This is a genomic window from Alkalimarinus alittae, assembly GCF_026016465.1.
In the GTDB taxonomy this organism is placed as follows: Bacteria; Pseudomonadota; Gammaproteobacteria; order Pseudomonadales; family Oleiphilaceae; genus Alkalimarinus; species Alkalimarinus alittae.
In genome coordinates this window covers 1,087,672-1,145,342 of sequence record NZ_CP100390.1, presented here as the reverse complement: position 1 = coordinate 1,145,342, position 57,671 = coordinate 1,087,672, and the positions used below count along the sequence as shown (strand labels likewise).

Sequence of the window (57,671 nt, the reverse complement as noted above, 5' to 3'; positions counted from 1 at the left end):
AAATGCCCGGCATGGATGGCATTGAAACAACCGAGAAAATAAGAGCTCATGAAAAAAGCGGTCAACGCATCCCCATAATCGCACTAACCGCTCACGCACTGGCTGAAGAAAAGAAAACCCTACTCAACAAAGGTTTTGATGACTACTTAACAAAACCCATTAGCGAGCAGCAATTGCAAAATGTTATTTATCACCGTACGGGGTTTCAATGCGCGAGCCCTGAACTGCTAGAGGCTGATAACCCTGCGCCCCAAACGATCAAACCATCAACTCGTGCACGCAAAGCGGCCTGTGTAGACATCGCCCTCTGTATAAAGTTGGCCGCAGGCAAAAACGACCTAGCAGAAGAACTGTTTAGCATGCTACTTGAGCACCTCGTCCCTGACTTAGAAGCCATACAAACATTCTTTGAAGACGGAGACCGTGAAGCATTGCTTGAACGAGTACACAAGCTTCACGGCGCGACTCGATACTGCGGCGTGCCCGAACTGCAAGAAACCGCTGAGAGAATGGAAGCAGCACTAAAACAAAAATCAGACAATCTAGAAGCTCACTATGAAGACCTCATAGAAGCCATTGAACAAGTCTTACGTTGGGCAGATTATAACAACTGGCAGAAAGCACTACGAAATTTCAATAAACATAAAGCCACCTAACAAACCAAAAGCTCTTGCAGCCTTGATGCAGCGAAGTGGAATCAGGAGATATCGTGCATAGTTTTGAGGTTACGTATCTTAAGATAATACGGCGAACGCCAATACGTATTCTTGTTCATCAGACAAACTCACACTCAGGCAAGTCGCCCCTAAAGACGCCATGACCGTCTGCGCCATACCATTTAACTCTGCATAAGGCTGACCGGCTTCGTTGTTTGTTATGTTGATATTTTGCCACCCTACTCCTTTCGCGACCCCCGTCCCTAACGCTTTAACAATTGCCTCTTTTAAGGCAAACCGCTTGGCTAAATAACGGACACTGCTTGGGGCAGCTTTAAACAAAAGAATTTCATCAGGTGTTAAAATACGCGAAGCAAAGCGATCTCCATGTTTTTCAAGTGCTTGTTCTATGCGCGCTATTTTTATGAGGTCGGTGCCTACGCCTTTAACCATTGTCATTCCAACAAACTAAAACATTGGATCCCCACATGCGCGAGGATGACGCACTATAAGAAACACATTAAAACCGTTATGCTTAGTGAGCGTTGTCATTCCCGCGAAGGGTGGGATCCATAAATCTACACAGTCATTAAGATTCAGCTAAATGCGCCCACATATCATGCTCATCCGCTTCTTCTATGATCACATCAAGCATGTCGCCTGGCGCTACATTAGTCACATTATCAATAAAAACTAAACCATCAACATCAGGCGCATCACCCTTAGTGCGGGCTACCGATCCCTCTTCGGTCACTTCATCAACAATCACCTGCATACGCTTGCCGACTTTCAACTGTAATCGATCTGCACTGATTTTAGCTTGTAGCTCCATAAACTGAGCCAAGCGCGCATCTTTAACATCTTCAGGCACCGCTTCTGCTAAATCGTTTGCAACGGCCCCTTCTACAGGCGAATACTTAAAGCAACCGACGCGATCAAGCTGTGCTTCTTTTATAAATTCTAACAATAACTGAAAGTCTTCTTCAGTCTCGCCGGGGAACCCGACAATAAACGTGCTTCGAATAGTTAAGTCAGGGCAAATCTCTCGCCATTTTTTAATCCGCGCCAACGTGTTATCGATCGATCCTGGGCGCTTCATCATCTTCAATATACGCGGGCTAGCATGCTGTAGCGGAATATCTAAATACGGCAGAATCTTACCTGCTGCCATCAACGGTATCGCATCATCAATATGTGGGTAAGGGTAAAGATAGTGCAAGCGAACCCAAGCCCCCATCTCGCCTAGTGACTCACATAAATCAAGAAAGCGCGTTTTAACCGGGCGCCCCTGCCAAAAGCCCATACGGTATTTAGTATCAACCCCGTAAGCACCCGTATCTTGCGAAACCACTAATAGCTCTTTTACGCCATTGCTAACAAGTCGTTGCGCTTCGTCTAACACCTCTCCAACAGGTCGGCTATCAAGACGTCCTCGCATTGATGGAATAATGCAAAACGTGCACTTCTGATTACAGCCTTCTGATATTTTTAAATACGCATAATGACGAGGTGTTAACTTAACACCCTGCGCAGGAATAAGATGCTCAAACGGGTTATGCTCAGGGCGCGGCACATGCTGATGAACCTGATCTAATACATTCTCGTAAGCATGAGGCCCTGTCACACCCAATACACCTGGGTGAACTTCAGTAATATCATCTTTCTTTGCGCCCAAACAACCCGTGACCAATACTTTTCCATTTTCGGCCAGCGCTTCACCAATCGCATCTAAAGATTCCTGAACCGCACTATCAATAAAACCACAGGTATTTACAATAACCATATCAGCATCATCATAGCTTGGGGTTACGTCATAACCCTCAATACGAAGCTGAGTCAAAATCCGTTCAGAGTCCACTAAATTTTTAGGGCACCCCAGGCTCACAAAACCAATGCGCGCACCACTTGAAGCGCCTTCTACAGATGCCATTTCGATCAACTCACTCTCTGCAATTGCTTGGTTTTCGGTAATAGTGTCGTTCTGCTGGCTAGGGTCAAAGCTCTTAACTGTCATAGGTCTCAATCATTTGTAGTGGTGCTATATAAAGAAGAGTTGTTCTGGACAACCATCATTCTGACTAAAAAGTTGGCGGATTATACCTGAAGATTCTTAACATTACAGGTTAAAAATTAATCAGATTCAAACAGAATAAAATTAAAATATGACACATTCTATTAGCCTGTTCTAAATATTGATGAGACATATCGCCCCCCTTAATATTATTAAAAATACCGTTCAACATTAAACACTAACGTTAGCTTTAAACTGCACTGACTTGAACTCTTTCATCTAAGGCAATATTATCGCCTCGTTCATAAAAATGAAGCCTAGAAAAGCTATTTCAGATTAATCACATTTGCTCTCAGCAAGGACGCTATATAAATGGATTCAACACCATCAAAAATGACCCCTAAAGATATTATTCAAGGGGTCATATATGTCTCTCTTTTAATCCTGTTTATTTATTTTCTAACGCAATCACCTAAAGACTCAGACTGGATTTATTATTCAGTTGACGGCGATGTTATTCGTGGCGAATCGTTTGAGCGATGCAGAAGAAAATTCACCAATGATTACGGTAAATGTCATTACTACGACATACTTTCTGGCGCTGATATAAGTTCAACAGTCGATGTGCCGGACCTTGGGCCTAACGTCGATGGAGTCTATGTCAGACAATATGCTAATGGGCTTTGTCAGGTGTTTGCATCAAGTGGAGATCAGTACTTACGTATCCTGATTGAATCCGGCCGTGATGCCATAGGGAGTTCGCGCTTGAGTACAGAAGAACGAAAAATGATCCCTCTAGTTTCATACACATTCAAGAAAAGTTTTTATATCAGTACGACCTTATCCTACCGAGAGCCTACTGATTTTGTAAGCTGGCAAACGGAAAACCTAGCGCGAGGAGTATCACAACCTTATGGTGGGCGTGGTTGGATATTTAGCAAAGGTGAAGACCAAATTGTAGGAGTAGGCCTTAATAAAGCGTTATACCCCGAAAGTACCGGTGTGATCAGCACATCTAGAGACGGGTTAGAAGACCGAAGCCTTGTTGAACCTCATGAGAAAGCGGTTATTGCCCTTGCCTTTTCTTGGCGTGATGAGCAAATAGATCGATTTAGCTCTCTTCTGAAAACTCAGATACCTTTAAATTGTGATGCATTGAAATGACCAAACTTCACGGCTACCCTTTGGGTTCAAAAAATAGACCTGTCATCTTTTTACGCTGTAAACGTATTAATTTTGGCTGTATGGGGTCAGCCACTAACCCAAAGCAAACTCAAATATATCTCGCCCGACTCCCTCTTTTTTCCTACGACTGGGTCACAGTGATACATTCTGTTTCAAACTGAAACGGGGATTTAATTGCTAACATGGGGATAACCGCTTAAAATTCATACAACTAGGTAACTATAAGCAGAAATTTGATTAATGTGCGGCAGTAACATGCTTTTGATCAATGATATCGGAGGTCACTCTGTTAAGTTCACCCTTTATAGAAAACGCATCAATATGTAACTGTGGCAGCAACGATTTATGGATACCGATAGCACCAAAAAAAACCTCCGGCACTACTCTCGCATCAAAGCTCAACTGCAAGCAAAGGTTTTAAAAGACACTGACGTATTAGTTAACGTCGATATCGCAAACCTGTCACGTGCAGGCATGATGCTGACATGCGATAACAGCACCCTTAATAAGCTACTCCCGAATACCACACCCATTGTGCCTAGTAAGCCCGTACAGGTCGCTATTGAATTTACCGTTCCGGTTGTGGCTACTCAAAGCGTTCTGGTTAAGACACGATGTAATATTGTCTACACACGCCGCCTATCCCGTGACTCTTTCCAAGTGGGGCTAGAATTCGATTCGGTTGAAAATAACGGCTATAGCTACATCAATCAGTATATTGATGCGCAGCAAAAGGCAGGCTAACTTATAACCTTTTGTTTAGTACCTTGAGGCTATATCCTTATTTCTTTTATATCTAGAAGATCAACTTCTTATAATCACCTATTATTTGGTATAATCTTTCCTTTCGAAATACTCACATGCCTATTGTGTTAGCTACATTTAATAAATAGCTAATTAAATCAATAGGTAATTGTGATATTGACAGATTTAAAATACGCGATATTTATCATTTCATATTTATCCGACGTCTATCTAAAGCAGGTTTTAAAACATGACCGATTACAATCTGACTCATCTGAAGCAGCTTGAAGCGGAGAGTATCCAAATTATCCGGGAAGTTGCGGCTGAATTTGATCGTCCCGTGATGCTTTACTCTATTGGTAAAGACTCTACCGTAATGCTTCATTTGGCAAGAAAAGCCTTTTTCCCAGGCAAGCCTCCATTCCCATTGCTTCATGTGGATACCACATGGAAATTTAAGGAAATGATCGAATTCAGAGATGAGCAGGCAAAAAAATACGGTCTTGATCTGCTAGTACATATTAACCAAGATGGCGTTGATCAAGGGATTGGCCCATTCACTCACGGTAGTGCAAAGCATACTGATGTAATGAAAACTGAAGGCTTAAAACAAGCCTTAAATAAATATCAGTTTGATGCTGCATTTGGTGGTGCTCGTCGTGATGAAGAGAAGTCTCGCGCTAAAGAGCGCGTGTATTCTTTCCGCGATAAAAACCACGGTTGGGATCCTAAAAACCAACGCCCTGAGCTTTGGAGCCTTTATAACGGCAAAAAAGACAAAGGTGAAAGTATTCGTGTATTCCCACTGTCTAACTGGACTGAGCTCGATATTTGGCAGTATATCCACCTTGAAAACATAGACATCGTACCGCTTTACTTGTCTAAAAAACGCCCTGTTGTAGAGCGTGACGGCATTACAATTATGGTCGATGATGAACGTCTGCCACTTGAGCCTGGTGAAACACCTGAAATGAAATCTGTGCGCTTTAGAACACTGGGTTGTTACCCGCTTACGGGTGCTGTCGAGTCAGAAGCCACAACGCTGCCTGAAATTATTCAAGAAATGCTCTTGGCAACGACGTCAGAAAGACAAGGCCGCTTGATTGATAGTGACCAAGCCGGATCAATGGAACAGAAAAAACGTGAAGGTTATTTCTAAACAAGCCCTACATTTGTTTCTGCAGTTGCTCAACGGCAATACGCACAAACAAGGCTTTTTTAAAAACAAACACTTTCAGAGATTGAGAATTAAAGAGATACAGACATGTCAAATCAGTCGGATCTAATTGCTCAGGATATTAACGAATATCTAAAGCAGCACGAACATAAAGAATTATTAAGACTACTCACTTGCGGCAGCGTAGATGACGGTAAAAGCACCTTAATTGGCCGTCTATTACATGACTCTAAAATGATCTATGAAGATCAATTAGAATCGATTAAAGCTGACAGCGTAAAATCGGGTACTACGGGCGAAGAAATCGATTTAGCCTTGCTAGTAGATGGCCTACAGGCAGAGCGTGAGCAGGGTATTACCATTGACGTAGCTTACCGTTTTTTCTCGACCACTAAGCGTAAGTTTATTATTGCGGATACCCCTGGGCATGAGCAATATACGCGAAATATGGCAACGGGTGCATCTACAGCAAACATGGCCATCATTTTGATCGATGCCCGTCACGGTGTATTGACTCAAACTCGTCGTCATTCTTTTATAGCGTCACTATTAGGTATTAAGCACATCGTCGTCGCGATCAATAAAATGGATATCGTCGACTTCAGTGAAGACCGCTACAACGAGATCAAAGCACAGTATCTTGAACTATCTTCACAACTGAATATCGACAATATCTACTTTGCACCGATTTCAGCCTTAAAGGGTGACAACGTTGTCGACCGAAGTGAAAACATGCCTTGGTTTGAAGGCCAAACGCTGATGGAACTGCTCGAAAGCGTTGAGATTTCAGCTGACCGTAACCTAGAAAACTTCCGTTTTCCTGTGCAATACGTTAACCGTCCTAACCTCGACTTTAGAGGGTTCTGCGGCACGGTTGCCTCTGGAAAGATTCACCCTGGCGACGAAATAATGGCCTTACCTTCTCGCCAGGTCAGTACGGTTAAAGACATCGTTACCTTTGATGGTAACTTAGATGAAGCCTTTGCTGATCAAGCCGTTACCTTAACGCTGAAAGATGAAATTGATATCAGCCGCGGCGACATGATTGTTAAAGCAGACGATATGCCTGAAGTCGGTGCTTCGTTTGATGCACACGTCGTATGGATGGCAGAAGACGCGCTAAAACCAGGTAAGCTATACGATATTAAGCTGGGAACCAGTGCTGTATCAGGCTCAGTACAAAAAATACATCATCTAATCAACGTTAACACGTTCGAAAAAGATCAAGGTGAGCAGCTCGACCTAAACAGCATTGCACTGTGTCGATTCCATTTGAATCAGCCTGTTGCATTTGACGCTTACAAAGCCAACCGTACAACCGGTGCATTCATCATTATTGATCGACTAACCAACGTTACCATTGGTGCTGGTATGATCGAAAATGCATGCGACGAAGGTGATCTGGACGAGTGGGCACCTGTAACAGCAGAAGAAAGAGCGATTCGCTTTAACCAGCAGCCGCTTCAAATCGCATGTACCGGTGCAGCAGCCGAGCAATTGGCACTAGACGTTGAACGCAAGCTGTTTGATATGGGTAAGTCAGCGGTCGTACTTTCTGAGGTTAACACCGCAGATGATCAAGAGCGCAATAAAGTAGCTCAAATTCTAGTTCAGTCAGGTTTAATTGCCGTTACTGTTTTGGAATCAGCTACCGAGCAAGCTGATATCGTGTTAACCGCTGAAAGTGATAGCGATTTAACAAAAGATATCAAATCATTGCTTAAGCAATTGAAATAAAAACAACAAGTAGCAAGGCGTCCTTTATTGGTATTGCCTTGCTACTTGTATCCGATTTAATCTCCCCAAAGCCTCCTTCTCTGAGTTACAATATCGCCCTTCTTCACTGTATTCGGGTATCTATATTATGGCCATTAAGTCTCTCGTTATTCATCGTGTTACCCGCTGGCAAGACGACCAGCCTGCGGAGTTAAAACTTCGTGACGAGCTACTCTCGGTCACAGCCGACTATGAGTCATTACTAACGCAAGAGAAAAAACTCTTTAACGGTAAACCAGGCAAAAAATATGGTCGATTTAGTGACGACGTCGGCGAGTCACCCTTCGCCAGCTGGTTAACCGAAACCCTCGACAGCAAAATGAGTTTTTTGAGTTTCTCTCAAAAAGTCACCGAGACTTTTAAGCAGCACCTTGATGAACAACCCATTACCCTAGATGGCTACCTGATGTTTGTCTTAGATAGTCGTGCTGATGGCGATGTTTTCTACCTGCTGTTTCTTGAAACTGCATCCGGTATGGAACTCAGTGGTTCACTCGAGCTGGAAACCGTTGATTATCTCAACACTTCAAAGCTCGACTTAGCTGCGCGCATTGAGCTATCTGACTGGCAAGGCGATACACCCACAGACGATTATTTCGTGTTAGCGATGAGCCGGAGCGCAGCAAAAGCTGGCGACGTATTTTCTAAAACACTTGGCTATCAAAACAGTATTGATACTGAAAAAGAAACCGAAACATTACTCGAGACCCTTGAGAAATATACCAGTAAAGTAGAAAGCAAAGATGCGACCCAATACCGTAAAAAAGCATACGATTATTGCGTAGAGCAACAACAGATCGGCGAGCCTGTACAGATTGAACAACTGTCAAACTACCTAGACGAAAACGAGCCACAGCGCTTTGCCAGCTTTGCTAGAGAAGAAAAAGCCCTTAACAGTGAAACAGAGTTTAGACCTGACAACCGTAAACTAAAACATCTAGTTCGGTTTACCGGCAAAGGCAACGGAATGAGCTTGTCATTTTCATCTGATTTAATTCAATCGTCTGTTCATTACAACCCGTCGAACGACACGCTCACCATTACAGAAATCCCCAAGAGCCTCAAAGCGCAATTAGCGAAGTTTATTGATAAAGGCGAAGAGTAAGCCCAGATACCGTATTCCCACGAACAAGGTGAATTGCGAAGCAAGAGCGCGCGCCCTGGGGTGACCGGGAATCCACCGCTTTAACAACAAATTTAGTGACAGACCTACGTGTCTGTCTTTGTTCTTTTAAGTCGAGGGCGAACACATAGGTTAACCTCTACAATCATGGATTAACCACAACTCAATCCCAAACCTTGTGTTATCAACCAGCCAATATATCCTGCGCTCCCAGCCAAAACAGCCCCCCCCAATAAAATAATCATCCACTTTTTAGCAGGAAAGTCTAACGACTTATTTGCAATATCCGCCCGTTCTTTTTTCTCTAACTCGCGGCCGACTTCCAACATCAATTTCACTTCAGGCGATGCCCTATCAATCAGAAAAGACGCGGCTTCAAACCACTGTTCGTCTTTTGTCCCCTTTCGCAATACACTAATTGCGTTACTTACAGTATGAAATTGCATTTTAATCCTACAGGCATTTACCAAGCTTATTTAACATTTATAAAGCGTAGACCATTCTTCACCCCTCATACTGATTGCTTAGCGAAACAATCGCAATGTGACCGCGCGCTAACAACATAAAATTTAACTTGCCAACAGTGGCGGCTTCACGGTTAAATTACATTTCCCAGTTTTAATAAAAATGTACCATTTTATGATTTCAATACTTTTTATCTCTGTCGTTATCATTCTCACTCTATTTCCATGCTATCTCTTGAGACAAGTGAGAATCAGTAAAGATACGCTTATTCAGTCTGAACAAGCACGAAGTCAGCTTGAACAACTATTAGCGCTCCCTAGTTCGGTGAGCGAGCCCTACACCCCAAGCATGAAATTAATAATCGAAATTGACGACCCTATTGGGCTAGCAAAACGAGAACAGCCTTTAACAAAATACCTCAGTCAGGTGGCGCCTGAACTCATTATTAAAAAAGTATATGAGCAAGTAGCGAGCGAAGTGGCAGCTGGCCTTGAAGAAAAAAACGTGGATGCATCCGTCACCGTTACGAAACACTAAGTGCTGTTCATGACCGTTATTTATGGAAGATAGATCGCAATGAACCTAGAAACGATTAATACATTACTCCCCTTCTTGTTGGTTATTCCATTAGCCATCAACGTATTGCTAATGGTTAAAGTAACGAATCTAAAAAAACAGATTAAGAGTAGTCACGCGAAAACCCTAGCGCTGCTCGAATTTTTACGTAAGCAACAATCACGCACTGCATCAATAAAGGCTAAACAAGCGTTAGTAGAGAAAACAGTTAATAGTAGTACGGTAGCAGTAGAAAGTATTCACCAGTCAATCTCTGATGCGGCATTTAATGTGATCAATAACCTATCATCAAAAGAAAAAACAAAAACTAGAAATCAAAAACTACGAGAACTTCACGACCAAACCAGCAGTGATGTCTACAAATCAGTAAAAGTCGTGAACAAGCAAGTTGGCGTGATAACCGAAGCATTTCTGTCGACGCGCAAATCAACTCGTGCAACGCCTTCAGATAAACAGCCAACGCCTGAACGCCAAGTCCACAAAAAAAGAAGTAAGCGCTTAGACCCAAATAGCTAAGACCTAGCTAATCCCCTCCCTTGTAACTAAACACTGTCCCTATAACTAAACACTTCGACCCCCCTATACGCGTAGTTTATCCCCCAATCATATTAGTCAACCAAACCGATTGATAAGGTGCCAATACCAAAGTGCCATGTAAGTCTTGATAACGCTCACCAGTGATGAGATCGACCCACTCATCAGTCCCTACAAGATTAACAGCCGTTAAAGGGATAACTTGGGGTTGGTCAGTAATGTTGTTAATCGAAAAAACACTCTGGTCCCGTCTCAAACTCTGACGCCAGAATGCAAACACTTCATCTCCTAAATGCAGCGTATATTGAATCGCATTTGGGTGAAAGGCAGGCTGCTTAACTCTAATATCGATCAACTTTTTTAGTCTATTAAAAACTAAATGATGTCGGGACTCGGGGCTGTTTAGGGCTCTTTCAAGCTCTGTATAGTCCCATTGATATCGGTTAATAGAGCGCTTGTGCCCGGTTCGTTTGACACCTTCATAGTCATTCCCAGTAGCCAAGAGGCTATGAATATAGATGGCTGGAATACCCTCCAGTGCCAACATCACCGCATGCGCGCACACAAATCGCTCAATCTGCCATTGATCCTTCCCATTGACAGTGCCTTTTAATGCATCAAACAGGCTGATATTGACTTCATAAGGCTTATTTTCTCCACTATCAAGAGCTCGCCAAGAGACTTCTCCACCATGGGTAATCATGGTATCCATTAACAATTTAATTTCCTCATCAGACAGCAACCCTTCTGCCGGTCGAAGCCCTATACCGTCATGTGAAGCTATAAAGTTAAAGTATGTAGTCCCCATTTGTGCAGGCGGCATACTCATTAACCAATTTTTCAAATAATGGGAACTGCCAGTCACCAAGGTATTAATCAGTAAAGGAGGCAATGAAAAGTTATAAACAACATGCGCCTCGTTAGCGTTGCCAAAATAAGATAAGTTTTCTCGATTAGGTATATTAGTTTCTGTAATAATCACCGCATCACTTTTTCGGGCTTCAATAAGCGTTCTTAATAAGCGCACAATTTCATGGGTTTCTGGTAAATTAAGACTCGTGCTACCCACCACTTTCCATATAAACGCGACGGCATCTAAACGAAAAACCGCTATACCGTTATCAAGATACCCTTTAATAATTTTAACGAACTCTAACAGCACCTTCGGATTAGCAAAATTTAAATCCACTTGATCGTGACTAAATGTGCACCAGATATGTTTTTCACCCTCTTTAGTAATCACCTTCTTTAATAGCGGTGATGTCCTTGGTCGAACGACGTGAGAAAGATCATCGGAGGGGGACGCTTCAACAAAATAACCTAGACCAGGCTCACGTCCTTTGAGATAGTTTTTAAACCAGCGACTTTCTGCAGAACAGTGATTAATCACCACGTCAGCCATGAGTTTAAAATCATTAGCAATTAAATTAATATCACGCCATTCCCCCAGTGCCTTATTAACCGCCATATAATCAATAACAGAAAAACCATCATCTGAGCTATAAGGGAAAAACGGCAGGATGTGAACACTATTGATCGTACCCATTAGGTGTTTAATCAAAAACTGATGCAGGCCGCTTAGTGGCTTCTGTCCTGGGGCCAGAAAGGTATCGCCATAGGTGATCACATACACATCATGTTGGTCCCAGTGATTTTCATACTGTGCTAGCGACGTAACCGTATCCTCGATACCCATTGCCTGAATAAGCGTATCGGCTAATATATTTCTCGTTTTCTCTGACTGCTCTGGATAAAGGACAGCGAGGTGAGAAATGACTCTAAACCTTAACTCTTCCATCATAACCGATACCTAGTTAGACTAAATTGCTACGGACTTAATCAATGCGGATTTAATCAATACAGTCCTACTGCACTCGTATGAACTATGACTGAGAGAACTCCTCGTGATCTAGCTCGACAGCCGTTTTTATTTGCTCAAAAATATCAGGTATTGCGCTCACTACCCTATTCCAACTGGGTATAAAGGGTTTTTCCATTGGGCGCTCCAAAAACTGATTACCTGCTTTAACAATGTTCTGAGTAAACAATTCAACTGCTTTTTCTTCAGAGTGAATATCGAAATTAAGCCCATTAATGATGGCATCGTTACGGTAGGTTTCGACAAAGTCCAACGCTATCCGGAAGTATGATGCTTTAATGGTTCTAAAGGTTTCTGCATTAAATACCACACCATTGGTCGCCAGCTTTCTAAATAGCGCTTTCGATATATCAATCGACATTTTTGACAAGCCGCCGCTATCATCCCCTTCCGATAGGTTTTGATGTTTATGATCATAAACGTCAGCGATATCGACTTGGCAAAGTCTGTTGGTGGCATAATTGCGCTTCACTTCTGACAACACACCTATTTCAAGCCCCCAGTCGCTCGGTATTCGAATATCATTCAATACATCTAACCTGAACGAAAATTCACCTGCAAGGGGGTACCGATAGCTATCTAGGTACTCTAAATAGTCCATAGAGCCAAATACTTTTTTCAACGCTCTAATTAACGGTGTCACTAACAACCTGCTTACCCTGCCGTTTATTTGGCCATTTGCAACTCTTGCATAGTACCCTTTACAAAATTCATAGTTGAAATTGGGGTTTGCAACGGGATAAATAAGACGAGCTAATAAACCTCGCTCATAGGTAACGATATCACAGTCATGTAACGCCACAGACTGAGCGCGGCCAGAGGCTAGCGTGTAGCCCATGCAATACCATACATTTCTCCCTTTCCCCAGCTCTAAGGGAGCAAGACCTTCTTTTTGCAATTTTTTATCAATGGCCTGAAGCCTTGGCCCTTCATTCCAGAGAACCCGATGATGCTGAGGAAGAGCAGAAAAAAACTTGAGTGCTTTTCGATACTCATCTTCAGACGCTCTATCAAGCCCAATGACGATTTCGTTTAGATAGGTTGCTCCGCGTAATTCGTTCACAATATTGGGCAACGCCTCACCCTGCAACTCAGAATATAGAGAAGGCAGTATAAGTGACATAGGGCGTGTTTTTGAAAAGCGATGTAGCTCTTCTTCTAATGCCTCTACGGGTCGTCTCGATAAATTATGAAGTGTCGTAATAATCCCATTCTGATAAAAATCGCCCATAACTCGTTACTCCATATTATTTTGACTTAATCTTTTGGCTTTACACTTAAGTTGTCGCGCTAACTAGCACGCTCAATAATTTTCAGTACCTCTTCATTCCACCCTTTAGGGCCTTCTTGAGTCGAATAAAGTACTTCACCCTTAGGCTGATTAACCTCTGGATACTCATGCACGGGTGATTTAACGACCACGGCAATATCAGCTAACGCCAACATGGCACTATCATTTTGACTATCGCCCAGTGCCACCAAGCGAGGCTCGGTATTTCGGCCACTCTTTTCGCTATATAAGTCCTTCAACCACGCGAGCGACTGACCTTTATCGCAACGCCCAAGCACATGAATAAATCGACCTCCACGCAACAGCATCAGACCATTTCGTTCCACCTCAGTGACAAAATCTAGATAACGTTCTTCGCTGTCATGCCAAAGAATAGGTTCGGAAAAGTGCCTGTTTAGCGCCTGAATAGCACATTCTTGTGAAAGTCCAGTTAGCATGGCTAACGCCTCAGGGGTAAAGTCAGAAAACCCTTCAAATAAGTAGTCATTCTGATGTTTTATACGCTGCAGTATGGTTAGTATTTTGGCTCTAGGCTCACCCAATATTTTGACGTATTGATCGCCTATCAATAATAGGTCGTCTGAGAGTTGCCCCCCTAGCGTTGGCCAAGTTGATTTTGGTAGATAGACCGCTGAGCCATTTTCTACAATACAAGGCGTTTCTACAGCCAATTCGGTCTTAATTCCCTCGACCTCTGTATACGTTTTACTGGTATTGATAATTAGCGGAATATCTCGCTGTTTAAGCGATGCAAGTGCAGGTAAAGCAGCAGAAAATGAGTAATCAAAATGATCCAACAAGGTGCCGTCTAAGTCAGAAACAACAATAAAAGAGTGGTTCTTTTTGGGCTCAACCATTTCATAAATGGTGTGATTCTTATCGAGCTTAAACAAGCAATCTGCAAGGGCTGGTAGCGTACTTAAGCAGTTTCGTGTAATACGCTCATAGTGCTGAATAAAGTGAGCGACTTGATCATCATCCATAACCCCACTGTGATGACCCGAAACACCATCGATTCTGGCCTTCAGTTTATGTTCTTGCAGTAGCCGCCATTCATAGATCACATCAAAGGAAGGGGCTTGAAGCACGATTAAATAATCCAGCTGATCAAACAGTGATGTGCAATCTGACTTTAAGTGCTCATTGACCCAGTTTCGCCATAAGCCCAACGCATCATGTTCCGTTTCAAATTTGTTAATGGGGTCTTCTAGCAACAAGTCATCTTCAGGGCGCGCAGCAACACACCAACCTTCAAACAAAATCACATCAACCTTACCGCTAATGCTTTCCCACTCTGATTCAGGCTTTCTATCATCCGACGCTTTATCGAAGCGAGGAACTAGAACATGTTCGCCATCTTTCAAAGCCTTTAATTTAGAAATGGTTTGTAATGCGAGTTCGATATCATGGGTGCCTGGCACACCCCGTGTTTTGAGTAGAGGATGAACATCACCGGCAAGCCGATCTCGCTCACGCTTGGTTAGATAAAAATCATCCAGCGAAAGACTAACCGTGTTTAGGTGATGACTATGTTGTAAAACGAGAGACGTAAATAAGGCAAGCGTTGACTTTCCGGTTCCTTGCCCCCCTTGCACCCCGACCAACAGCGCACCATTGTTATGCGCTGTTAATACCGCTATTTTTTCTGCCAGCGGTATTAAGTAACGCTCAACCGCGTTTATATAGCCCTTCGGTAGCTGCTGTTGATTGATTTCGCTAAGTATCTTCTCATGCACCATAATGGAACACGCTTACCCTCTATAAACACTAAAATTGAGTTATAGAGGGTACTATGCACAGAATTGGCCAGAATTGATAAAAGGAAAAAAGAACTACTTCAGCACGACATTAACTCAACACTAACGCCTGCCTCTTTTTTAAATTATTAAGATGATAAATAAAGAGTGCCACCAACATAATGGCCGTCACACCTAAACCGATACCAAGCCCTCCCCAAACACCTTGAACGCCCCAATAATCCATTAAGAAGTAAGCACTTGGAAAGCCTATCCCCCAATAACCTAAAATGGTAATAAGCGTAGGGGCTAATGCGAGCTTCATCCCTCTTAAGGACCCCATGGTAATGACCTGTACACCATCAACCAGTTGAAACAACGCGGCGACCCATAACAGTTGAATGCCTACCTGCTGAACACTGGCAATCTCTTGTGTATCTTTTGCTTGGGTAAACAGGTTTACGATCACTTCGGGGAAAAACCAAAACACAAAAGCCGCAATCGAGCTTCCGACGAATCCTACCAGTACCCCAGTAGCGGCATAACCACCAACATCATCTAGTTTATTAGCACCATAACTACGCCCGACCAATACGGAAACAGCCTGAGATAACCCGACCGGTATCATAAACGACAAGGTGATACATTGAAGGGCAATTTGATGCGCTGCTAACTCGATTTCACCTATAATCCCGACCAAAATGGCAGCAGCAGTAAACAAGCCAGCCTCCATCGCATAAGCAATAGCCATAGGAATACCTAAACGAAGCGTCGCCAGTACTGAGTGCAGTTTGAAAAGGCCCCAGCCCGACCAAAATGGATAGGGTTTTAAAGCAGGTAATCTATAAATATCCCACACAAACGCGAAGAACATTAAAAACGATACAATGACAGTTCCGTAACCGATCCCCCTTAACCCTAACTCAGGTAAGATCCAAAGCCCTTTCATCAGTGCGTAACTGATCGGAAAGTTGCATATGGCGGCGGCTAACGTGATTTTAAGAATTGACCCCGTTCGCCCCATCCCTAACGCAAAGTTTCTGAGCGCCATAAAGCCAAGCCCAGGTAACAGTGCCCAGACTACAGAGCGTAAATAAATCTCGGCATTTTCAATACTGCTTTCGCTTTGGCCAACATACCCCAACAGCCCTCCAACATGCCAAAGGCCAACACCACAAAGCACCGCCAACGCCACGGCAATAACCATTGATGATAGTAAGGCTTGATGTATCTCTCCGTGGTCATCCTTCCCTACGGCGTAAGCTATAATATTAGAAGAAGCGACTAACACGCCGGTACACACGATAAAGCAAAAACTAAATATTGCGGCCCCCAGACCACCACCCGCCAACATCTCGACACCGAGCATTCCCATAAGAATGGTATCAATAAAGCCCATAGATGCTTGTGCGAGCTGAGCCACAACGAGCGGCAATGCCAACAGAAGTATGTTTTTTATTTTGAGCATTGCGCTCTCCAAATATCAAATCTAACAAAACACTATAACGAGCTAATGAAAAAAAAATAATAAGGGAAACAACCTATAATATACCTCCTACTCACATGCCCTAAGTAAACGTCGTAATTTTTCTATTTTTTACCTTTTGTTTTAGCCGACTCTGGTATAATCATCGGCCACAGCCATACGCCAAAAAGAGACACTTGTGACAACACCTTTGAATACCCAAGATTTTTCAAGCCTTAATCTGCCTCAAGCCGCCATCGATAACTTAAATTCGCTTGGCTATACCGCCATGACGGCGATACAAGAGCAAAGCATTCCATTGGCATTCAAGGGTCATGATTTAATTGCTAAAGCCAAAACCGGCAGCGGCAAGACGGCGGCTTTTTCGTTACCTATTCTAAATAAGCTCAACATTCGATTTTTTGGTGTTCAGGCACTCATTCTTTGCCCTACTCGTGAGCTTAGTTCTCAGGTTGCTAAAGAAATTCGTCGTCTAGCGCGTTATCAGCAAAATATTAAAGTCGTCACTCTTTGTGGTGGACAACCTATTGGCCCTCAAATAGGGTCACTAGAGCATGGTGCACACATCGTTGTCGGTACACCGGGTCGAATTAAAGACCATCTACGAAAAGGGACTCTGGTATTAGATAGCGTACATACGGTTGTATTAGATGAAGCCGATAGAATGCTCGATATGGGCTTTTATGACGATATTGAAACCATTATTGAACAGACCCCTTCAGAACGACAAACCTTGCTTTTTTCAGCCACCTATCCTGAAAAAATCCAACAACTCAGCAGTGACTTTCAGAAAGATCCTGTCGAGATTACCGTTGAGTCAGTGCATAGCCATAGCCAGATCGAGCAAATTTTTTATCAGGTGTCTAGAAACCAGAAAAACGATGCCACTTACCAACTGTTATTAGCACACCAGCCAAACTCAGCGGTTATTTTTTGCAACACAAAACAAGCCTGCCAAGACCTCACCGACTACCTAATTGATAGCGGATTGAGCGCGCTATCGCTTCACGGCGATTTAGAACAGCGAGATCGTGACGAAGTATTGATTCGTTTTTCAAATCAAAGTGTTTCTATATTGGTGGCAACCGACGTGGCAGCACGAGGCCTTGATATCGATGACTTGCAAGCGGTCATTAACTACGATCTTTCAAGAGACAACGATATTTACACCCACCGTATCGGGCGAACTGGACGGGCGGGTAAAAAAGGTCTTGCTCTAAGCCTGTACTCAGACTCAGAAAAGTACAAGCTAGAAGCCATCGAGAATGGTCAGCAGCAGCCTATTAAATATGGCGAAATGAAAAAGTCAGATAACAGTGGCGACAACCTTTTACCTCCACCTCAAATGACGACGCTTTGTATCTTTGGCGGGCGTAAACAGAAAGTCAGACCAGGCGATATTCTTGGCGCACTCACAGGTGAAGCAGGTATTCCAGGAAAAAGTGTCGGAAAAATAGATGTGACCGATTTTTCAGCCTATGTAGCGATTGAAAGAGAGCAAGCAAAGAAATCGCTAGAGCGTATATTGAGCGGTAAAATCAAAGGCCGTAAATTTAAGGCAAGGCTTCTGTAATGCCGGTTGCATGCGCTAGACACATCTTGGTTAAAACGAAAGAAGATGCCGAGAGATTAAAGCAAAAAATTGCCAAAGGCGAAGACTTTGGCAAGCTTGCAAAAAAGCACTCTGAATGTAAATCGGGTAAACGAGGTGGCGACCTGGGTGAGTTTCGCCCAGGCCAAATGGTAAAGGCTTTTGATAATGTCGTATTTAAGAAAAAAATATTACAGGTTCATGGCCCGGTGAAAACACAGTTCGGTTTTCACCTGATTGAAACCATTTACCGACAGTAATCATTTAGCAGCTAAGATATAACTTTTGAGCTAAGATATAGCTTATGGGCTACCCCAAGCTCGCCGCTTTTTGATAGGCCGGTCGTTGCTGTATTTTAGCTAAATAAGCCCGCGTATTTTCTCTGCCCTCCAGTAAACCTCCATTGGCCGCGATTTCTAAAATAACGGTCATCATAATGTCGGCGGCCGTAAAATCATCCCCTGCGAAATACGCTCGTTGACTAAGTGTTGACTCTATATAAGAAAAGTCCACCGCAATTTCTTTTGCGATATAGCCATCCATAGGTTGCCGACCATCGCGCCCTTCCATGTTCATAAATAGCTTGGTGATAACAGGCAAGCCCAGAGAGCCTTCCGCAAAGTGCGACCACTCAAGATATTGGTAATACGCTGCACTCCCCTGAGCTGGTTTTAAGCGCTTGAGTTCATCCTGATCAATGATGTATTCCATCACCGCACTGGATTCACATAGGGTTATATCGCCATCAACCATGACCGGCGCTTTACCTAAGGGGTGAACCTTTTTTAAGCTTTCCGGGGCAAGATGTGTTTCAGCATCTCGCTGGTGGTCAATGCGGGTATAGGGCATATCGAGCTCTTCTAACAGCCATAATACCCGCTTTGAACGTGATTGATTTAAATGGTGTACCGTTAACATAGTCCGTCCCTCTGAGTTAAATAATAGCGAATGCTAACCTTCGTCAGAGCCGACTCTAACGACCAACTTACCGAAGTTTTTACCGTCTAATAAACCAATAAACGCATCGACCGCATTATCTAAACCGTCAACTAAATGCTCTCGGTAGCTAATCTTCCCAGCTTGTAACCACTGCATCATCTCTTGGCTAAATTCATTATAGCGATGGCCATAATCATCAAATACGATGAACCCTTGCATCTTAATACGCTTAACGAGCAAGGTCCCCATTAGCATGGACAACCGATCAGGGCCTTCAGGCAGATCAGTAGCATTGTATTGTGAAATCAAACCACAAAGCGGAACGCGGGCACATGAGTTTAATAACGGCAAAACCGCATCAAATACTTTGCCACCAACGTTTTCAAAATACACATCGATACCCGCATCACAGGCTTTGGCTAATTGTCCGGCTAAATCAGGGGCTTTATGGTCAACACACGCATCAAACCCTAACGCTTCTACCGCTGAGCGACATTTTTCTTCGCCACCCGCAATACCGACAACTTTACAGCCTTTTAATTTAGCAATTTGCCCAACCAAACTACCAACAGCGCCAGTGGCGGCGGCTACAACAACCGTTTCACCCGCTTTAGGTTGACCAATATCTAACAACCCCATGTACGCCGTTAAACCAGGCATACCCATCACACCTAAGGCATATGAAGGCTGCGAAGGATTTTTACCTAACTTTAATAAATCAACACCCTCAGACACGGAGTAATCCTGCCAGCCATTATAGGCAACAACCCACTCACCGACTTCAAAGTCTGGGTGATTAGATTCCTCCACACGACATACCGAACCACCCACCATCACCTCATCTATCGCGACAGGTTCTGCATATGATTTAGCATCATTCATACGCCCGCGCATATAAGGGTCAAGCGACAAATAAACAGTGCGGAGCAACACCTCACCCTGCTTTGGGCTAGGTTTCTCACTTTCTACAAAATTAAAATTGCTGAGCTTAGGCGCCCCTACTGGGCGCGAGGCTAATAGCCATTGGCGATTAACTTGATTATTTTGCTGACTAGAGATTGTCATGATAGTTATCCTGTTTTGATGCTAACTTTAAGAAGCAAGAGCAGCTAATAATTTTTCGGCGGCCAGTTCAGAGCTGGCGGGGTTTTGACCACTTATTAATAAACCATCTTGAACGGCAAAAGCGTTCCAATCGGCTACCTTTTTATAGTCGCCACCGCGTTTAATAAGCTCATCTTCTAACAAGAAAGGCACCACATCGGTCAATTGAACCGCCTCTTCTTCACTATTAGTAAACCCTGTTACCGCCTTACCTTTAACCGCGTACTCGCCTGCTGCATATTTTACATTTAAAAATGCCGCTGTTGCATGACAAACCGCTGCCACTGGCTTGTTTGCCGCTAAAAAATCTTCAATTAATGAAATAGAGTCAGCATTGTCTGTTAAATCCCATAACGGCCCATGACCACCGGGGTAAAAGACAGCGTCATAGTCTTCTGCTTTTACATCAGCCAACTTTGCAGTATTAGCCACCTGCGCTTGCGCTTCGGTATCTGCGTCAAAGCGGTGAGTTGAAGGTGTTTGAAAATCTGCTAATTCACTCTTAGGGTCAACGGGAGGCTGCCCACCAGCAGGTGAAGCTAGCGTGACCTGAACCCCAGCACCTACAAACGCGTAATAAGGCGCAGCAAACTCTTCTACCCAAAACCCGGTTTTCTCTCCTGTATTGCCTAGCGCCCCGTGAGAGGTAATGACCATTAATACTTTTTTTGCCTTTAAATCATTCATATTAAATTCTCTTCTGTCGTGGCTTGAGTAACGTCGTCTATCTATTACGACGATTTACTATTTTGACCTGCTTCAATGAAGTTTAGTGTATGCCTATAGCTAAACTCGAACAATATGGATAAACTAAACTTCACTGGTTTAATAATTGATACAATACTGCATGAATTTATCTTTCGAACAACTTAAAAGCATGGTGATATTTGCTCAAGTCGTTGAACAGGGCAACCTCACGGCGGCCGCCAAACATGTGGGCTTATCGCGTGCGGTCATCAGTTACCATATTAAAAAGCTAGAATCCCAACTGGGGGTTAAGCTACTCAACCGCTCTACTCGCTCCATCGCGCTTACCGAAGCAGGCACTGAGTACTATCAATCATGCCGTATCATTGCTGAACAAGCGGCCATAGCAAACCAGAAAATGGAGAATCTTAAAAACGAACCAGAAGGCTTACTAAAAATCACCTGCCCGGTGAATGTCGGCCTACAGATGGTGGTGCCCGCGCTCAATAGATTTCGTTGTCTCTACCCTAAAATTGAACTAGACATCATGTTGACAGATGAAGTGGTTAACATCATGCAAGAAGGGATAGACCTAGCCATTCGTGGAGCCCCCTTGCCTGACTCGGGACTACAGGCCAGCAAGCTATCCTCGTTGCCTATGTGTTTATGTGGATCACCTGAGTATTTTAAAAAGCACGGCCGACCAACAGCCCCTGCCGAGTTAGAGCAACATAGTTGGGTCATTTACAAATTAACCTCAGACATTATTGCGCTAAATAAAGGCAGTCGTTCGTATAGCGTCAAGGTAAAAGGTAGCATTAGAACCAATAATGCAGCCGCTCGAACGGCCTTTATAGAGGGGGGACATGGCCTAGGACGCATCCCAATCTATGATGCATGGCCAAAAATTAAAGCTGGGACGTTAGAGCAGATTCTTGAAGATTATCAACTGAGCAATATCGATATTTATGGCGTTTTTCCGCCTGGCAGTGCAGGCTCTAAAAAATTACGCCTACTCATCGACTTTCTTAAAGACTATTTTATTAAAGAGGTCGCAATACCTCGTTAACGGGTTGCGACCATGCGACGCCTTTACTTACGACTGCGATTGAGTGCGGGGTTTTAGGCTGCGCTTTAAAGCGTTTTTCTAACCCGCGCATACCAAGCAGATGGATCTATTATTTCACCATCGTCTTGAGAGATCGGAGGGTAAGGCAGTTCATTCTTATGACAGTAGTCCGCCACCGTCGGGTGCGCCCAACGAAAAAGCGTTTGCCAATACTCTTCGTCACCTAAACGAACCTTATCATACATCCCCAACAACGCACGTTGACGCTGGGCTTCGGCCAATATAATGGCCGCAGCAACGGATACATTAAATGACTCAACCATCCCCATCATCGGGACCACTACATGCTCATCAACCTGCTCTGCCGTCTCTGCAGAGATGCCTTGTTTCTCGTTTCCTAACACCAACGCGCAAGGCCCGCTGTAATCAACTTCACGATAATCAACCGCTTTTTCAGAGAAGTGAGCTGCATAAACTTTATAGCCGCTCTTTTTCAGTTGAGAAATAGCCACTGGCATAGATTCATGTCGATTCACATTAACCCAGCGATCGCTACCCATAGCGGTGCCGCTGTAATGCCGGTGTTTATCCCAAGGCCACACCATATGCACTTGATGAATACCCACAGCATCAGCCGTTCTGACCAATGCGGCGATATTTCGAGGCTTATGAATTTGTTCGGTAATGAGTGTTAAATCGGGTTGCCGACGATCAAGTGTTTCACGCAGTCGGGCATAGCGTTCTGGCGTCATAACAAAAAAACCACGTTCGATTAATCAGGCTTTCCTGGTGCTCTTGGAAATGCAGCAACGGAGCTACCTACTGAGGTGACTTTTGCGATACCTTCTTGTTCTACTTCATCAATCCGTACAATCGCATTCATAGGGATATAGGTTCTACTCACCCCACTAAACTCGTTTTTTAGTTTCTCTTCGCTCGGGTCAACCAATAATTGAGACCGCTCGCCAAACAATAACTGCTCTACTTCAACAAACCCATACATTTCACTCGGAAAAACATGCGTTGCATATATTTCAAATACTTCTTCGTTGTTATAAAAAATAACTTTGTAGACTTTTTTTGCTGCCATTAAGTTGAAACCTGATTTTAAGAAGGTAATACACAAGATAGGCGGCCATCATAACACATCAACAAGCGCAGATTAATGTGTTCTCTAGCGAATAATAGCCCCTCAAAACCACTCACAATAACCCATTGATAAATATCATTTTTTTTAAAATAATAAATGACCTCCTAGATTGTTCGAAATTTACAAAATCACAGGGTATAATGCCGCCATAATCATCTTAATTTAGTAGTAAGGTAAAATGGCGACTAAGAAGTTATTTATCAAAACCCACGGCTGTCAGATGAACGAGTATGATTCGTCACGCATGGCAGATTTGCTTCAAGATAGCCACGAGGTTGTTTTAACCGACAATGCTGATGATGCGGATATATTGCTGCTGAACACTTGCTCTATTCGGGAAAAAGCCCAAGAGAAAGTATTTCATCAGTTAGGTCGCTGGAAAAAGCTCAAAGATGCCAAGCCCGATCTTAAAATTGGGGTTGGCGGCTGTGTTGCCAGTCAAGAAGGTGAAGCCATAATGGGCCGAGCACCTTATGTCGACATGGTGTTTGGGCCCCAGACACTTCACCGTTTACCTGAAATGATCGACGCCTCTGAAAAAGGTGGCGTGGGCATTGTTGATATTAGCTTCCCAGAAATAGAAAAGTTCGACCGTCTTCCAGAACCTGAAGCCGATGGGCCTTCTGCGTTTGTCTCCATCATGGAAGGTTGCAGCAAATACTGTACGTTTTGCGTAGTCCCCTATACCCGTGGCGAAGAAGTCAGTCGTCCGGTAGATGATGTAATCGCTGAAGTTGTTCACCTAGCATCACAAGGCGTACGAGAAGTAAACTTACTCGGTCAAAACGTTAATGCTTATCGCGGGGATACTCACGATGGCGATACCATTGATCTTGCAGAACTAATTACTTATGTCGCAGCCATTGAAGGCATTGATCGCATTCGCTTTACCACCTCTCACCCAGTTGAGTTTTCAGACAGTTTAATTGATGTCTACGCTGAGGTACCCGAGTTGGTTAGCCATCTTCACCTGCCTGTGCAAAGCGGTTCAGATCGTATTCTTGCAGCAATGAAGCGTGGCCACATGGTGCTCGAATATAAATCAAAAATCAGAAGACTCCGTAAGATCAGACCCGGCATGAGTATTTCATCTGATTTTATTATTGGTTTCCCTGGCGAGTCAGACCAAGACTTTGCAGACACCATGAAGCTCATTCAAGAAATAGGCTTCGACCACTCGTTTAGCTTTATTTACAGCGCAAGACCTGGCACGCCAGCTTCAGACTTACCAGACGACATATCGGAAGAAATCAAAAAAGAGCGTTTATCTATTCTGCAACAACGAATACTCCAACACGCTCAAGATATCAGTCGAAAAATGGTCAACACCACTCAACGAATTTTAGTGACCGGTTATTCGAAAAGAGACCCGGGCGAACTACAAGGCCGAACCGAGAACAACCGTGTCGTTAACTTTAAAGCCGACGACGCAAGCATTATCGGGCACTTTGTAGATGTTGAAATATTTGAAGCACTGCCAAACTCACTTCGCGGTCGTCGGATCGATGAAGTAAAATATTGATATGACCTCCCCCTCGTTGCAGCAGGTAAATACCATCATAGCGACTACAGATTCCAAGCAGTTTCATTTAGAGCCTAGCGATAACCACCGATTGGCCGCCTTGTGCGGTCAGTTTGATGAAAATCTCAAGCAAATTGAACGCAGAATGGGCGTAGCGATTAACTACCGCGGAAACCTCTTCAAGCTTACCGGCGACAGTAAGTCGATACAGGCATCTATTGAGATTCTCAAACACTTATACCGAGAGACTGATGCGGGCGCGACACTTGACCCTGAGCTAATACATTTATTTATAAGAGAGTCTGGGCTAGACCACTCAGAACCCGTTAGTTCAATCTACGAAGCCTATCAAATCATCAAGGCCTCAAAGGTTCAAATAAAGGTTCGAGGTGAAAACCAACTCGACTACGTGCGAAATATCAAAACAAATGATATCAACTTTGGCATTGGACCAGCCGGTACGGGTAAAACCTATCTAGCGGTTGCCTGTGCCGTTGAAGCGCTCAAGAATGAAGAAGTTAAGCGAATACTATTAGTCCGACCGGCCGTTGAAGCAGGTGAAAAGCTAGGTTTTCTACCGGGCGATTTAGCGCAAAAAGTGGACCCTTATTTACGTCCACTGTATGACGCATTATACGAAATGCTAGGGTTTGATCAGGTCACACGCCTTATCGATAAAAACATTATTGAAATTGCGCCACTGGCATTTATGCGAGGACGAACCCTGAATAGCTCTTTTATCATCCTGGATGAAAGCCAAAACACGACACGAGAGCAGATGAAAATGTTCTTAACGCGTATAGGGTTTGGCTCTACCGCCGTTATTACCGGTGACATTACTCAAATCGACCTACCTAGAGGCACCGCGTCTGGGTTGAAGCATGTAGGCAATGTATTAGCGGGTGTAAAAGGGATCGGTTTTACGCACTTTACGTCTAAAGATGTAGTGAGACACCCATTGGTTCAGCGTATCGTTGAAGCCTATGACCGTCATGACGATAAAAAGGATCAAGCCGAAAAATAATGACCATTCATATTGATCTGCAGATTGAAACTGAAAACAAACAATTACCGTCTAGTGATCAACTATCTTTGTGGGCTAATAAAGCCCACCAATCAAAAGAGATTGAGACTGAGATCACTATTCGAATCGTCGATATTGAAGAAAGCACAGATTTAAACCACACTTATCGCGGTAAAGACAGCCCTACAAATGTTTTATCTTTTCCATTTGAAGCCCCCACAGGAATCGATATACACTTACTGGGTGATATCCCGTTAGGCGACTTAGTCATTTGCGCACCGGTCGTAGAACGTGAAGCGAAAGAACAAGAGAAAGAATCAATAGCCCACTGGGCTCACATGGTTGTACATGGCGTTTTACACCTCCAGGGATACGACCATATTGAAGACGAGGAAGCCTTGGTAATGGAAGGGCTTGAAACTAAAATTATGATGGAGCTAGATTATCCTGCCCCTTACCAGGATCAGGAATTAAGCTAATGAGCGACGACAACTCGATAAGCGGTCAAGACAACAAATCTTGGCTAGAAAAAATATCAAAAGCCTTCTCAGGCGACCCTCAATCGACCGAAGACGTCACCGAGATACTTCGAACGGCAGAAAAGCAAAATGTCATAGATACGGACGCTATGAACATTATCGAAGGCGCTATGCAAGTCATCGATATGCAGGTTCGTGAAGTGATGATCCCCCGCTCCCAAATGGTTACAGTTAAAGCGTCTGCTGAACCTGAAGCTTATTTAGATGACATTATTAGCTCTGCTCACTCTCGCTTTCCCGTTCTCGGTGAATCCCCCGATGACGTGCTCGGCATTTTGCTCGCAAAAGATCTGCTACCGCTAGCATTTAAGGGCGAGCTAAAAAAAGAATCGTTACTCGACATCATTCGTCCTGCAACGGTTGTCCCTGAAAGCAAGCGACTCAACCAGTTACTCAAAGAGTTCAAAGAAACCCGTAATCATATGGCTATAGTCGTTGATGAATACGGCGGTACTTCAGGGCTCGTTACCATCGAAGATGTTTTAGAGCAAATTGTGGGTGAAATTGAAGACGAACACGATATTGACGACGAAGCATTTATTAAAGTACGCGGTTCAGGCGAATATATCATCAAAGCCATCACCCCTATCGATGACTTTAACGAGTTCTTCAAACTTGAGCTCAGCGAAGAAAATTTTGATACGATTGGCGGCTTAATCCTGCAAGAGTTTGGCCGTATGCCTCGTCGCGGAGAAAGCGTTTTGTTTAGCGGTTTTAAATTTACCGTCCTAAATGCTGACAATCGATCCGTCAGGCTGCTGCAAGCACAAAAAATACGCTAGCGATTAAATACCTTTTCTTTAACACTCAGACCTAATAGAAGCCATTTATGAACTTTTCATTTATTCTAAAGCTCAAATGGCTTTTGCTCCCTATCGCAGGGGTTATGCAAACTCTAAGCTTAAGCCCCTTTAATTGGTGGCCTCTAGGCATTCTCTCTATAACCCTGATTATGATGGGAATGAAAGGGGCTTCAGCTAAAAAGAATTTACTTTATGGCTGGCTATTTGGCTTAGGCCTATTCGGCTCTGGGGCTTCCTGGGTTTATGTCAGCATCCATAACTTTGGTAATGCACCCGCACCGCTGGCCATAGCATTAACCACTATTTTTGTTGCGGCTATTGCACTGTTCCCCGCTGCCACATTTTGGCTCTTTCGAAAAATATTCAACGGTCAAGACCGTTGGTCTGTACTCACATTTCCTGCAATCTGGGTGCTAGGTGATTGGTTTAGAAGTTGGTTTTTAACCGGATTTCCTTGGCTTTATCTCGGTTACGGACACCTCAACACACCGCTTTCTGGCTGGGCTAGCATATTAGGTGTTCATGGCATTACCTTTATCTGCTGTCTAACAGGTAGCGCTATCTGGTATTTTATTGACCGATCCCCCTTTATTAGACAACACCTTAAAATTCACCGACCTCAACCTAAGCAGCCCCCCCAGGCTACCCGAAAAAGACTCCCTGCAAGCTTTATCGTTTTTGCAGCGATACTTTGGGTGATAGGGAGTGGCGCTAGCACGATTAAATGGGCTTATGTAAAAGACAACACTCCCATCACCATTGCAGCAGTACAAGCTAATATTCCACAAGAACTTAAATGGTCTAGAGGGTATCGCTTAAAAACCATTGAAATTTATCAGACGCTATCGAGCCCTCACTGGGGTAAAACGCTGATTATTTGGCCCGAAACAGCTATTCCGATCTTATATGATCAAGCAAAATTCATTATCGAGCCGATTTCAACACAAGCAAGTGAGAGCGACACCACTCTAATTACGGGCATCCCATACAGAGAAAACAACGCCGATACAGGACGCGTTACCATCCACAATAGCATTGCTAGCATAGGAAAAGGAGAAGGCATTTATCACAAACAACGCCTTGTACCCTTTGGCGAATATGTACCCCTTGAAGACATGCTTCGCGGGCTTATTGAGTTTTTTGATTTACCCATGTCGAGTTTTTCCGCTGGGCGCTCAGATCAACCAGCCCTAAAAGAAGCCCACCATAACGTGACCCCTTATATCTGCTATGAGATTGTCTATCCCGACTTTGTTGCAGATAACGCGAATAATTCAGACTACTTGCTCACGATCAGTAACGATAGCTGGTTTGGTCACTCTATTGGCCCGCTACAACATTTAGAGATGGCTCAAATGAGAGCGCTTGAAAATGCTAGATACTTAGTCAGGTCTACCAATAATGGTATTAGTGCAGTCATAACGCCAGATGGAAAAATTCAATCTCAGTCAGCGCAATTCGTCAGAACAGTATTAACTGGGGAAGTATTTGCAATGGGGGGCCGAACACCGTTCAACTACTTAGGCTCAACACCCCTATTACTGCTGTGCGCACTCATATTACTTATTCGTCGTATGAGTATAAAGCCTACCCCCTAAATCCTAATGTGGATTTAGGGAGCGATTGAACGCCTGTTTTATAGCCTCTTTAAGACTCTGCTTCTGGCTCACGCGGCCAACGAGAGGTTACACGTCTAAAATAATGCCCGCCGCATTGGTGGCAATCCTCAATATGCGTGTTATCAATAAGACACATCATATAGCCACAACCTAGACACCTCAACATGCCAGCGCAAGCCAACTCACCGCTAATATAATCGCCTGGGTGGTGATTAATTTTTTGCTCTAGGGCTTTTTGCTCAACCACACTCTTATCTGCGATTGATAGAAGCGTATCTCTTACTTTCTTTTCGACTAACTCCAAATCTAACTTCAACCAATCTTTAAGACCCTCACCTGTTTCAGAAACATGATGATAAAGATCTTTTAAGTCTCGTTTAATGTAGGCGCCTAATAACTCGACCTCATCTCGCGTAAGTTCAGCCACATCGTATTCAAATTCAACGGCTTCATCTATCTCACGCTTTAGCGTATCCCATGTTCGCTCCTCAATGTCTGCAATTGAATCATCTATGCGTTCAAGTATTCGGTTATAAACAGTGGCCGCTTGTTCTGAGTGTTTTGGTAATTCTGGTGTAGTCATCGCCTTTTCCCCCTACCTGTATGTCTATTAGTAGGTTAGAATATCGCCTTTTGTTTGGACAGTTTTAACAACATGGGTTAATAACGTGCCAAACGCCATAGAAAGTACATACTTCGGATTAAGTTTGGCATATTTTGAAAAAACCGCACTTGACCCAAGGCATAAATTCTCAGCAGGCTGCCCAAGAAAACCGGTAGCAGCCGCATAAAATGGCATAGTAAGTTGATGACAACGAAAGCAGGAACAATGGAAGAACAATACCAACCTCAACAAATCGAAGAGCAGGCTAGAAATTTCTGGGAAGAAAATAAAAGCTTCCAGGTAGTTGAAGATGAAAGCAAAGAGAAATACTACTGCCTCTCTATGTTTCCATACCCGAGTGGAAAGCTCCACATGGGGCATGTTCGTAACTATACCATTGGCGATGTCATTTCACGCTATCAGCGAATGCAAGGCAAAAATGTCATGCAGCCTATGGGCTGGGATGCATTTGGTCTTCCGGCAGAGAATGCAGCCATCAATAATAAAGTAGCCCCTGCAAAGTGGACCTACGAAAATATTGAATACATGAAAAACCAGCTTAACCAATTAGGTTTTGGCTATGACTGGAACCGTGAACTCGCCACCTGTCGTCCAGAATACTACAAGTGGGAACAATGGTTTTTCACCAAGCTTTATGAAAAAGGCCTTGTTTACAAGAAAAACGCCACCGTTAACTGGGATCCGGTCGACCAGACGGTTCTCGCAAACGAGCAAGTGGTTGACGGCAGAGGCTGGCGCTCTGGTGCCCTAGTAGAACGCAAAGAAATCCCTCAGTGGTTTATTAAGATTACTGATTACGCAGATGAGCTACTCAATGATTTAGACCAGTTAGATGAGTGGCCTGAGCAAGTTAAAACAATGCAGCGTAACTGGATCGGGCGTTCAGAAGGTGTTGAGTTAAGCTTTTCGCTTAAAGATAGCGAAGAAGAGCTTACCGTTTACACCACTCGACCCGACACATTAATGGGTGTTACCTATGTTGCAGTAGCAGCACAGCATCCTTTGGCCCTTCAGCAAGCAGGTCAAAATGTTGAACTTCAAAACTTCCTAAACGAGTGTAAAAACACCAAAATGGCCGAAGCAGATATGGCCACGATGGAAAAGAAAGGCATGGCAACCGGTCTTACCGTTGTTCACCCGATTACAGGTGAAGACGTACCTGTATGGGTCGCCAACTTTGTACTCATGGAATACGGTTCTGGTGCAGTTATGTCAGTCCCTGGCCATGATGAACGCGACCATGAATTCGCGCTAGCCTTCGGTCTACCGATCAAGCAGGTTATCTCACCTAAAGATGGCACCGAGATTGATATTCAAGAAAGTGCCTACACTGAAAAAGGCATTCTTGTTTCGTCAGGAAAATTTACGGGGTTAACCTCTGAAGAAGCATTTGAACAGATTGCCGAACACCTAGAAGCAGAAGGCAAAGGCCATAAAACCGTTAACTACCGCCTTAGAGATTGGGGCGTGTCTCGTCAGCGTTATTGGGGCACACCTATTCCGATGATGACACTAGAAGATGGCACAGCAGTACCTGTTCCATTAGAAGACTTACCTGTAAAGCTTCCTGAAGACGTGGTGTTAGACGGTGTTAAGTCGCCTATTAAGAGCGACCCTGAGTGGGCTAAAACAACCTTCAATGGGCAACCTGCTCTACGAGAAACAGACACATTTGATACATTTATGGAGTCATCGTGGTACTACGCACGATACTGTAGCCCAAACAACCAAGACGGCATGCTAGATAGCGATGCTGCAAATTACTGGTTACCTGTTGATCAGTATATTGGCGGTATTGAGCACGCAATCCTTCACTTGCTGTATGCGCGTTTCTTCCACAAACTATTACGTGATGTCGGTCTTGTAAATTCAGACGAGCCATTCAAACGCTTGTTGTGCCAAGGTATGGTATTAGCTGAAACCTACTACCGTGATGAAGAGAATGGCGGCAAGCTATGGATTTCGCCACAAGATGTCGAAGTCGAACATGATGAAAAAGGTAAAATTACCGGATATAAAAGCACCATTGACGGTGAACCAGTACTTCATGCCGGCACAGGCAAGATGTCGAAGTCGAAAAACAACGGTATTGACCCACAAATGATCATCGATAAGTACGGAGCAGATACCGTACGATTATTTATGATGTTTGCGGCACCGCCAGAACAATCTCTTGAGTGGTCAGATAGTGCTGTTGAGGGCGCTCACCGCTTCCTTAAGCGCTTGTGGAAGGCCGTTCATACTCACACTGCACTAGGTGAAACCCTACCGCTACAGGTTGGCCAGTTAAATGACGGGCAAAAAGCACTTCGTCGCAAGACCCATGAAACCATTTCAAAAGTCAGCGATGATATCAGCCGACGTCTAACCTTCAACACCTCTATTGCCGCTGTCATGGAGTTAATGAATCAGGTTAATAAATACAACGACACTAGCGAGCAAGGACGTGCAGTTTTGCAAGAGGCACTAGAAGCCGCAACATTACTTCTTTCGCCTATTGTGCCTCATATTAGTCATAAGCTATGGGATGCATTAGGCCATAAAGATGTTGTACTCGATGCGCCTTGGCCTGAAGTTGATGAATCAGCATTAACCAAAGACTCGATTCAAATCGTGGCTCAAATAAACGGTAAGGTAAGAGCTAAAATCGAAATGTCTGCAGACGCTGATAAAGCAGCCATGGAAAAAGCCGCTATGAATGACGAAAACGTTCAGCGCTTTCTTGAAGACAAGACAGTGCGTAAAGTCATCGTTGTACCTGGTAAACTCGTTAATATTGTTGCCAACTAAGCAGACCTGGATGGGGCAGCTATAACGCTGCCCCTCTTTTCAAGAGGCTAATATGTTTCATAGAAAACGTTCCCTATTCTCAATATCCGTAATAGCACTGGTATTGTCTGCATGCGGCTTTCAATTAAGGGGTAGTGTTGCTATACCCGTAGAACTGCATCAACTAAGCCTACATTGTAGCAATGAACTCTCTAAAGTACTGTGCCAAACACTTAACAAACAACTTACACTCAATGATGTTAATTTGGTAGAAGATAACAAAGCCGACTACATATTAAGCATCACTTCGCTTAATAGCAGCCGAAGGGCCGTTTCTATTACAAATCGCGCAGTAGCGGTTGAATATGAAGTCACCAATAAAGCCACATTCAATCTTATTGCGGCCGACCAAACTATCATAATCGATAACGCCACCACCTCCGCAAGACAAACTTACCGATTTGATGAAGATAATGTCATCAGTAAGACCAGAGAAGAAGAACAGGTTAAAGAGCAGATTAATAAACTACTCGCTTCTAAAATTATCAGCCGTTTAACGCCCTACAACAAACTTAGAATCGAGAAAATTAAAGCAGCACAAGCACAGTAAAACAGCGCAAAACAGCCGCAGATAAGCTACCGGCAGCCTGTCAGCTAATTTTCGTCCCATTCGAGCGACACAAGCATATTCATGAAACTTAAACCTGAACAGCTAAAAAGCCACCTTTCAAATCAACTTCTCCCTGTTTATTTAATAAACGGGGATGAAGCACTGCTTGTTCAAGAGTCTTGTGACGAAATTAGAAAAAAGTGTCGCGATGAAGGTTTTACGGAACGTTTAAGCTGGCATGCTGATCGCCAGTTCGACTGGAACCAACTACTAGAAGAAGCTGGAAGCCTATCACTGTTTGGCGATAAAAAAATTATCGAGATTAGGATAGATAACGGCAAACCAGGTGATAAAGGTAGTAAAGCCATTGAACAGTTTTGCCAAGCAACCTCTGAAGATACCGTCCTACTGATTATTACCGGCCGCCTTGATGCATCAACGCAAAAGAGAAAATGGGTCAGCACCGTCGATAAAATAGGCGGTATGGTAACCCTATGGCCCATTAGCGCAGAACAACTCCCTAACTGGATTCAGCAAAGAAGTCGTCAAATGGGGTTAACTCTTGATCAGGAATCCGTTTCGCTACTGACAGAACGAGTAGAAGGCAACCTACTCGCTGCGAAGCAAGAACTCGAAAAGTTAGCACTACTCTGCCCTGACGGAAAAATCACCCCTGAACAAGTTACGCAGAGTGTTGCCGACAGTGCTCGCTTCGATATATTTAACCTAACGGATGAATGTATCAAAGGCGCCTCTAAACATGCACTTCATGTACTTCAAGGACTAAAGTCTGAAGGAACAGAACCTCCCGTAATACTCTGGGCATTAGCACGAGAACTACGCGTTGTTTATGACTTGTCTAATAGCAATCGTCTAGGGCAACCCGCCCAATCAGTCTTTAAAGCACATAGAGTAATAGCCAAGCGACAAAGCTTACTTAGCCATGCAGCCTCAAGACTGTCTCATCAACAGCTCAATCAGCTAATTAAACTCTCTGAGCGCATTGATCAAAGCATTAAAGGGAGTAAACAGTATGGTTCAAGCTGGGAGTTACTCGCCGAATTTGTTCTTCTACTAAGTGGGAAATCTCTACCTTGACCGCACATTAGTAGATTATTCTTAGCTCAAAAAACGCCCCCCATTCAAATAACCCTTTCTATTTACTCACACTCATCAACAGGCCCCGTTACATCGGTTAACGTTGTACAAACATATTGTAAAACAATAAAACAGTCTTTCAATTCAAGGCTTAAGGTTTTAAACTATACTGAAGGATGAAGAACAGTAAATAACTTACGATACATAAACGAATTATTTGATTAGTCGTCACTCATCACACCAACAGTGTCTTAACCCTTAGCATCAAAAATCGAGTCGGCTTTATGATTAAAATAGCAGTACCTTTTTTACAGTTGGTCACTTTAACGATCGCATTTTCTTCGGCGCAAGCTCAAACGAAATTTAGCGACCCTAAAGAGACACTTAAAAAACACTTCTGGGGTGACCTATACAAAGACGGTGGCATCACTTTTTACTGCAACAAACCATTTACCAAAAAGAATGTTTTAGTCACAGACAGTCATATATACGCTAACAGCTGGGCTCGAGATTACCTAGACTGTGGAACGCCACGACAGTGTCGTAATGAGAGCACCAAATACCGACAAATCACTTCCGACCTCCATAACATTGTGCCGGCCGATTCACGCTTTGAATTAAAGCGAAAAAATGCTCACTTTGGTGAACTAGGTAGCGAAGTAGAAACAGAAGATTGCGGATTCCGTCGATCATTTCAGCTTCTGCAGCCGCCAAAAGAAATCAAAGGTGATATTGCTCGAGCAATTCTATATATGCATGACACCTATGAGCTTCCTATCATAGGCGCTATTGATGATTTCAAACGTTGGAATCAAGTTGATCCTCCTAGCGAGGAGGAAATAGCTAGAAATAAACGGATAAGTGAAATTCAAGGCAATGAGAATCACTTTATCACTACTCCTGCCAGAGCAAACGCGCTATAGGCTATTTTTAAGAGCAGCGATAGGTACTAATCTCAACGTATTTTAGTGTGAGACAAACAGCCATAAAAAAGGCGATCATAAATGATCGCCTTTTTTATTCAATAATAATCTGCAGCTTTAATTAGAACGCATCCAAATCAAGCGACATCATATCTTCACTACCAGAACGAATGCTTTCTGATAAAGAAACTGATCGAGGTAGTAAACGACTAAAGAAGAAGTTTGCCGTTCTCAATTTAGCTTCATAAAAACCACTAGTGTCACCCGCCACTTTTGGTTCAGCAACAACAGCCATTCTTGCCCACATATACGCATAAGCAGTTAGGCCAAATAGCTCGAGGTATTCAACTGAAGCGGCACCAATAGCATTTTTATCTTCTGCTGCTGCCTTGATAACAAATTCTGTCACATCAGATAAACGCTCAATAGCAACCGCTAAAGGCTTAATAAGAGACTCTAGAGCCTCATTATCAGCATTCTTTTCAATGAACTCAGATACTTCAGTTGCAAACAGTTCGTATAGCTTACCGCCGTTTGAAACGATCTTACGTCCCATCAAGTCTAAAGACTGAATACCGTTAGTGCCTTCATAAATCTGAGTGATTCGAGTATCTCTAACGAGCTGCTCTTGCCCCCACTCACGAATGAAACCATGACCACCAAATACCTGCTGGCCCGCAATACAGCTATCTAACGCACGATCGGTCATGTAGGCTTTAGCAATAGGCGTTAACAATGCAACCATTGCGTCTGCTTGCTTCTTCTCATCAGCATTATCAGAATACTTAGCCGTATCTAGGAAAGATGCAACATAAGTAGAGAATGCACGACTACCTTCAGTGTAAGCCCTCATTGTCATCAGCATACGACGTACGTCTGGATGAACAATAATAGGATCTGCTTCTTTTTCTGCCTGAACAACACCGGTAGGTGCGCGTCCCTGAATACGATCTTTAGCATATTCAACGGCATTTTGGTAAGAGCGCTCTGCCGCAGCAAAACCCTGAATACCTACACTTAGGCGCTCATAGTTCATCATTGTGAACATCGCGGCCAAGCCTTTATTTTCTTCGCCCACTAACCAACCTTGCGCGCCATCAAAGTTCATAACACAGGTAGCTGATGCCTTGATGCCCATCTTATGTTCGATTGAACCACAAGTAACCTTGTTGTTTTCGCCAACAACGTTATTTTCATCAACTGAGTTACGTGGCACTAAAAATAGTGAAATACCGCGAGAACCCGCTGGAGCACCCGGTAACTTAGCCAATACCAAGTGAATAATATTTTCACTTAAGTCTTGCTCGCCACCAGTAATAAATATCTTAGTACCTGTGATAGAGTAGCTACCATCACCATTCTCTACCGCTTTTGTGCGGATCATACCAAGGTCTGTACCTGAATGTGGCTCTGTCAAATCCATTGCACCGGCCCATTCGCCAGAGTACATTTTTGGCAAGTACTTGTTCTTTAATTCTTCGCTCGCATGCGCATCAATCGCAAGACAAGCACCCGAAGTCAAACACGCATATAAACCAAATGAGATATCTGATGAGTACAACATCTCTTCATATTGCGCGCCCAGCATTTTAGGCATACCCATGCCTTCATAGTCAGCATTACCGCTTAGGCCACACCAGCCGCCTTCGATAAATGTCTTGTAGGCTTCTTTATAACCCGTTGGCGTTTTAACACCAGCCTCATGCCAAGTACAGCCTTCCTCATCGCCTTCACGACTCAAAGGTGCAATCAAAGAAGCTGTTATTTTACCCGCTTCTTCAAGTATTGCTTCTGCTGTTTCAGGATCAATCGTGTCCTGAGTCCCTGCCAAAGAAGCCCATAATTTATTTGCTTCAAAGACTTCATTAAGAACGAAGCGCATATCGCGCAATGGCGCTTGATACTCAGCCATTTACGTTTCCTCTGTTGTGACTGTGTTTAACGGTATGGATATACCACTCTGAAAACCTAGTTGTTACTTACTTATTGTACTCTCTATACAGATGAATAATCTTGATATACCTTAGCTTCAAAAAAATGTTAATTATCCATCTGTATTAGACCCGCACATCATAAGACAATCGGGCGTAATATTTTACCTGATTTCAATATCAGTTCCTAATAAGAAAGCTAAAACTCCTGCTTTAGGTCTTATATCAGGTAAAAAAAAACCCGCATTATGCGGGTTTTTTCTAGCTAGAAGTCTTAGAACATGAAGTTCTCTTCGTCCATCGCCATTACTGAGTCTGCACCAGCAAGCATCATTTCTGCATGCCCTTTAGTTCTTGGCAATAGACGCTTGAAGTAAAACTGAGCAGTCTGAACCTTAGCGGTATAGAAACCTGTTTCAGTCGTACCTTCAGCCAACTTCTGCTGCGCAATTAATGCCATGCGTGCCCAGAAGTATGCCATTGTCACATAACCAGAGTACATTAAGTAATCAACAGAAGCAGATCCTACTTCATCACGATTCTTCATAGCCGACATACCCACTTTCATGGTTAGGTCGCCCCACTCTTTGTTCAGTGTTAACAACGGCTCAACAAATTGCTTCATCTCTTCGTTGTCAGCATTTTCTTTACAGAAAACATGAACTAGCTTAGTGAACTGCTTAAGTGCAGCACCCTGAGTCATTAGAACTTTACGACCCAATAAATCAAGTGCTTGAATACCGGTTGTTCCTTCATACATCAATGAGATACGGGTATCACGAACAATCTGCTCCATGCCCCACTCAGAGATAAAGCCATGACCACCAAATACTTGCATACCGTGGTTAGCCGCTTCATAACCTACTTCAGTGATGAATGCTTTTAAGATTGGCGTCATGAAGCCCAACATGTCGTCAGCTTCTTTACGCGCTTCTTCAGTCTCTGCACCGTGTAACAAGTCAGCTTTTTGAGCTGCGAAGTAACACATTGCACGAGTACCTTCTGCAACTGCTTTCTGCGTTAACAGCATACGACGTACATCAGGATGAACAATAATTGGGTCAGCTGGACCATCTGGGTTCTTAACACCTGTCAATGAACGCATTGCTAAACGATCTTTAGCATACGCCAATGCACCCTGGAAAGAAGCCTCTGCAGCGCCAACACCCTGAAGTGCAGTACCAATACGAGCAGTGTTCATAAAGGTGAACATACAGTTCAGACCTTTGTTTTCTGGACCGATCAACCAACCTTTAGAACCGTCAAAGTTCATAACACAGGTCGCGTTACCGTGAATACCCATTTTATGCTCAAGAGAACCACAAGATACTGAGTTTGCATCGCCGTTTTCTGGTAAGAACTTAGGTACGATGAATAGTGAAATACCTTTAGTGCCTTTTGGCGCATCTGGTAGGCGAGCCAACACGATATGAACAATGTTGTCGACCATGTCATGATCACCAGCCGAGATAAAGATTTTAGTACCTGTAATACTGTATGAACCGTCTGCATTAGGCTCAGCTTTAGTACGTAGAATACCCAAATCAGAACCACAATGAGGCTCAGTTAGACACATGGTACCTGTCCACTCACCCGTAACCAACTTAGTCAGGTAAGTCTCTTTTTGCTCATCAGTGCCGTACTCATGAACAGTATTTACTGCACCATGACTAAGGCCTGGGTACATGCCCCAAGACCAGTTAGCAGTACCCACCATTTCACTAATCGCAATATTTACAGACTCTGGTAAGCCCTGACCACCATAATTAGGATCAGCACTCAACGTAGGCCAGCCGCCTTCCACAAACTGCGAATACGCTTCTTTAAAGCCTGTTGGGGTTTTAACTGTACCGTCAACAAGAGTACAACCTTCTTCATCGCCGCTCTGGTTTAAGGGAGCAATGACTTCTTCACAAAACTTTGCACCTTCACCAATGATCGCTTCAACCATTTCAGGTGTTGCTTCTTCGCCGCCAGGAAAACTTGCATAGTGAGTTTCACTATCAAGCAGTTCTTTCATTACGAAGTTAATATCACGAAGGGGGGCTTTATATTCTGGCATACTCTTTTACCTCGAAATTATCTGGGTTTTGCGATGAACAACTCTAGCGGTTTATCAACATTTAGCATGCCTGTATCTTTAGAGTAGACTTGACATAATTGCTATATAAACTGTTTAGGCTGTCTAATTTGTCGCAGAACATTTACAACGGTACAGTGAGTGAAGCATTCTAAAATCAAGTAAAGAACGTCTCACTAAGGTTAAACGTACCTATTTAATACTATTGAGCGTACATATTAAAACCTATATAGATACGCTTATCACATACCTATATCAAACAACTGTTTGAAACATACGTTTGCTTTAACCAATTGTCAAGAAACAATCCCCTAATTTAGAGTAAATAATCAGCTTGTTTTTGGCACAAAATGTCTCTAACTTGACCTCATCGTCACCCATGAAATTGATATACTTTCATAGTTTCAATAGGTTAGAAAGATGAGATAGCCTTACTACTATCAAACGACAAAAATTAAGAAGTTTTGTTAAAAATCGTAATAGTAAAGGTGAAATCTTGAGGGGTATAAATTAGAAATATGACCCGAGAAAAGCGTCATAGGTGAATAAGGCGTATTATTTTGTGCTGCACGAGGTGACTTACGCGACTCATCACACCACTTCGTCTAACTTGATATCTGGTGTTAATCCATTTTCGTATCGCTGACCCAACGCGATCAGGCTCTCATAAGTACGCACCCCTTCTGAGATAGAAGTTCGCCCGCCCGCCTGTTTATCTTGCTGCTGGTCGCGACTCTCTGCAGATTCAGCCTGCCTTTGTTGGGTTTCAGATCTAATAGCCTGAAACTCTTCTGCTTGTTGAGCCGCCAACTCAGCTTGCGTCTGGAGTATCATTCTATTGGCTGCTGAAGCTACGGAGCGGTCTTGCGCTGAAGGCTCTGCGGGAGCCAACGCTGCATTTTTGACCGTTCTCATTTTCTCAATGGTGGCTTGAGGGTTATTAGGCACTGCCGAAATATCAATCGATACTTCTCCACCTACCGCATACTGCACACCGTCAGGCCCTGTCTGATAGGAAAAACTAGCGGCACCCGCATGCTGCCCCCCTACCGACTGATGCTGCTGCTCGTGAGTACGCACCTCTCGATCTCTTGCGGCTAGCTCACCGACAACGGCCCGCTCATCTGGAGTAAGGCCTCCAGAAGTTGTAGACGACCCTCCCGCAGTAGTAGCCTTTGACGCTACGCCATTATCTTCAACAGGTGTTATCTCACCATCATGTCTCGCACGTATAACACTATTCCCGTCCTCTGAGCCCTCTTCAGTCGGCTCAACAACCACTTTACCAACCTCAGAAACACCCTGCTGGCGCCCAGGTATCAACTCACTTTCAACCGGTTCGCCCGATGGCTTGTTAATCGCCTTTGCCGCAGGCGCTGCCTTGGCGGGAGTTGACGTAGCCGCAGTATTAGTGTTGGCTGATCGAGCTAACGATTGAGGACTATAAACAACAGCCTTTTGGCTCAGACTATTTTGTGATGAAGCCATCGATTGACTTTCACTGAGGGGGGAGAAGCTAGAAACAAGTATGTCTTTTGTTACACCCGAGCTGGGCTGATCCACTTTTGGAGAGAACGGTGCAACGGCATTTGGGAAAGGCACACTGGCATTCGAAATCTGCATGAAACCACCTCCCCTTCTACAACCTATTTACCAGAGATAAACAATCAAGCCATTGTATCGAGTAACGTACCGATCATTTCATCGGCAGCCTTAACAACCTTGGTCGATGCTTCTACGCTATTCTCATAAAGTTTAAGGTCCATGATCGGCTCTATAAAGTCACCCGTTGCACTTTCACCTGAGCCCGCCTTCACAATATCTTGTGCAGACTGCTCCATGCCACGAATACCTGTTTGAACACCTTGTATTCCGGTATTTAAAACTGAGCCAATGTTCATCAATGTCACCTCTACTGCTTTATGTACTATTTAGATATGGTTAAGAATATCCAAACTTACACGAATACTTGTCATTAAAGCATTAAATTGATTAAATTTCAACCAAACTATATTCAGACACCTGCAAACAAAGGTGCTACCGAAAGGCTTTTAGAGAGTTTTTCTATCGACAATGGAGAAGAAAAAGGTAATACCCCCAAACAAGGCGCCGGAAGTAAGGATTTTAAGGTCGCGATGTTTTCATCTTCATAATCTAGCGTATCGTTCTGCACTCTATTCGCAACCCAACCCGCTAACGGTAAACCGTCTCGTCGAATCGCTTCAGCTGTCAATAACGCATGATTAATACATCCAAGCTTTAACGACACAACCAAAACAACGGGGATATTAAGCTCGCGAGGAAGATCTGCCAACGTTTCTCGCACATTTAAAGGCACTCGCCACCCACCAGCCCCTTCAATCAATGAGAAGTCATGCTTTGTCATTAATGCACCTCGGCAGAACCCAGCCAAGCGAGAGACCGATAACGTTTTACCTTGATTCGCTGCAACAATATGCGGCGCAGCAGGCGCGTCTAGTGCAACAGGGTTAACTTGCTCGTATGCTAAATCAAGTGTCATATGCTTTTGAAGCAACAGCGCATCGCTATTTCTTAGCCCCTCGTCCGTCTGTTCGCACCCTGCAGCAACGGGTTTAATGGCGAGCGTCTGCAAACCTTTAGATTTGGCAGCCTCCAGCAAGGCGGCAGAGACTACAGTCTTTCCCACATCGGTATCAGTACCCGTCACAAAAAACGTATTCGCCATAATAATTTCCTTGCTACTCTGACCTTAACTTTGGTTTTGTTAATACGGATAACAGCACTTCGTAACTAGCTGGTAGACGCCCATCGTCTGATCTGTATTTTTCATAAGCCTGTTTAAATCGCAAAATTCGCTCTCGTCCTGTTACTTTAAGGGAGCGCCCCTCATTCACATTATGAGCCCCAAGCATTTTTAATTCACGCGTTAGGGTTTTAACAGAGTCAAACGACAATACATCGGTGTACTGCTCTTTTGCTAACCGCTTAAAGCCAGCGACACCCGATGCATGATCAACCTCGCTACACACAGAAAATGCGTTGACATGCCTATAACTATCGACTTCTTGCCACGATGCTTCCAGCTCTTTTAAGGTGCCATCCAAGAGTGTTGAAAAAGCGATTACACCACCCGGTTTTAGTACACGAAAAAGTTCGGCAAAAAGTTGCTCATAGCTGCTACACCACTGAACCGCCAAGCTAGAAAAAATAAGATCTATAGAGCTATCTGCAAAAGGTAATACTTCCGCATCCCCAACAATCCATTGAATATCACCGACACGGTTTTCGCGTGCATGGTTAATCATCCCCTCTGAAAGGTCTAACCCGACGATATGACTATCACTGCGCTGAAGCTTAGGGGTGAAATACCCCGTACCACAGCCCAAATCAACCCGAGTGGTATTGTTTGTTAATAAGGTTTCTTGAGGTATCAATTCCAACAACCGATAACCCACATTACGCTGGAAATAAGCTACCTTGTCATAGCTACCCGCTGCACGACCAAATGACTCTGCAACCTGTCGTTTTTCCATTGAGTTCAACTCAAACCTCCTGCAAATTTGGTCATAGGTACAACAATACGCTCTGCAGCACTGTAACAAGGTAAGTGCGACACCCCCTCTATTAATTCAACGTTTGCATGTCTATTAAGTTCTGTTAGCTGCTTAAAGACAGATTGAGGCACCAGTTGATCATGTTCACCTAAAAGGTGAAGCTGAGGTCTCTCAAGTGTGCTGATTTTGTCTCTTACATCGAGTGACTCCAGTAAATCAAGGCTCTGTGACAACACGTTTGTAATAGGAATAGAATCAACAGAAAATATTGGCTTTAGCGCTTTTAAATCATCTAAAGCATCAAACCCTTTCGCGGTCACCAGAAACGAAAATTGTTTTATCAAACGTTTAACATCTGCTTGTCTATCGCTCGCAGCCAATTGTTTGAACTCACCAAATACATCCTCCGTCATTGCAGAGGGCCAGTCATGTGCAGCGACGAATTTGGGATTCATTTGTAGCGTACATAAGCCGCGTATTTTTGCCGGATGCCGATGTACATACTCGAGAGCTAACATCCCCCCAAGAGACCACCCTATTAATAACGTGTCATGCTCAATCATCTCATCCAAATACTGCACCCACTGTTCAACACTCAAACAGCGATCAATATCAATTATTTTGTGGCTTTCGTAACGCATCTTAGTACTGAGCAAATCACAAAACCCACTCCAAATAACAGAAGGCATCGCCCAGCCATTAATAATAGCAATTTGCACATGAGCTCCCGTAGCCTTGATGAAAGGCGGCATGACTATAATCAGGGTTTGTCGCAGCTGAATTCAGGCTCACCATTAAACTCAGGCAATCCCTGACTCCGCTTCGCTGCATCAAGGCTACAAGTGATAGTTTCATTGAACCCTTGCCTGATCAAGGAGACCTAATAGCCTGTCGACTTGCTGCGCTGTATGCTCGGCACAAATGGTTATTCGCAATCGTGCCGTGCCTTTAGGTACTGTGGGGGGGCGTATAGCGGTTATCAATACACCGTGTTCTTCTAACCACGCCGCTAGCGCTAGGGCTTTCTCTTCGCTTCCGATGAGGATCGGCTGAATAGGGCTAGCAGAGTCCATCAATTCATACCCTAGCTGCGCGGCACCTGTTCGAAATCGCTTAATCAGTTCAGCTAAACGCTCTCTTCGCCAATGTTCAGATTGCAAACGTTTTAAACTGACACGAGTAGCTGCAGCAATGGCAGGCGGCATCGACGTTGTATAGATATAAGTCCGAGCATTCTGAATCAAGGTCTCAATCAGTAGTTCACTACCCGCAACAAAAGCACCTGCTGTACCAAACGCCTTACCCAATGTACCCACTAAAACCTGCACATCATCTTGCCCTAAACCAAAGTGTTCTACACACCCACCTCCGTTTTGGCCTAACGTGCCAAAACCATGAGCGTCATCGACCATTAACCAAGCGTTATTTTCACGACAGGTATTCGCTAAATCCGGTAATGGGGGAATATCCCCATCCATACTAAAAACTCCGTCTGTCACAACAAGTGTGCGGTTATCTTCAGCTCGGGGTTTGGATAAGTATTGTGATAAACTTTCGAGATTGGCGTGCTGGTAACGTTGAAATCGAGCGCCACTCAAAAGGCCTGCATCTAATAATGAGGCATGATTCAATCGATCTTCGAGAACTAAATCGCCTTTACTCAATAGCGCATTTACCGCACCGATATTAGCCATATAACCGTTAGAAAACAGCAATACACGATCACGGCCAGTGAATTCTGCTAGCTCTTCTTCTAGCAAATGATGCTGTTGGTGGTGCCCATTAACGAGGTGGGACGCACCCCCTCCCACACCGCATTCATTGGTCGCTTGTTGAAAGGCTCTGACTACATCAGGGTGATTGGCGAGCCCTAAATAGTCATTATTACAAAATGCTAGAAAGTGTTTATTGTCTAACTGGACTTCGGTTCCCTGGGGGGATTGCAGTAAGCGCCGTTTGCGATACAAATGCTTTTTCTTTCGCGATTCAAGCTCAGACGCTAAAGATTCAAACCCCACAGAGAACCTCCTTACCCAATCAATAATTATCGAGCAGCATCATAAAAAATGTGCTTATGCTTTTCGTGTTCTAATGCTTCAACCAACGCTTCGTTTTGCTCGTCTTCTGGCTTTGATTCTTGTCTATGCTCTGGGTGAATACCTAACCGTTTAAACAATTGCATATCTTCATTTTCAGAAGGGTTTGCTGTTGTTAACAACTTGCAGCCATAGAAAATTGAGTTAGCGCCAGCAAGAAAGCAAAGTGCCTGCATTTCGTCGGTCATATCTTCTCGACCAGCAGACAAGCGAACATGAGAGGCGGGCATTAATATACGCGCGACGGCGATGGTGCGAACAAACTCAATAGGGTCAACATCATCTTCATGATCAAGCGGTGTACCTTCTACCTTAACCAACATATTGATAGGTACACTTTCAGGTTGAACTTCCATATTCGCTAACTGCGCCAACATAGCGGCACGATCTGTCACTGTCTCGCCTAGACCTAATATGCCGCCACTACAAACTTTCATGCCCGACTTGCGCACATTCGCCAACGTATTAAGACGGTCTGAATAGGTACGAGTAGTAATAATGTTTTCGTAGTGTTGTTCTGAGGTATCAAGATTGTGGTTGTAGTAGTCCAAGCCCGCTTCAGCTAATGTATCAGCCTGCCCTTCTGTCAACATGCCTAACGTCATACAAGTTTCCATGCCCATCGACTTGACTTGCTTAACCATATCTAGCACTAGCGGCATATCACGATCATTAGGGTTACGCCATGCAGCCCCCATGCAGAATCGGCTAGAGCCATTTGCTTTAGCTTCTTTAGCGGCCTTTATGACCTTCTCAATCTCTAGCAATTTTTCTTTCTCTAGACCGGTATTATAATGCGCACTTTGTGGGCAATACTTACAGTCTTCAGGGCAAGAACCGGTTTTGATTGATAGCAGCGTACTTATTTGAACTGCGTTAGGGTCAAAGTGCTCTCTATGAGCAGTTTGCGCTTTAAACATTAAATCGTTGAATGGCAACGCTAACAACGCTTCCACTTCGGTAACCTTCCAATCGTGGCGAATTGCGGTAGTCGTCATAGTCTGGCCTCTGTACACTTTAAATAGAACACGAAATTAATCGGGTAAATGCTGATAAAAAACGGTTAAAATAACAAATCAACACTTAATGGAGGGGCAAAAACGCCTTTCCATTCACTTCTCAGGATGAGACATGATAAACAAGGCACGGAAGCTGTCAACCAAATTTATTATTTTGGTTGACAAGTTTTTCCCGAAACGGACGTTAAAACACATAATATTGAAAAAGCACTGCTACCTTTGCGATACCACCATCTACGAAAAAGAGTCGATCTGCAAAGGATGCAAGAACGACCTACCTTTCAATCATTCCTGCTGCGCTAGTTGTGCAATTCCACTCCCCGCATTACGCGCAAATAAAACGGGCAGTACACAGCAGTCAAGAATCTGCGGTGAATGTTTCAAGTCGAACCCAAGCTATACTCAGTGTTTTTCAGCATTTTGTTACACCTTCCCTATTAACGCGCTCATCAGTGATTTTAAGTACAGTAAACAACGACATTTAGGTAAGCTTTTATCTACGCTAACGTCTGATATTATTAGCCTTAAAATAGACCAAAACCAGCTCATAAAACCCGACAAACTGATCCCCGTACCACTTCATAGCGACAAATTAAGCGCTAGAGGCTTTAACCAATCAGGTGATATTTGCAAAGACTTAAGCCGCAAATTGGATATTCCAATCGACACACGCTGCATTGAGCGAGTGCTAAACAACCCAGCTCAGGCTTCTTTATCTAAGAAACAAAGACAGCAAAATCTAGCTAAAGCATTTCGGATACATAAAAGAGTAGATGGCGAGATTGTTGCATTGGTCGATGATGTTATAACAACAGGGGTAACTGCAGAGCTACTGAGTAAGCTGCTGTTACAGGCGGGCGCAAAAGAGGTGTATGTATGGAGCTTGGCAAGGACCCCACTCAATTAATAACAAACCTTGCAACAGGGGCTAGTGAAGAGACCTTTAAGCCACTAAATTTACAGTCTCCGAATATTCAGACAATATTTGTTCAACCCACCCGGCAATCCGAGTATCTGTTAACTCAAATTGCTGGTCTTCATCAATAGCAAGCCCCACAAACATTGTTTTATCTTCATTTGCAGCCAAAGATTCTTCGAACTCATAGCCATCGGTAGACCAACTACCGATTACGTTTCCACCAATATTCACAACATGCTTATGTAACCACCCCATTGCATCAACAAAGTAATCACCGTAACCAAATTGATCACCAAGACCATATAGAGCCACTGTCTTATTGGTGAGGTCGGAGGCTAACAGCACCTCCTCAAAGTCTTCCCAGTCCTCCTGAATACCACCAAAATCCCATGTAGGTATTCCCATAATCAGAAAACCAAAATCATTTAGCGTATCTGCACTAGCCTCAGTGACATTAATAATTTCAACGGTACAACCATGAGACTGAAGCACTGTACTAATGCGCTCCCCGATTTCTTCTGTGTTATTAGTATCCGTTCCGTAAATTAGGCCGATATTAACGTTACTCAACTCACGCATAAAGAATAAACTCCAGACTATAAAGTCAGTATAAAATCGACAATTGACCCCATGGCTGAACTTAAGGTTTATAGAATCCCCCCACTTAATTAGAGGCAGAGAGTCATGGGCAGTCAAAAACTAGCAAAGATAATAAATGATAATGATTATCATTACAATATAAAAGGGTATTAAATACGCGGACAATTAAGGCTTTTTAGCATGATGAGAACGAGATTGGTCAAGATGCTTTTGACCTCGCAAGTAAGAGAGGCGGAAGTCTTTATATTTTCCTTTAACAAAGAAAAGTGTAATGACAGAAGCAACAAAAAGAATCACCATGATAACGTCCATTTAAGCACCCTCTACACACATAAAAATTAAAACATATAAAAATGAATGATAACCATTATCAGTTAATTCCTCAAATTAAATAGCCTTTAAAGATCCCCCTACCACATTACACAACCTTTTCGACCCTAACATCAGCATAACTCAGGCTCATCACCACCACTCCAGACAATAGTAATGATAATCATTATCGAATATAATTCTAACTAGATTTTACGCAAGCGGAGTACCCGCTAAATCAATTCAACATCCAATCAATTTAAACGAGAGTGTTTGAGTGCCCCACATAACTAACATTTTAGGTAATGATGCGACTAATGATATTGCCACCAAAACAAGCGCACGCAAGAAAAAGAAACTCACCGCTCACCGGGCAGCCTACTTAGTTCATAGTTTCGTAGGGCTCAAATTATCACTTATCTTCAGTATTGTACTGATTACCGGCACGATTGCCGTTTTCGCCGAAGAAATTGACTGGCTGACGTATTCAGAAATACGTGTCACACCAGAAGGAAGTAAACTCAATGAAGGCGAACTATTTGATCGCTTGCAAGCTGAAATGCCTGATTCTGGTTTTTCAGGCATGGTCACCTCCAGCGACAGAACACGTACGGCCGCTTATGCCTTTGTAACCATGGCAGATGGCAGCGCTAAAAAAGTATGGATCAACCCTTACACAGGTGCCATTAACGGCATAACAGACAATCTCACGGTTGGCAGCTTCTTCTCTGCCCTGCATTACAGCCTATTTATGCCTCTAATTGGTCGAGCACTCGTTAATGGCTTTGGAGTTCTATGCTTAATAGGCTTAATATCAGGCTTAATATCATACCGCCGTTTTTGGCGAGAGTTTTTTACCTTACCCCGGTGGAATGCTAAATTACGGGTTCTGCTGGGCGACCTGCATAAGTTTCTGGGGTTGTGGTCCCTATGGTTTGTATTAATTATTGGTGTAAGCGGAAGCTGGTGGTTTTATCAAACACCGTTAGTCGAATATAATCTTGCTCCACAATTTCTTCCAGATCGAGTCATTGATCCCGCCTTAACAACCGAAGACCTGAACAAACTAGGAACAAGCATCCCGACCCCCTTAAGCTCGGCCGAAATCATCGCGGCAGTAAAAAAGCATGATCCAGACTTTCATATAAATTACCTTCAGCCTCCCCAACATAACGGGATGGCTTACATGCTATACGGTACTAAGCATGACCTTTTAGTCGATAAGTATGCCAGCCGGTACTTTGTTCACCCCTATACAGCCGCCATCGTTGGACACAGACTTGCCGGCGACACGCCGATCGTACAACGCATCGACATGTCAATGGGGCCATTACACTATGGAACCTGGGGATACGAGGGAATATCCGACTTCTTGGTGAAATTAGTCTGGTTTATATTCGGAACAGCTATGAGTGTGTTATCAATTTCTGGCATGATCATATTCTATAAACGCACTCAATCAGCGACTAAAAAACTACTTCCCGAGGCGGGGATTAAGCAAAAAGCACATAAAGCTTGGCTAGTCATTCGCCCCTGGGGCGGACCAATGTCTGCATTTAAATACCTTAACTGGTTTTTTATAGCCGTTATAGGCTATGGTATTAGCATTAGCTTCAACGTACAAAATGAAGGCGTTTCAGGCTCAGGTTATAAATATACCGAACAACAAATAGGCCCCTGGAAAATATCACTGAATGCAACGCTGGGCGTGCTAGAAAAAGAGTTTGACCCTATTCAGCCCGGCGTCTTAACCACCTTGAACGCCTTTATTGCAGAAGGTAACCCGCAAGCGATCAAGTTTATGTATGTTAACCCGCGCAAGCCTCGAACTACTCGTGCTCCCGGCTCGGTTATTCATGGCGTTACAGGTAGCCTGCATGCGCACATGCCAGTGCCTGACAAATTAAAAGAAAACGCAACACTCTGGCTTACCATTGAAGATTGGGAAGGGACGTTCTATCAAGCATCTTGGCCACTACTGCCCGACGGGGAACAAACCATCGACATGCGTTGATGCTTATTAGGTCATAATCTAATTAATTGAGAGGTATTCCTTTTAAGTTAAGGTTCCACCTCTCAATAAAAAGACTTGGTTTAATTTTTGAAAAGTCATCCACTAGCCAGAGTCGAAAGTTTTCCGGCAATGGTTTTTTATTACGACGTTTCTTTGCTGAAATGTAGAGCGTATTCATATGACTCTCTACAGCCTCTTCATACGAAACCACTGGCAACATTGACGCAGCAGCCAAATCAGCTAAATTTTCGTTTTCAATGACCACCTGCACAACCCCCAACTCGAGCAACCGATCATCTATGCCGATTTGTATCGCCCTCAGGTCTCGCCCCATTTCTGCTGCATTTTTTTGGAACAGACCAGAATACTCGGGCCAAATACGGGATAAATCACGACTCATAACACCTAACATCAATAATGCATTAGATGCATTAAGCCAAAAATAACCCAAACGCTCAGAATCAAGACTTACAACGGCAACACGCTCTCCCCCAGGGGTTAATGCATGCGCCAAATCAACCGGAATAACATGGATATTCTGTGATCTTAATGCAGGATAAACATCCACTTCGGGCCATACAGCACTAATACCCACCACCACATCAGCAAACGAGTACTGATCTGTGGGTTGACGTTTCAACCACCCTGGCACCCGTTTAATCGAATATTTTGGCGGCGGTAAAAAAGATACACTAACGGGCGTATCTTTCACCAACTGCCCAGCCATACTTTCAACAACAGGAATAACCGTAGCCATTATGGCGGTATTGACGGCAACCTTATCAACTTCAACCTTATCAACCACAACCCTATCAACTACAGGCCCCGCCCTAAGAGGCTCATTAGCATATGGAGGAACAACAGGTCCTTGTGCACAAGCGGTTAGACCATATAGCATAATTATGCAGCTATTTCTCAAGGCTAACCGACAACCCCAGTCGCTCATCACACCCATATTTAAACTCCCTTTAGTTGACGGGCAATTAGCATAAAAGCAAACCAGACACACGCAAACAAGATAATTGCTGGACCAGAAGAAACCGCCCATTCACCATACATAGGCACGAGTACACCCAACAGAGCACTGCTAGTAGAAATTATCACAGACCAAGTGATCATCTGCTTAAGGTTTTCAGCAATTAAGCGCGCACTGGCAGCAGGAATAAGTAACAAAGCACCCACTAAAATTGCCCCTATAATTTTAACCGCAGCAACCGTCACCAACGCAATCAACAACACAAACCCATAATCATGTACACGCACATTTATACGTTGAGCATGCGCTACATCAGGGGCTACAGCGACAAGATAAGCTTGATTACCGTAACGCCAGGCCAATATAAATACCAAAATACTCATTACCAGCAATGCAATCAGGTCATCAGCCGCCGCAACTAGCACCGAGCCGAACATTACCTGCTCAATTAGATGCGCATTGACATGCTTCGCCACGTAAAGCAACAAAGCGGCCCCCATGGCTAACGCAAATGAGAGAAAGACACCAATTAATGCATCGTAAGGAACTGTTGTTCTGCCTTTTACCCATTGCAATAACAATGCAAACAGAATCGAAAACGTGAACAAGCTAATCCATGGCGCCGTTATTGGCTCACCTAATAGAATCCCCATAGAAACACCGGTTAACACGCTGTGTCCTACTGCTTCAGACAAAAATGCCAGACGCTTAACCACTACCAACGTTCCTAACAGCCCTAGCAGTGGGCCAATCATCAAACTAGCCAGCAACGCGTTGATCAAAAAATCATACGAAAACATATCAGGCAGCCAACCCGCAGCCACCCACGCATCAGCTTGCAAATAAACAGGCTCTAACATAACAAACTCAAGCGACTGTACGGTTATTGTCAGACCACTTCCGCAAGACCGGAGAAAAACACTCCAATACTTCCGCAGGCGCACCTTTTGCTTTTAACTCGCCCTCAACCCAATAGGCCTGATGACAATAATCAATCACTACCTGCCAATCATGCTCAACCATTACAATGGTTCCACCTCGTTTATTAAATGCTGAAAACAGCCCTAGTATTTCTTTTTGACCAGCCTGATCAAGACCTGACAACGGCTCATCCAGCACCAACAATGAAGGTGACTGTAATAGCGCAGAAGCCAAAAGAAGACGCTGCCTCTCTCCGCCCGATAAAGCCCCAATCTTACGGTTCAGCATATGACTTAACCTCAGCTTCTCCATCACCACCTTAACCTCAGGCGTTAAGCGACGCGCAAACCACAATGGTTTGGTTGAAACCGACATCAACACATAGTCAAGAACCGATATAGGTACGCTGCGATCAAAAGGAAGCATTTGAGGCATATAGCCTATTTGCCCTTTTTCACCTTGAGGCCAGTCAATATTGACGAGCCCATGATGAGGCATTAAGCCCATCAACATTTTCAAGAGAGTGCTTTTACCACCACCATTGGGGCCCAGTATCGCATGCCATTGCCCACTCTCAAGCTGAGTAGAAACCGGCGCGACCAGTTGAGTGCTATCAACCCTTACGCCCGCCTGATCCAATCGTATACATGGACCATCAAGCGCGTGGTTATTCATCATCGTTACCCACTGCAAATTTAAATGCCTCAGAAAGTGTATTTAAATTATATTGCATATCCTCAGCAACCAGCTCAGTGCGATAATCTCCGTAAGTCATATGTGAAAAATGATACAGTTTGACTCCCGTTTCCTTTTCTATAACGCGAACGTACTGATTGGGCATATTCAACTCAGTAAATAATATATCGACATTAGCCTTGCGTATCTTCTCTATCGTAGCCTGCAACTGCGCAGCGCTAGGCGAAACACCATGGGCAGGCTCCACCACCGCTGAAACAGTTAGCCCGAATTCCTGCAATAGATATCCATAAGCATTGTGCGTACTCGCCACTCGAACATTGCTAATATCCAAGCCAGAAAGATCTTGCTGCACTACACGTTTCATCATTCTTAACTCTCGCGCATATTTAAGCGCATTTTGCTGATAAAACTTTCCATTTTCAGGGTCTAACGACGCCAACTTCCGGGCAATGGTATATATTTGCCGAATCGCTGCATCAATCGACACAAAGGTATGGGGGTTGTGCTTAGTGCCACTTTTATTACCTATAAGCGGCACTGATTCATTAGCATAAACCACCTCCAAATCAGGTAGTTCTAATCGATTGAGCACCTCAATAGCAAACTCATCATGGCCAATACCATTCACTACAATAGCCTCCATCGACTGCAACCGAGTTAGGTCTGCAGGAGACAATTTATAGGCATGAGGATTAAAGCCGGCTTCAATTAACGGCTGTACGACCGCACGATCCTCCACAATTCGGCTTACATATGAATAATAAGGGTGCAAAGTAACCCCTACTGTAAGCTTTGCTTGAACGGAGAAAGGGAATATAGAGGTTATCGCCAACGCGATAAAAACAAAGAGCGAGTTAGTTAGTTTTTTCATTAATGGAGATGCTTATCGTCTGTTGATTGATGCACTAATTGAAGTGACTCATATATATTCCAGTTGCCCTCATTGTTTATGATTGCACCTGCATTACATAACGTATTATCTAGCCTGCTCTCGATATTCGAAACAAACTGCGGTGGCATCTTACGCCAACTGATATGAGTTAAACGGCTGTCGCCTATCAGGCGAAAACCAAACGAACCACGAATACCAAGATAACAACCAGACTGGACTTCTACCCAACGACTTGCACCGGCATTCGCAAACGGAGTGACCCCTGACGCTTGCAACACTTCAATGGTAGGAACTTTTTCGTCGAGTTCAGCCATCATCTTAATTTCTGTTGCTGCGACACTTAACTCAGTAAGTACCTGCCTTACTTCATCGGGCACCCTTTCAGCAACCACAACCTCCGGTGGTTGTCGAAGCCATAGCAGCAAAGCAGCCACAGCTAAAACCACAACAATAAGTGCAGCAACAATAGGGTCTTCTCCCCTGCCATTAGCAGGATGTACTTTTTCTACAAAAAAATCAGTACTTGCCGTCATACCAGCTCTCTAAGGTTGCAACACCTCTTCATCGGGAATTTCTATAACATGACCAGGACCGGCGTCCATGATAATAAAGAATGCGCCATCCGGCCTGTTAAAATCGAATAAAGCCCGATCATTGGTTCGGCCTTGGGCAACTACCTCATCATCTTCAGAAAACACTTCCATTAAAACATTGGGTGCTTTCGAACCATCTGAAAACCCCGCACTACAATATACCTGAGCACTATCCTCAGCCCCGAATCGGCAATCAAGCAGTGGATAATGGGCATAAGCCGGGCTATAAAAAGTCGCGACACATACAAAAGATAAAGCAACCAGTACACGAACCCCAAAAAAACGACAAGACATCCAAGGTCTCCTTCATCCTAGTAACAGGCGACCGATAATACACAAACCACCACACCAATACAAACAAGAATCATTACCATTATCATTCTTAATAAAGTATCATAAAACTAACCTCTCAATACTCTTCGGATAACACCAATGAAAAAAACGATAATCCTTCTTACCGCCATTGCGTTAAGCGCATGCAGCTCACTGAAAACCAACTCAGATTACGACCCTGAAATTAACTTCGACAATCTCAAGACCTACGCATGGATCGTCAAGCAAACAGACAAACCAAGCTACCAACTAAACAGCCTATTAGATGGACGGGTACGAGCATCCGTCGACAAGCAACTTCAGTTAAAAGGATTAAGTAAGACAGACACGAACGATGCAGACATCCTTATTAACTACCTCACTCAAATTGATAAAAAAGTGAATATTGATACATTTAATTCAAGTTTTGGCTATTCCCCATACTATGGCGCCGGCTGGAGAAGAGGCGGCAGTATTCAAACCCACACCACAGTTAACGAATACGAAGTAGGCACTCTTGTTCTAGATATTGTTGATAGGCAGAGCAATAGATTGATTTGGCGCGGCTCTGTGGCAGACACCATACGTGAGAAAAACACCCCAGAAGAACGGATGAATTCGATTAACGCTGCAGTCATTGAAATGCTCAAACAGTATCCACCCAACCCCGAAGAGCGTTAGCCAAAAAAACAACAAATCTTTAATGGCATTGCTTATAGAAGGTGGCAAGCATTAAACATCGGTCATTAAGTTTCTTTATCTCTTAATTGATAATGATATTGATTCTCATTAACATTAGATATAATATTACGCTCACCAAATTACTATCACCTATGAAGTATTTCGTCATGAATTTTATTCTTAAACCCCCTCTTTTCGCAGCTGGCCTAATACTGGGAAGTAACATTGCTATTGCTTCTGCCCTCGTGGAAAAAACACAAATCCAAATTAACAAAGCGACTCTAAAGGCCGCCCACTCACAGCAACAAATCAACAATCTCGATGAACAAACAACCGAGAGCTATTACCTATACCTGGAAGCAATGGGACGAGCCAAACAAATTGAAGCCTACAACGAGCAGCTACGCCGCTTGGTAAGCTCTCAGGAGCTTGAACTTAAAGATTTGGCAAAACAAATTTCCTCCCTTGAAGAAACAGACCAGGCCGTCCTCCCCCTTTTAGCTAATATGCAAAAAATGCTAGGTAAATTCATTGTTAGTGACCTTCCCTTTCTTGAAGAAGAGAGAAGTACACGACTAGCTCGCTTACAAACCCTGCTCAACCGAGCAGACGTAAGTATTGCAGAAAAATACCGACAAATTTTAGAAGCCTATCAAATTGAAGTGGAGTACGGACGCACACTTGAAGCCTATAACGCCCCCCTTAGCACTAACGGCATTACCCGAGATGTTACATTTCTTAAACTCGGCCGAGTTGCACTCTATTATCAAACTGCAGACGGTAAAGAGAGTGGTGTATGGGATAATATTGAAAAAGACTGGAAACAATTAGATTCCAGTTATCGTTGGCCCATCCATAAAGGTATTCAGCTTGCGATGCAACAAACCGTACCCGAATTATTGAACTTACCATTAACCACTGTGGAGATGCCATAATGTCTCTTACAAACATCACCTTATTCGTTAAAAACAGTCATTTCCACAAAACTATAGCAGCGGTTTTAGTCGGCTTATTTTGTGTAGGTTTTAGTCACTCCGCACTTAGTAAAGAAACTGCCCCCTTAAACTCTCTGCTTGATGAGGTCCGCACTCACATTGCATCCGATGCTAAAACCGATCTAGCTCGACTTGCTGAATTTAAAGAAAATAACCAACGACAAATTGCACTATTAGAACAAGCCCGAGACCGGCTTAAAAAAGCCGAGCTAATGCAAACGTTCCTAAAAGAAACCTTCGATCAAAATGAAAAATTTATCACCGAAAAAAGCGAGCAGTTAACCACACGAAGCGGACAGCTCGGAGAAGTTTTTGGTGTCGTAAAGCAACAAGCGCAAGACTTAAGTGCGGTACTCCAAGATTCGTTGATTAGTGCAGAATTCCCAGACCGGCTTTCTGCTCTTGAGTTTGCTGACAAAAAACGAATACCCAACCTAAATGAATTTCAAAACCTATGGTTCCTGCTGCAGCAGGAGATGACAGCCAGCGCCGAAATAAAACCAATTACCGCCAAAATAGCCCTTGCAAACGGTCAGCACGAAGAACAAGACGTTCTGCGAATTGGACCATTTGGGGCCATTACACCCCAAGGGAAATATCTGCAATATTTACCAGACAATCAACGATTACGGGTTTTACCACGACAACCAAGCAATACAATACAAGCTCAAGCCGCTGATTTTTATGCTGGCAAGCAAAACAGCCTAACAATAGACCCCAGTAGAGGTAATCTACTTGAGTTATTAGGCCGTAAACCCACTATCGATGAACGCATCCAACAAGGCGGCGTTATAGGCTACATCATCATCACCTTAGGTATTATTGGCTTACTCATCGCCCTTTGGCGATTGATTTTTATTATTAACACTAGCTCCAAAGTCGCCAAACAACTAGAGGAAATCAATCACCCGACAAAAAATAACCCGCTAGGTCGGATTTACATCGCCGCAAATGATACAGAAACAAACCAGGCACCAACGAGAGCTGAAGAAGACCCGATTGAGGGGTTAGACCAGAATGAAAAAGAAATTCGTATTGATGAAGCACTGCTAAAAGAAGCACCTAGACTTGAGCGCGGGTTAACCTTTTTAAAGCTTATAGCAGCTGTTGCACCACTACTGGGTTTGCTGGGTACGGTTACCGGGATGATAGGCACATTTCAAAGCATTACCCTATTCGGAACCAGCGACCCGAAAATGATGGCGGGCGGTATTTCACAGGCGCTAATGACAACCGTACTCGGGCTATGTGTAGCCATTCCTCTGCTATTCGGTCACAGCTTAATCGCGGCCAGGACTCGTTCACTACTACAGCTTTTACAACAAAAAACCCTGGCACTGACTCTTGATTCTGCCTCTCACGAACGACCAGACAGTGACCCTGCGGCAAACCTGAAGAAAGCATCTAAAGGTTTAACCAATGCCGCTTGATCTTTCATATTTTTTCCCGTCGCTCACGGCCTTTATTTATGCAGGTGGGCCAGTATTAATACTACTGGCCAGCGTTGCACTAATACTATGGAGCATGCTGCTAGAGCGTTTGTGGTTCAGGTTACGGGTTTTCCCAAAGCTCAAGCAGGCTTGCTTAACTAACCCTAAACGCAGTCAACAGCTCATGCAGTGTTGCGACCTACAGCTCAGCATTAACGCATCACTACCCGTTATAAAAACACTGGTTGCGCTTTGCCCTTTAATTGGACTGCTCGGCACAGTAACCGGGATGATTCACTTGTTCGATATCATGGCGCTTAAAGGCACCACCAACCCTAGATTAATGGCCTCAGGGGTTGCTCAGGCAACGCTTCCAACGATGGCCGGCATGGTATTAGCGGTCTCCGGGTTAATGTTTTACACCTGGCTTAGGCGCTGGAGCCAACTACAACTAATTACGCTAAGTTTACTAAGGGCCCAACAATGAAAAGTCGCCTTAATCTCGATTTATCAGAAAATGATAGTGAAATCGACATGACGCCTATGCTCGACATTGTCTTTATCATGTTGATTTTTTTCATAGTCTCCAGCAATTTCATACGTGAAGCGGGGGTTGAAATTAACCGACCAACAGCAAGCACTGCCGAACAAAAAGAAAATGCAGGCATCATGATTGCGATTACACCCGATGATCAAATTTGGCTTGATCAGAAACAAATAGACATTCGTATGATTCGTCCCACCCTTGAGAAACTCAAAGTGGAACAACCGAATATTGGTATATTAATCCAATCAGACCAAGACGCCAGAACAGGCACACTCATTAAAGTGATGGATCAGGTAAAACTAGCAGGTATTGAACAAATAGCGGTCGCAACAAAAAAGGGGGCCTCCTAACATGAACACGCTTTGGTATCTGCCCGTGGCAAGCCTAGTCGTTTTTTTGTTATTTTCATT

57 protein-coding genes and 1 pseudogene (2 of these 58 only partly in view) are annotated in these 57,671 nt (G+C 43.7%); 28 read left to right on the top strand and 30 right to left on the bottom strand.

Annotated features, from left to right (window positions below; genetic code table 11):
* Positions 1–656 carry the 3' end of a response regulator gene (locus tag NKI27_RS05085; protein ID WP_265048605.1) on the top strand. Its footprint begins 2,212 nt before the window's first position, so the window shows 656 of its 2,868 coding nt (coding positions 2,213–2,868); the start codon falls outside the window, past its left edge; the stop codon is at positions 654–656.
* A 78-nt stretch (positions 657–734) separates the two neighbouring features.
* Here NKI27_RS05085 and acpS read toward each other — a convergent pair whose 3' ends face one another.
* Entirely contained in the window at positions 735–1,109 is a 375-nt protein-coding gene (acpS, locus tag NKI27_RS05080; protein WP_265048604.1) for a holo-ACP synthase, read from the bottom strand.
* A gap of 136 nt (positions 1,110–1,245) precedes the next feature.
* Positions 1,246–2,670, bottom strand: coding sequence for a 30S ribosomal protein S12 methylthiotransferase RimO (rimO, locus tag NKI27_RS05075; RefSeq protein WP_265048603.1), 1,425 nt, complete (start codon positions 2,668–2,670; stop codon positions 1,246–1,248).
* A gap of 369 nt (positions 2,671–3,039) precedes the next feature.
* Here rimO and NKI27_RS05070 point away from each other — a divergent pair, with 369 nt between their 5' ends.
* The 5 genes from NKI27_RS05070 (at position 3,040) to NKI27_RS05050 (ending at position 8,654) form a co-directional block, all read left to right on the top strand.
* Positions 3,040–3,831, top strand: coding sequence for a hypothetical protein (locus tag NKI27_RS05070; protein WP_265048602.1), 792 nt, complete (start codon positions 3,040–3,042; stop codon positions 3,829–3,831).
* A 366-nt stretch (positions 3,832–4,197) separates the two neighbouring features.
* On the top strand, positions 4,198–4,596 hold the full coding sequence (locus tag NKI27_RS05065) for a PilZ domain-containing protein (protein WP_265048601.1): 399 nt from the start codon (positions 4,198–4,200) through the stop codon (positions 4,594–4,596).
* A gap of 250 nt (positions 4,597–4,846) precedes the next feature.
* Positions 4,847–5,755 (top strand): sulfate adenylyltransferase subunit CysD, encoded by a 909-nt coding sequence (gene cysD / locus NKI27_RS05060; protein WP_265048600.1) that lies wholly within the window; start codon positions 4,847–4,849, stop codon positions 5,753–5,755.
* A gap of 105 nt (positions 5,756–5,860) precedes the next feature.
* A complete protein-coding gene (gene cysN / locus NKI27_RS05055) occupies positions 5,861–7,510 on the top strand; it encodes a sulfate adenylyltransferase subunit CysN (protein ID WP_265048599.1) in 1,650 nt (549 codons plus the stop codon).
* Positions 7,511–7,637: 127 nt separating this feature from the next.
* Positions 7,638–8,654: a nucleoid-associated protein gene (locus NKI27_RS05050; protein WP_265048598.1), complete on the top strand. Its 1,017-nt coding sequence runs from the start codon at positions 7,638–7,640 to the stop codon at positions 8,652–8,654.
* Positions 8,655–8,824: 170 nt separating this feature from the next.
* On the opposite strand, the gene NKI27_RS05045 is transcribed toward NKI27_RS05050, so the two are convergent.
* Positions 8,825–9,118, bottom strand: coding sequence for a hypothetical protein (locus NKI27_RS05045; protein ID WP_265048597.1), 294 nt, complete (start codon positions 9,116–9,118; stop codon positions 8,825–8,827).
* Positions 9,119–9,380: 262 nt separating this feature from the next.
* Here NKI27_RS05045 and NKI27_RS05040 point away from each other — a divergent pair, with 262 nt between their 5' ends.
* Positions 9,381–9,674, top strand: a complete 294-nt coding sequence (locus NKI27_RS05040; RefSeq protein WP_265048596.1) for a hypothetical protein — start codon at positions 9,381–9,383, stop codon at positions 9,672–9,674.
* Positions 9,675–9,713: 39 nt separating this feature from the next.
* Positions 9,714–10,229 (top strand): hypothetical protein, encoded by a 516-nt coding sequence (locus NKI27_RS05035; RefSeq protein WP_265048595.1) that lies wholly within the window; start codon positions 9,714–9,716, stop codon positions 10,227–10,229.
* 76 nt (positions 10,230–10,305) lie between these two features.
* Here the strand turns inward: NKI27_RS05035 and NKI27_RS05030 are convergent, their stop codons facing one another.
* The 4 genes from NKI27_RS05030 to NKI27_RS05015 form a co-directional block, all read right to left on the bottom strand.
* Positions 10,306–12,048: a sugar phosphorylase gene (locus NKI27_RS05030; protein ID WP_265048594.1), complete on the bottom strand. Its 1,743-nt coding sequence runs from the start codon at positions 12,046–12,048 to the stop codon at positions 10,306–10,308.
* A gap of 82 nt (positions 12,049–12,130) precedes the next feature.
* Entirely contained in the window at positions 12,131–13,357 is a 1,227-nt protein-coding gene (locus NKI27_RS05025; protein ID WP_265048593.1) for a glycosyltransferase family protein, read from the bottom strand.
* A gap of 59 nt (positions 13,358–13,416) precedes the next feature.
* Complete coding sequence (locus NKI27_RS05020; protein WP_265048592.1) at positions 13,417–15,156, bottom strand: HAD-IIB family hydrolase; 1,740 nt, start codon at positions 15,154–15,156, stop codon at positions 13,417–13,419.
* A gap of 109 nt (positions 15,157–15,265) precedes the next feature.
* On the bottom strand, positions 15,266–16,621 hold the full coding sequence (locus NKI27_RS05015; protein ID WP_265048591.1) for an MATE family efflux transporter: 1,356 nt from the start codon (positions 16,619–16,621) through the stop codon (positions 15,266–15,268).
* A gap of 208 nt (positions 16,622–16,829) precedes the next feature.
* Here NKI27_RS05015 and dbpA point away from each other — a divergent pair, with 208 nt between their 5' ends.
* A complete protein-coding gene (dbpA, locus tag NKI27_RS05010) occupies positions 16,830–18,212 on the top strand; it encodes an ATP-dependent RNA helicase DbpA (protein WP_265049472.1) in 1,383 nt (460 codons plus the stop codon).
* Positions 18,212–18,490: a peptidylprolyl isomerase gene (locus NKI27_RS05005; protein ID WP_265048590.1), complete on the top strand. Its 279-nt coding sequence runs from the start codon at positions 18,212–18,214 to the stop codon at positions 18,488–18,490. Before dbpA ends, NKI27_RS05005 begins: the two co-directional genes overlap by 1 nt.
* A gap of 49 nt (positions 18,491–18,539) precedes the next feature.
* Here NKI27_RS05005 and NKI27_RS05000 read toward each other — a convergent pair whose 3' ends face one another.
* From NKI27_RS05000 to NKI27_RS04990, 3 genes are read right to left on the bottom strand one after another with little or no spacing between them, the layout of a single operon-like run.
* Complete coding sequence (locus NKI27_RS05000; protein WP_265048589.1) at positions 18,540–19,148, bottom strand: glutathione S-transferase family protein; 609 nt, start codon at positions 19,146–19,148, stop codon at positions 18,540–18,542.
* A 33-nt stretch (positions 19,149–19,181) separates the two neighbouring features.
* Positions 19,182–20,234, bottom strand: a complete 1,053-nt coding sequence (locus NKI27_RS04995) for an NADP-dependent oxidoreductase (RefSeq protein WP_265048588.1) — start codon at positions 20,232–20,234, stop codon at positions 19,182–19,184.
* A 27-nt stretch (positions 20,235–20,261) separates the two neighbouring features.
* Complete coding sequence (locus tag NKI27_RS04990) at positions 20,262–20,960, bottom strand: type 1 glutamine amidotransferase domain-containing protein (protein WP_265048587.1); 699 nt, start codon at positions 20,958–20,960, stop codon at positions 20,262–20,264.
* A 160-nt stretch (positions 20,961–21,120) separates the two neighbouring features.
* Here NKI27_RS04990 and NKI27_RS04985 point away from each other — a divergent pair, with 160 nt between their 5' ends.
* The gene (locus NKI27_RS04985; protein ID WP_265048586.1) at positions 21,121–22,029 is read left to right on the top strand and encodes a LysR family transcriptional regulator; all 909 of its coding nucleotides are present in this window, start codon (positions 21,121–21,123) and stop codon (positions 22,027–22,029) included.
* A 65-nt stretch (positions 22,030–22,094) separates the two neighbouring features.
* Here NKI27_RS04985 and trmH read toward each other — a convergent pair whose 3' ends face one another.
* Both trmH and NKI27_RS04975 read right to left on the bottom strand, forming a co-directional pair.
* Entirely contained in the window at positions 22,095–22,781 is a 687-nt protein-coding gene (gene trmH / locus NKI27_RS04980) for a tRNA (guanosine(18)-2'-O)-methyltransferase TrmH (RefSeq protein ID WP_265048585.1), read from the bottom strand.
* A gap of 20 nt (positions 22,782–22,801) precedes the next feature.
* Positions 22,802–23,119 carry a DUF1820 family protein gene (locus tag NKI27_RS04975; protein ID WP_265048584.1) on the bottom strand — a complete coding sequence of 106 codons (318 nt, stop codon included), beginning with the start codon at positions 23,117–23,119 and terminating at the stop codon, positions 22,802–22,804.
* A 238-nt stretch (positions 23,120–23,357) separates the two neighbouring features.
* On the opposite strand from NKI27_RS04975, the pseudogene miaB reads away from it, so the two are divergent.
* The 5 genes and pseudogenes from miaB to lnt form a co-directional block, all read left to right on the top strand.
* Positions 23,358–24,674, top strand: a pseudogene (gene miaB / locus NKI27_RS04970) (tRNA (N6-isopentenyl adenosine(37)-C2)-methylthiotransferase MiaB); the annotation flags it as partial.
* A 28-nt stretch (positions 24,675–24,702) separates the two neighbouring features.
* Entirely contained in the window at positions 24,703–25,725 is a 1,023-nt protein-coding gene (locus NKI27_RS04965; RefSeq protein WP_265048583.1) for a PhoH family protein, read from the top strand.
* Positions 25,725–26,204 (top strand): rRNA maturation RNase YbeY, encoded by a 480-nt coding sequence (gene ybeY / locus NKI27_RS04960; RefSeq protein ID WP_265048582.1) that lies wholly within the window; start codon positions 25,725–25,727, stop codon positions 26,202–26,204. Before NKI27_RS04965 ends, ybeY begins: the two co-directional genes overlap by 1 nt.
* Positions 26,204–27,046, top strand: a complete 843-nt coding sequence (locus tag NKI27_RS04955; RefSeq protein ID WP_265048581.1) for an HlyC/CorC family transporter — start codon at positions 26,204–26,206, stop codon at positions 27,044–27,046. The genes ybeY and NKI27_RS04955 overlap by 1 nt, the downstream gene beginning before the upstream one ends.
* Before the next feature lie 47 nt (positions 27,047–27,093).
* Positions 27,094–28,665, top strand: a complete 1,572-nt coding sequence (gene lnt / locus NKI27_RS04950) for an apolipoprotein N-acyltransferase (protein WP_265048580.1) — start codon at positions 27,094–27,096, stop codon at positions 28,663–28,665.
* A 49-nt stretch (positions 28,666–28,714) separates the two neighbouring features.
* Here lnt and NKI27_RS04945 read toward each other — a convergent pair whose 3' ends face one another.
* Positions 28,715–29,269, bottom strand: coding sequence for a zinc ribbon-containing protein (locus NKI27_RS04945; RefSeq protein ID WP_265048579.1), 555 nt, complete (start codon positions 29,267–29,269; stop codon positions 28,715–28,717).
* A 246-nt stretch (positions 29,270–29,515) separates the two neighbouring features.
* On the opposite strand from NKI27_RS04945, the gene leuS reads away from it, so the two are divergent.
* The 4 genes from leuS to NKI27_RS04925 all read left to right on the top strand — a co-directional run bounded on the left by leuS (position 29,516) and on the right by NKI27_RS04925 (position 34,711).
* Positions 29,516–32,101 (top strand): leucine--tRNA ligase, encoded by a 2,586-nt coding sequence (gene leuS / locus NKI27_RS04940; RefSeq protein WP_265049471.1) that lies wholly within the window; start codon positions 29,516–29,518, stop codon positions 32,099–32,101.
* A 52-nt stretch (positions 32,102–32,153) separates the two neighbouring features.
* Positions 32,154–32,690, top strand: a complete 537-nt coding sequence (locus NKI27_RS04935) for an LPS-assembly lipoprotein LptE (RefSeq protein ID WP_265048578.1) — start codon at positions 32,154–32,156, stop codon at positions 32,688–32,690.
* An 81-nt stretch (positions 32,691–32,771) separates the two neighbouring features.
* On the top strand, positions 32,772–33,788 hold the full coding sequence (gene holA, locus NKI27_RS04930) for a DNA polymerase III subunit delta (protein ID WP_265048577.1): 1,017 nt from the start codon (positions 32,772–32,774) through the stop codon (positions 33,786–33,788).
* Positions 33,789–34,072: 284 nt separating this feature from the next.
* Positions 34,073–34,711 (top strand): endonuclease, encoded by a 639-nt coding sequence (locus NKI27_RS04925; RefSeq protein WP_265048576.1) that lies wholly within the window; start codon positions 34,073–34,075, stop codon positions 34,709–34,711.
* Between the two features lie 121 nt (positions 34,712–34,832).
* Here the strand turns inward: NKI27_RS04925 and NKI27_RS04920 are convergent, their stop codons facing one another.
* From NKI27_RS04920 to bioB, 9 genes are all read right to left on the bottom strand, one after another.
* The gene (locus NKI27_RS04920) at positions 34,833–36,623 is read right to left on the bottom strand and encodes an acyl-CoA dehydrogenase C-terminal domain-containing protein (RefSeq protein ID WP_265048575.1); all 1,791 of its coding nucleotides are present in this window, start codon (positions 36,621–36,623) and stop codon (positions 34,833–34,835) included.
* A gap of 293 nt (positions 36,624–36,916) precedes the next feature.
* Positions 36,917–38,704 carry an acyl-CoA dehydrogenase C-terminal domain-containing protein gene (locus tag NKI27_RS04915; RefSeq protein ID WP_265048574.1) on the bottom strand — a complete coding sequence of 596 codons (1,788 nt, stop codon included), beginning with the start codon at positions 38,702–38,704 and terminating at the stop codon, positions 36,917–36,919.
* A gap of 609 nt (positions 38,705–39,313) precedes the next feature.
* Entirely contained in the window at positions 39,314–40,345 is a 1,032-nt protein-coding gene (locus NKI27_RS04910; protein WP_265048573.1) for a putative metalloprotease CJM1_0395 family protein, read from the bottom strand.
* Positions 40,346–40,389: 44 nt separating this feature from the next.
* Entirely contained in the window at positions 40,390–40,623 is a 234-nt protein-coding gene (locus tag NKI27_RS04905) for a hypothetical protein (protein ID WP_265048572.1), read from the bottom strand.
* A gap of 113 nt (positions 40,624–40,736) precedes the next feature.
* Positions 40,737–41,429 (bottom strand): dethiobiotin synthase, encoded by a 693-nt coding sequence (gene bioD, locus NKI27_RS04900; protein WP_265048571.1) that lies wholly within the window; start codon positions 41,427–41,429, stop codon positions 40,737–40,739.
* Between the two features lie 13 nt (positions 41,430–41,442).
* Positions 41,443–42,237 carry a malonyl-ACP O-methyltransferase BioC gene (gene bioC, locus NKI27_RS04895; RefSeq protein WP_265049470.1) on the bottom strand — a complete coding sequence of 265 codons (795 nt, stop codon included), beginning with the start codon at positions 42,235–42,237 and terminating at the stop codon, positions 41,443–41,445.
* A 5-nt stretch (positions 42,238–42,242) separates the two neighbouring features.
* The gene (locus NKI27_RS04890) at positions 42,243–42,977 is read right to left on the bottom strand and encodes an alpha/beta fold hydrolase (protein WP_265048570.1); all 735 of its coding nucleotides are present in this window, start codon (positions 42,975–42,977) and stop codon (positions 42,243–42,245) included.
* 132 nt (positions 42,978–43,109) lie between these two features.
* Positions 43,110–44,276, bottom strand: a complete 1,167-nt coding sequence (gene bioF / locus NKI27_RS04885; protein WP_265048569.1) for an 8-amino-7-oxononanoate synthase — start codon at positions 44,274–44,276, stop codon at positions 43,110–43,112.
* A 26-nt stretch (positions 44,277–44,302) separates the two neighbouring features.
* Positions 44,303–45,352: a biotin synthase BioB gene (bioB, locus tag NKI27_RS04880; protein WP_265048568.1), complete on the bottom strand. Its 1,050-nt coding sequence runs from the start codon at positions 45,350–45,352 to the stop codon at positions 44,303–44,305.
* A gap of 133 nt (positions 45,353–45,485) precedes the next feature.
* Here bioB and NKI27_RS04875 point away from each other — a divergent pair, with 133 nt between their 5' ends.
* Positions 45,486–46,280 (top strand): ComF family protein, encoded by a 795-nt coding sequence (locus tag NKI27_RS04875; RefSeq protein ID WP_265048567.1) that lies wholly within the window; start codon positions 45,486–45,488, stop codon positions 46,278–46,280.
* Positions 46,281–46,316: 36 nt separating this feature from the next.
* Here the strand turns inward: NKI27_RS04875 and NKI27_RS04870 are convergent, their stop codons facing one another.
* A complete protein-coding gene (locus NKI27_RS04870; RefSeq protein ID WP_265048566.1) occupies positions 46,317–46,871 on the bottom strand; it encodes a flavodoxin in 555 nt (184 codons plus the stop codon).
* Between the two features lie 186 nt (positions 46,872–47,057).
* Positions 47,058–47,204 carry a hypothetical protein gene (locus tag NKI27_RS04865; protein WP_265048565.1) on the bottom strand — a complete coding sequence of 49 codons (147 nt, stop codon included), beginning with the start codon at positions 47,202–47,204 and terminating at the stop codon, positions 47,058–47,060.
* A gap of 274 nt (positions 47,205–47,478) precedes the next feature.
* Between NKI27_RS04865 and NKI27_RS04860 the strand changes: the two genes are divergently transcribed.
* Positions 47,479–49,215 (top strand): PepSY-associated TM helix domain-containing protein, encoded by a 1,737-nt coding sequence (locus NKI27_RS04860; protein ID WP_265048564.1) that lies wholly within the window; start codon positions 47,479–47,481, stop codon positions 49,213–49,215.
* Between the two features lie 22 nt (positions 49,216–49,237).
* On the opposite strand, the gene NKI27_RS04855 is transcribed toward NKI27_RS04860, so the two are convergent.
* From NKI27_RS04855 to NKI27_RS04830, 6 genes are read right to left on the bottom strand one after another with little or no spacing between them, the layout of a single operon-like run.
* On the bottom strand, positions 49,238–50,170 hold the full coding sequence (locus tag NKI27_RS04855) for a hypothetical protein (protein WP_265048563.1): 933 nt from the start codon (positions 50,168–50,170) through the stop codon (positions 49,238–49,240).
* Positions 50,171–50,172: 2 nt separating this feature from the next.
* Entirely contained in the window at positions 50,173–51,051 is an 879-nt protein-coding gene (locus NKI27_RS04850) for a metal ABC transporter permease (protein ID WP_265048562.1), read from the bottom strand.
* A 7-nt stretch (positions 51,052–51,058) separates the two neighbouring features.
* Complete coding sequence (locus NKI27_RS04845; protein ID WP_265048561.1) at positions 51,059–51,790, bottom strand: metal ABC transporter ATP-binding protein; 732 nt, start codon at positions 51,788–51,790, stop codon at positions 51,059–51,061.
* Complete coding sequence (locus tag NKI27_RS04840) at positions 51,780–52,682, bottom strand: metal ABC transporter solute-binding protein, Zn/Mn family (protein WP_265048560.1); 903 nt, start codon at positions 52,680–52,682, stop codon at positions 51,780–51,782. The genes NKI27_RS04845 and NKI27_RS04840 overlap by 11 nt, the downstream gene beginning before the upstream one ends.
* On the bottom strand, positions 52,682–53,236 hold the full coding sequence (locus tag NKI27_RS04835) for a DUF6162 family protein (RefSeq protein WP_265048559.1): 555 nt from the start codon (positions 53,234–53,236) through the stop codon (positions 52,682–52,684). The genes NKI27_RS04840 and NKI27_RS04835 overlap by 1 nt, the downstream gene beginning before the upstream one ends.
* Before the next feature lie 9 nt (positions 53,237–53,245).
* The gene (locus NKI27_RS04830; RefSeq protein ID WP_265048558.1) at positions 53,246–53,590 is read right to left on the bottom strand and encodes a hypothetical protein; all 345 of its coding nucleotides are present in this window, start codon (positions 53,588–53,590) and stop codon (positions 53,246–53,248) included.
* A gap of 138 nt (positions 53,591–53,728) precedes the next feature.
* On the opposite strand from NKI27_RS04830, the gene NKI27_RS04825 reads away from it, so the two are divergent.
* The 6 genes from NKI27_RS04825 to NKI27_RS04800 all read left to right on the top strand — a co-directional run.
* Positions 53,729–54,289, top strand: coding sequence for a DUF4136 domain-containing protein (locus NKI27_RS04825; protein WP_265048557.1), 561 nt, complete (start codon positions 53,729–53,731; stop codon positions 54,287–54,289).
* A gap of 167 nt (positions 54,290–54,456) precedes the next feature.
* The gene (locus tag NKI27_RS04820) at positions 54,457–55,224 is read left to right on the top strand and encodes a DUF3450 domain-containing protein (protein ID WP_265048556.1); all 768 of its coding nucleotides are present in this window, start codon (positions 54,457–54,459) and stop codon (positions 55,222–55,224) included.
* A complete protein-coding gene (locus tag NKI27_RS04815; RefSeq protein WP_265048555.1) occupies positions 55,224–56,714 on the top strand; it encodes a MotA/TolQ/ExbB proton channel family protein in 1,491 nt (496 codons plus the stop codon). Before NKI27_RS04820 ends, NKI27_RS04815 begins: the two co-directional genes overlap by 1 nt.
* Positions 56,704–57,201, top strand: coding sequence for a MotA/TolQ/ExbB proton channel family protein (locus NKI27_RS04810; RefSeq protein WP_265048554.1), 498 nt, complete (start codon positions 56,704–56,706; stop codon positions 57,199–57,201). Before NKI27_RS04815 ends, NKI27_RS04810 begins: the two co-directional genes overlap by 11 nt.
* Positions 57,198–57,611 (top strand): ExbD/TolR family protein, encoded by a 414-nt coding sequence (locus tag NKI27_RS04805; RefSeq protein ID WP_265048553.1) that lies wholly within the window; start codon positions 57,198–57,200, stop codon positions 57,609–57,611. The genes NKI27_RS04810 and NKI27_RS04805 overlap by 4 nt, the downstream gene beginning before the upstream one ends.
* A gap of 1 nt (position 57,612) precedes the next feature.
* Positions 57,613–57,671, top strand: the 5' portion of a protein-coding gene (locus tag NKI27_RS04800; RefSeq protein ID WP_265048552.1) for an energy transducer TonB. It continues 580 nt past the right edge of the window; 59 of the gene's 639 nt are visible here — the first part of the coding sequence; its start codon is at positions 57,613–57,615; its stop codon lies off the right edge, out of view.

Excerpts from the sequence above, each read along its gene's own strand:
- NKI27_RS05015 (WP_265048591.1), bottom strand. The coding sequence starts at position 16,621 with ATGCTCAAAATAAAAAACATACTTCTGTTGGCATTGCCGCTCGTTGTG.
- NKI27_RS05050 (WP_265048598.1), top strand. The coding sequence starts at position 7,638 with ATGGCCATTAAGTCTCTCGTTATTCATCGTGTTACCCGCTGGCAAGAC.
- NKI27_RS04990 (WP_265048587.1), bottom strand. The coding sequence starts at position 20,960 with ATGAATGATTTAAAGGCAAAAAAAGTATTAATGGTCATTACCTCTCAC.
- trmH (WP_265048585.1), bottom strand. The coding sequence starts at position 22,781 with ATGACGCCAGAACGCTATGCCCGACTGCGTGAAACACTTGATCGTCGG.
- NKI27_RS04995 (WP_265048588.1), bottom strand. The coding sequence starts at position 20,234 with ATGACAATCTCTAGTCAGCAAAATAATCAAGTTAATCGCCAATGGCTA.
- NKI27_RS05035 (WP_265048595.1), top strand. The coding sequence starts at position 9,714 with ATGAACCTAGAAACGATTAATACATTACTCCCCTTCTTGTTGGTTATT.
- bioD (WP_265048571.1), bottom strand. The coding sequence starts at position 41,429 with ATGGCGAATACGTTTTTTGTGACGGGTACTGATACCGATGTGGGAAAG.
- NKI27_RS05070 (WP_265048602.1), top strand. The coding sequence starts at position 3,040 with ATGGATTCAACACCATCAAAAATGACCCCTAAAGATATTATTCAAGGG.
- NKI27_RS04855 (WP_265048563.1), bottom strand. The coding sequence starts at position 50,170 with ATGGGTGTGATGAGCGACTGGGGTTGTCGGTTAGCCTTGAGAAATAGC.
- acpS (WP_265048604.1), bottom strand. The coding sequence starts at position 1,109 with ATGGTTAAAGGCGTAGGCACCGACCTCATAAAAATAGCGCGCATAGAA.
- NKI27_RS05000 (WP_265048589.1), bottom strand. The coding sequence starts at position 19,148 with ATGTTAACGGTACACCATTTAAATCAATCACGTTCAAAGCGGGTATTA.
- NKI27_RS04975 (WP_265048584.1), bottom strand. The coding sequence starts at position 23,119 with ATGGCAGCAAAAAAAGTCTACAAAGTTATTTTTTATAACAACGAAGAA.
- leuS (WP_265049471.1), top strand. The coding sequence starts at position 29,516 with ATGGAAGAACAATACCAACCTCAACAAATCGAAGAGCAGGCTAGAAAT.
- NKI27_RS05030 (WP_265048594.1), bottom strand. The coding sequence starts at position 12,048 with ATGATGGAAGAGTTAAGGTTTAGAGTCATTTCTCACCTCGCTGTCCTT.
- bioB (WP_265048568.1), bottom strand. The coding sequence starts at position 45,352 with ATGACGACTACCGCAATTCGCCACGATTGGAAGGTTACCGAAGTGGAA.
- NKI27_RS04805 (WP_265048553.1), top strand. The coding sequence starts at position 57,198 with ATGAAAAGTCGCCTTAATCTCGATTTATCAGAAAATGATAGTGAAATC.
- NKI27_RS04905 (WP_265048572.1), bottom strand. The coding sequence starts at position 40,623 with ATGAACATTGGCTCAGTTTTAAATACCGGAATACAAGGTGTTCAAACA.
- NKI27_RS04875 (WP_265048567.1), top strand. The coding sequence starts at position 45,486 with ATGATAAACAAGGCACGGAAGCTGTCAACCAAATTTATTATTTTGGTT.
- holA (WP_265048577.1), top strand. The coding sequence starts at position 32,772 with ATGAAACTTAAACCTGAACAGCTAAAAAGCCACCTTTCAAATCAACTT.
- NKI27_RS04955 (WP_265048581.1), top strand. The coding sequence starts at position 26,204 with ATGAGCGACGACAACTCGATAAGCGGTCAAGACAACAAATCTTGGCTA.
- NKI27_RS05025 (WP_265048593.1), bottom strand. The coding sequence starts at position 13,357 with ATGGGCGATTTTTATCAGAATGGGATTATTACGACACTTCATAATTTA.
- NKI27_RS05045 (WP_265048597.1), bottom strand. The coding sequence starts at position 9,118 with ATGCAATTTCATACTGTAAGTAACGCAATTAGTGTATTGCGAAAGGGG.
- rimO (WP_265048603.1), bottom strand. The coding sequence starts at position 2,670 with ATGACAGTTAAGAGCTTTGACCCTAGCCAGCAGAACGACACTATTACC.
- ybeY (WP_265048582.1), top strand. The coding sequence starts at position 25,725 with ATGACCATTCATATTGATCTGCAGATTGAAACTGAAAACAAACAATTA.
- cysN (WP_265048599.1), top strand. The coding sequence starts at position 5,861 with ATGTCAAATCAGTCGGATCTAATTGCTCAGGATATTAACGAATATCTA.
- NKI27_RS05005 (WP_265048590.1), top strand. The coding sequence starts at position 18,212 with ATGCCGGTTGCATGCGCTAGACACATCTTGGTTAAAACGAAAGAAGAT.
- NKI27_RS04815 (WP_265048555.1), top strand. The coding sequence starts at position 55,224 with ATGTCTCTTACAAACATCACCTTATTCGTTAAAAACAGTCATTTCCAC.
- NKI27_RS04825 (WP_265048557.1), top strand. The coding sequence starts at position 53,729 with ATGAAAAAAACGATAATCCTTCTTACCGCCATTGCGTTAAGCGCATGC.
- NKI27_RS04820 (WP_265048556.1), top strand. The coding sequence starts at position 54,457 with ATGAATTTTATTCTTAAACCCCCTCTTTTCGCAGCTGGCCTAATACTG.
- NKI27_RS04965 (WP_265048583.1), top strand. The coding sequence starts at position 24,703 with ATGACCTCCCCCTCGTTGCAGCAGGTAAATACCATCATAGCGACTACA.
- NKI27_RS05065 (WP_265048601.1), top strand. The coding sequence starts at position 4,198 with ATGGATACCGATAGCACCAAAAAAAACCTCCGGCACTACTCTCGCATC.
- NKI27_RS04870 (WP_265048566.1), bottom strand. The coding sequence starts at position 46,871 with ATGCGTGAGTTGAGTAACGTTAATATCGGCCTAATTTACGGAACGGAT.
- NKI27_RS04850 (WP_265048562.1), bottom strand. The coding sequence starts at position 51,051 with ATGTTAGAGCCTGTTTATTTGCAAGCTGATGCGTGGGTGGCTGCGGGT.
- lnt (WP_265048580.1), top strand. The coding sequence starts at position 27,094 with ATGAACTTTTCATTTATTCTAAAGCTCAAATGGCTTTTGCTCCCTATC.
- NKI27_RS04985 (WP_265048586.1), top strand. The coding sequence starts at position 21,121 with ATGAATTTATCTTTCGAACAACTTAAAAGCATGGTGATATTTGCTCAA.
- NKI27_RS04910 (WP_265048573.1), bottom strand. The coding sequence starts at position 40,345 with ATGCAGATTTCGAATGCCAGTGTGCCTTTCCCAAATGCCGTTGCACCG.
- NKI27_RS04835 (WP_265048559.1), bottom strand. The coding sequence starts at position 53,236 with ATGACGGCAAGTACTGATTTTTTTGTAGAAAAAGTACATCCTGCTAAT.
- NKI27_RS04845 (WP_265048561.1), bottom strand. The coding sequence starts at position 51,790 with ATGATGAATAACCACGCGCTTGATGGTCCATGTATACGATTGGATCAG.
- NKI27_RS05020 (WP_265048592.1), bottom strand. The coding sequence starts at position 15,156 with ATGGTGCATGAGAAGATACTTAGCGAAATCAATCAACAGCAGCTACCG.
- cysD (WP_265048600.1), top strand. The coding sequence starts at position 4,847 with ATGACCGATTACAATCTGACTCATCTGAAGCAGCTTGAAGCGGAGAGT.
- NKI27_RS04920 (WP_265048575.1), bottom strand. The coding sequence starts at position 36,623 with ATGGCTGAGTATCAAGCGCCATTGCGCGATATGCGCTTCGTTCTTAAT.
- NKI27_RS04925 (WP_265048576.1), top strand. The coding sequence starts at position 34,073 with ATGATTAAAATAGCAGTACCTTTTTTACAGTTGGTCACTTTAACGATC.
- NKI27_RS04840 (WP_265048560.1), bottom strand. The coding sequence starts at position 52,682 with ATGAAAAAACTAACTAACTCGCTCTTTGTTTTTATCGCGTTGGCGATA.
- NKI27_RS04935 (WP_265048578.1), top strand. The coding sequence starts at position 32,154 with ATGTTTCATAGAAAACGTTCCCTATTCTCAATATCCGTAATAGCACTG.
- NKI27_RS04945 (WP_265048579.1), bottom strand. The coding sequence starts at position 29,269 with ATGACTACACCAGAATTACCAAAACACTCAGAACAAGCGGCCACTGTT.
- NKI27_RS04830 (WP_265048558.1), bottom strand. The coding sequence starts at position 53,590 with ATGTCTTGTCGTTTTTTTGGGGTTCGTGTACTGGTTGCTTTATCTTTT.
- bioC (WP_265049470.1), bottom strand. The coding sequence starts at position 42,237 with ATGGAAAAACGACAGGTTGCAGAGTCATTTGGTCGTGCAGCGGGTAGC.
- NKI27_RS04915 (WP_265048574.1), bottom strand. The coding sequence starts at position 38,704 with ATGCCAGAATATAAAGCCCCCCTTCGTGATATTAACTTCGTAATGAAA.
- NKI27_RS04865 (WP_265048565.1), bottom strand. The coding sequence starts at position 47,204 with ATGGACGTTATCATGGTGATTCTTTTTGTTGCTTCTGTCATTACACTT.
- NKI27_RS04810 (WP_265048554.1), top strand. The coding sequence starts at position 56,704 with ATGCCGCTTGATCTTTCATATTTTTTCCCGTCGCTCACGGCCTTTATT.